The organism is Vibrio sp. Vb0937, assembly GCF_033338855.1.
Window position 1 is genome coordinate 286,576 of record NZ_JAWOTK010000001.1, and the last position, 56,051, is coordinate 342,626.

The window sequence follows — 56,051 nt, forward strand, 5'->3', positions numbered from 1 at the left end:
CTCCAATAACTTTGACTGGTATTTTTAATCCCTCCAACCCAATAGCATTGTTTCGCTCGTATTAAACCCTCCAAACACTGCTTGCCAGCCTCAGTGATACGGACGCTTTGTTCCCACCAGTGCCTTTCACGTGACTCAATCGTGATCAAAGGTGTTTGACACTGTGCTAGAGGGAGGAGTAACGCGTAAAACATCACGTCTCCTAGGTAAGGAAGAGGTTCTAGTTGTTGATATTGCTCAAACCAATCTTTGATGGGAATTGAACGATTTTGCGAGCTCAAGACCTTTAGTGCGAGGTGTTGTGTCAAGCTCAATCCAGTTTGTGAATTAGGTAACTCTTGCAAATGGCGTTTAAGCACGTTGAATATATTGGGCAAGCAATCCAGGTTATGCTGCTGAATCAAATTAACTATGGAAATAGGTGTCGGTGATGTAATAGCGTGCCAACACCGTTTAGCCTGACTGAATAATTTTGCTGTCACAGGTTTACGATATCGCCAACAAGAACGAATAGCTTCTTCAGGCAACTGCCCAAAGCCGATGAATCGCTCAGTACCCGGAAACTGGTTCAACTCAATGATCTCTATCACTTTGTTCTCTACATTCTCTAACAGTGTTAGAGCACGAATTAGCATCAATTGATCATAGCTGTCATGTTCGACCCAAAAGACGATTCGTTCAAATACATCACTTTGCAACAGATCGAGGTTTGATTGTTCCAATGTGACTATATCTTGAACCGAGTCTTCACGCTTCATCACAGGCAGCAGAGTCTCTACGACATATTGGGCACGAATGGCAAGGAAGTTCTGTGGTGTTGCTGGTATGGGGCCAATACAAAGCGGATCGATCAGGGCTAAAAATGTCCCTTCAAATCCGCTGGCTTTAAGTTGTTGTTGAATGTCGTGGCCACAACGAACGTGTAGCGTTTTTACTTTCGCATCTAGGGGCGGTTTTTGTTCTTTGATGGCTCGTTTGTGCGCTTCTAGCTCTTCGACATGAGCTTTTAGTTTACTCCAACTGGATAAGCCCAGTTCTCTTGCGAGTGCATGTTGAACGTCAGCCAATTGAATTGTATTGGGAGTCAATGACTCTGGTTTGGAGTGACATCGCTTAACTAACTCCAACGTAGCGTCATCGTATAGGCGGATAGCTTTGAGCCTTTTTTTAGCAATGGATTTTTGCTGATTGATATTGATCGAGAAGCTATTTGTAGAGTTCATATTTCACCTTTCTTATTTCTTCCACACTCGCCTAAATAGAAGCTAAAAAGAAGGTAAAAACAGATTGTGCCTGCTAAACCAAGCAGGTGAGGATATTGCCGTGAACCGAGTTCTTTCCGCGAGTGTTGGGTGCTTTAGGCATGAGCAGAGTGATAGTAGGTGGTCGCTATCCTTCGTGCAACCTTTTGTGAGAGTGTAGCGTCACAAAATGGCCGTTTCTCTATATTTAGGGAGAATCAATAGGCGATAACACTAGCGATTCAACTCAATACCACTGTCGCTAGGCTCGAGTTTCTACACTTTTGAGTAAAGTACGATAAAGCGCTTGAGTCGCAGGACCACTTTTGGCTCCTTTGGGCAAAGTGAGGTGCAGCGCAACTTGATATTGATGGGAGTGTTCGATCTCCAATACTTTAATTTTATCGCTCTTGCGGGCTGCGACTAAGTGCGCTGGTAGCCGACAAAATCCAGCGCCTTGCTCTACGGCGTGAAAAGCGTGGTCGAAGTTATCGACGGTAATACGCTGACGTGCGCGTAACCAACCCACATCTCTTTTCGTTTTGTCTGAATCACCTAAGTCACGGATGACAATTTGGCTGGTGGTTGCAAAATCGTCGATGGAAACATGCGGCTTTTTAGCGAGTGGATGGTGTGCTGCGATTACAGGCAGCATGGTTGTTACGCCAAATGCTTCGGCAGGGTAGTTGGTTATCGGTAAGTTGATGATTGCGATGTCAGCGAGCTCATTTACGACCATTTCGGTTGTTTTGCTCAGTGACGTTTCAACCACTTGAACGGAGGTCGTGTTGTTGTCCTCCAAAAATTGACTGAGTGGTGCATAAAGCCAACAAGGGTCACAAAGATGATCTACTGCGATCGTGATTTGAGATTCCACCCCACTTTTTAACTGCTCGCTGATGACTTCTAGTTCCCGCGCTTGTTCAAGCATGGATTGTGCACGACGCAGTATGGTTTTGCCGTGCTCTGTCAAACCCGCTTTGCGCCCTCGTACTTCGATAAGTTGAATACCAAGTTGGTCTTCTAACTTCCTCACCGAGTAGATCAATGTGGTATGGCTCTTGTTGAGCAGTAAAGCTGCGGATTGAATGCTGCCTTCTTGATTAATCGCTTGTAGCGTTTGCCATTGTTCTAAGGTCGTTTTTAGTCTCATGAGTCAATTTTTTAGACAGTTAATGGCAAAATTATGAACTTTTCTGTCAGTTTTATAAAGGTAATAATCTTGTCATCGAAAACGAGTCAATAAGAAGAGGAGACTCAAGATGGCGAAATTATTGCAAGTTGATTTTGAATTTCATGGTCCGTTTGGTGACGAGATGTCGAATGATCTGGTCGACTTAGCTAAGTCGATTAACCAAGAGCCGGGCATGATTTGGAAAATCTGGACGGAAAGCGAAAAAGACAAACTCGGTGGTGGTATCTATCTTTTTGAAGATGAAGCCACGGCGCAAGCTTATCTCGAAATGCATGCCGCACGCTTACGAAAAATGGGCGTAGTCGAAGTACGAGGTCAAATTTTCGATATCAATGTGCCGTTAACGACGCTCAATCAAGGGCCTATTAGAGGATAAGGAGATGATGACCAACCGCACTTTTCTAACCGTTCATGGTGTCGTATATACGGTATTCGCTTTTGCGTTGTTTTTTGTACCAACCATAATGTGGCCGATGTATGGAGTACAAATTAACGACCAGTACGCGCTGTTTTTATCGCAGCATACTTCGATCTTTTTAGGTGGAATCGCAGCGGTGAGTTTGATGTTACGTAATGTGGAATCAGGGCATACTGCGAAACATCTGTTTAAAGCATTATTGATTACTAATGGCTTAGGGGCAGTGATTACTACCTATGCCGGCATTATCGGAGTATTTGTCGGTTTTGGTTGGAGTGACCCAATATTCTTTGTCTTGCTTAGTTTGATTACGTACAAGCAATTAAGAGTGCAATAGAAAAAGCCCTGCTGTTTCTAGCAGGGCTTTGTCATATTTGGTTTAATTAGCGATCTAAATTCAACTTATGATTCGCTTTTGTACGCGTAGTTATAGTAGCCGTATCCATAGCCGTATGAGTTAGATGCCTTTTTCTCAACTGCATTGAGAATCACACCTTTAACTTCAACGCCTGATTGCTCGAAGCGACCTTGCGCGACTTCAATCTCCTTCAAAGTCGTTTGATCAAAACGAGCGACCATCAGAGTTGTTCCTGCAAGCGCGCCAACAATGCTTGGGTCGGTAACTGCGAGTACAGGCGGTGTATCGATGATGACTAGATCGTATTGTGCAGACATCTCGTCAACAAAGCTCTTGAAGCGAGGGTGCATAAGAAGTTCTGACGGATTTGGTGGTACTTGGCCGCGAGTCACAACATCTAAATTATCAATGGATGTAGATTTAATGATGTTGCTAAGGGATGTCTTACCGCTCAAGTAATCAGAAAGACCGTTGTCCCAACGTAGACCGAAGCATTGCTGCAAATAACCTTTACGCATATCCGCATCAATAAGCAGCACTTTCTGACCGGTTTTCGCAGCGACGGCCGCAAAGTTGGTCGATACAAATGTTTTGCCGATAGATGGTGCAGGACCTGAAATCATAAGAACGTTATTCTTCGCTTCCATCATTGCAAAGTGCAAGCTAGTGCGAAGACTACGTAGAGCCTCAATGGAAAGATCGGCTGGGTTAGCTTCCGCTAGAAGGACTAGCTCATTGTTGCTGCCTTTGTTGCGCTTAAGCTTGTTTGCAAATTCCAGTTGTTGAATAGATTTTGGAACGCTTGCGTAAACTGGCATGCCAATCTGTTCAATTTGATCTGGTGTTTCCACACCACGGTGGAATGCTGCACGAATTAATACGAAAGCAACGCCTGCCATACCGCCAAGCAGTGTTGCTAGCACAACGATAAGCGCTTTTTTCGGCTTAATTGGCTTAGAGAAAGATTGAGCGTTATCTAAGATTCGAACGTTGCCAACTGTTCCGGCTTTAATAATGTTGAGCTCTTGAACCTTGTTCAATAGTTGGATGTAGATTTGTTGGTTTACTTCTACATCGCGTGTCATACGTAGAACTTCACGCTGTGTTTTCGGTAACTTTTGAACTTGTTTATTAAGACGTTCTTTCTCTTTTAATAGTGTTTCACGTTTATCAAGTAGCGACTTATAAGCTGGGTGATCCTGTGTGAAGCGTTGGCTGATCTCACTTTCTTTGAATGTAAGCTCATTTAGCTGTGCTTCTAACTCAACCATTACTTTCAGCGTTGACTGAGCTTCAAGGCCTAAGTCGATAGATTCATTTTCTTGACGGAACCGATTTAAAACGTCTTCAGAAGCGGTCAGTTTTGTTTTGATGTCTGGGAGGTGACCTTTCAAGAACTCGAGGCTTTGCTCTGCCTCTGCAGAATTTCTTTGAACGTTTTGTAAGAAGTAGTTTTGGCTAATGTCGTTCAAGATATCTTGAATCTTAGCGCGGTCTTCACCAGAGAAGCTTAAAGATATAATCCCGGTTTGCTTACCACGTTCGCTAATCGATAAGTTTTCTTGAAGTTTATTAATTGCATCTAATTTACTGATTTTGCTGACCGTGAATGAGTCACCAGTTTGAGCCACAAGCTCAGTCGCCAAAAACTGGTATCCATTCTTCTCAAGCAGTTCACCAACTTTACCTTCTAGAATGACGTTATTGTCATCTTCTAAGAGCCTGAACGTCTGTTTTTCAGAATCAATAACTTCAAGAGTTAAAGGAACGCCAACTGCGTAAGAAGGAGCATTAAATCGTGAAACGCTCAGACTGATTTGCTCACCTTGTAGTCGAGCTAGGCCTTTACCAATAATTGGCATGTAGTTTGGAGAAACGACAGTCGTTAAGTTGAACTTATCAACAGTACCGCCCAAGATCATACGAGATTTGATGATCTCTATTTCTGTTGTCGCTGATGATTCTGCTGAAAACAGCTCTCCCATATCACCAACCATCGCTGAAATACCACCTGAACTCTTACTTTCGATTTGGATAAGAGCGTCAGCTTTATAGATAGGTGTTGATAGAATGGCAACGCCGACGCCTATAATCGAAAATAGGACTACGGTACATAGAATGAGCCATTTGGCATCGAGAATGATCCCAAATAACTTTCCCAAATCGATCTCATCGTCGGCTTGACGTGATTGCTTAATAGTTTGTGTTGTCATTACTTTAACTTCTTAAATACCTTGCCATTGGCGTTTATTTAGCCTTACGGCTTATAGTTTTTGAGACCACGCTTTTGCTGCTTTTTCTATAAGCGTATATGCATGTTCGAAAGCTTCTCTACTTTGTCTGTATGGATCAGGGATGTTTTGTTCATTTATCCACTGTCCAAACAGCATCGTTTTACCTCGTGCCTCAGGAGCGATTTTGGTTAAGGCTTCTAAATGACCTTTTTCCATAACCAATATCAGATCGTATTGAGCGCAAAGCTCAGGTGTTAATTGTCGTGCTTCGTGTCCATCTAAGCTTACGCTATGTTCGTTCGCGATAGTGGTTGCCATCTCGTCAGCAGCTTTTCCCGTTAGATGGCTCTTATCTACTGCGATTCCTGCTGATGCGACATGTTTGTTTGGTAGTAAAGACTGCAAAAGCCGCTCTCCTGTTGGAGAGCGGCAAATATTACCAACACAGACGACAAGAATATTAGAAAACAAATGCTTACCCTACTTTAAGTTGTATGCTTATGATCTCAACTAAATTGCTGGCTTCTTTATATTGCGCAATTGAGCTGAGTAGCTATCGATTACGTGCCGCAAGAGATAATTTTCTTGCGGCACGTTGTTTTACGGCCAAGTGCGTACTCGTAGTACACCTTCAGTTAGTTCATTAAAGCCGGAAATGGTTGGAACGAGCTGAGCAATCACACGATTCCAACGACTAACAGGTGCAGCCGTCACATAGACTATGTCGTAAGGGTTGAGATCAAACTCAGTACCAATCACCAAAGCAGAAGCGTCAGAAACATCTAGCTGATAAATGTCCGCCATTTTAGCTTCTTCTTTTGAACGTCTGATGACAAACACACCGGTAGCATCTGCGGAGATTTCACTGATACCACCAACGCTGCTAAGAGCCTCAGTAAGGCTCATGCCGCTACGATCAATTTTGAGTAATTTCGGATCGTTAACCTCGCCCATAACAAATACTTTTTGCGCATCGTTTCGAGGAATATGAACAATATCGCCAGGCTTTAGAAGGCGGTTTTGAGTTAAATCGCCTTGTTGCATCAGAGCATACAAAGAAACGTTTTCAACAACGCCATTGCGTGTCAGTGTCGCATTACGCCAATCAGCCTCGGCAGCCAGTCCGCCAGCTCTATTCACAGCATCTAGAAGTGTAAGGGGGATGTTTGTAATTGGTTGTTGTCCTGGCTTGTTAACTTCGCCAGTTACATAAGTCTTTTTAGAGCGAAATGCCGCAACGCTTACATCGACCTGTGGGCTCTCAATGTATTTTGCAAGGCGGCTTGCAATGTCTGCACGAATCTGACGTACGTTTTTGCCTTCAACATGTACGACACCTATGTAAGGGTAGAAGATCGTGCCATCCGAATGCACCCAGTTACCCGCTTCGGCTGAGCTTCGGTATGAGCCCGCTGGGATCGTTAGCTCTGGGTGATCCCAAATAGTGATATTTAGGATATCGCCAGGTCCTACTTCGTATTCATATTTTGCGATTTCAATATCTAACTCTGGGTTTGGTTTTGAAAAAGGGTCCACTGAATTTAAAGACGTTACGCGCTCCAAAGTTAAGGGATAAACGGTAACCTGAGACTCTATATCACTCGATTCAGTGCTCATGACTGTTTTGTCACTGACCGAAAGGTGGCTACCAGGCAAAGTACACCCTGTAAGAAGGATAGGAAGTACTGATATCCCCAAAAATTTATTAAATGTGTTCATTGGTTTATAACTACCGAAAGAAAGTTTGCCGACTGAAATTGATTCATTCTAATTGAACTGCATTTCATCAATATTGATGATTTACTGCAGTTTTAAGCCTTTAGAAAGCGAGTCCATTCAGAATTATTTGTGTAATAAACACTCCAAATGGCTGCTAGCGACTTAGAGCTCTTAGTTTCATTAATGAAGGTGTGAAAATCCGACCCACAAAAAATAGTCAACTATTATCCATCTGGTTGCAATAAAGGCAACAAGTTACTTGAAAAAATACTGACGAATACATGACAAAATTGTGTCTATTTAACGTTATTGAGATGAATGCATGATTTTGCACAAGCAAACAGGCAAGAATGTGAAAAAACTCATGCCAAAGTTGTATGCATCCTATTTACACTATATGCAACTGCCGTTATGCTTCCTGTTGCGGTCGGATATAACAACAAATATTGGAGCTAATTTTGAAAATCAAACTTTTAACGGCAAGTGTGGCAGCAGTCCTACTAGCAGGTTGTGGTAGTGACAGCGACCCTGAGGTAAAAAGATACTCAGTTCAGGCTTATGACCCAGCTGTTATCGGCATGAAAGTTCAAGCAGTATGTGGTGGTGAGACATACGACGCGATTGAAAATACAACAAACTATGAAGGTATGGTTGGTAAAGCGCGTTTTGAAAATATCAACGTTGTAAATGCGCCAGGTGATTGTGCTTTCGTATTAACGCACACAGAAGATAGTAAAGACGCGTCAAATGGCAAACCTATTACATCTGACTACAAAATCCCTCAAGGCCTAGCCCAGGCGGATTCATTGGTAACAGGCTCTCCATTTACGACTTTGGTTGCTAACTCTTTAAAAGATGGTGAAGTATACTCTTCTGATATCGCTGAAAAAGTATTCGAGAATTTGGGTATCGATATCAATGCAAGTGGTAAAACAGTTGACGAAATCCTTCGTGATACAGAATCTGTAGTAGCAGGACTTGGCAGTGAGGGTGGTAACAGCGCACTTGCTACTCAGCTAGTTGCAACAGCAAACGTTGTATCAGATATCATCAAAGCGAACCCAACAGCTTCGCCTGAAGCTGTAGCTGTTGCTGCAAAAGCAATCACAGAAGATGTAATCGCGGCGAACCCAAATTATCCTGAGAATGATTCAGGTGACGTTATCTACGTAACGATTCCAGCTGAAGATACTCAGAAAGTTGTTGCTGATGTACAAGAGGCTATCGATAACGACATTCCATTAGAAGATATCGAACCTGACGTACCACAAATTCCAGATGCGGAAGTCGGTGAGCCAATTGAACCTGAAGATCCACCGGGTCCAGGCACTGGCGCGACAGGCGGTAACTAAGCAAGTTTTTGCTGATAAATTCTAAAGGCCTCTTCAGAGGCCTTTTTTGATCCTATCGTATTGTGGTCATCACCTTTTAGTGAGCCCTTTTCTGTTTAAGTAAGGCAGGATGTGCGGACGTGATTCGCCAGCCAGTTTACTGGTGACTTCTTGCGACCAAGTACTCTGTTTTTGATTGCTCGAACGGTTTGCATAGTAGTTTTGCATAGTTTGGTCATACGTCTGAATATCATCCAAGTTTAGGTCTTGATACTGATTTTCATGCACCACGACATGCTTAGGTAGGCGAGGTTTTACTTCAGGGGCTTGAGCTGGATGACCAAGACACATACCAAATAAAATGGCGGTATTTTTAGGTAAACCTAATAATTCGTCTACTTTTTGGGCATTGTTTCGTAAACCACCAATATACACACCTCCTAGTCCCATCGACTCCGCCGCTAGCAAGCAATTTTGTGCCATGATGCCCGAGTCTACAGCGCCTATTAGAGTTAACTCGGTAAAGTCAGCTTGAACATCTGGGTTGATACTGGCGTGGCGTTGGTAATCAATGCAAAACACCAAAAACTCAGCCGCGCTTTCAACGTACCCTTGATTTCCGGCATATTGAGCTAATAGTGTACGTTTTTCTTTGTCGGTCACGCGGATAATTGAAACGACTTGCAACATGCTTGATGAGGACGCCGCAAGGCCGGCTTGAAGAATGGCATCTAATTGTTCGCTCTCAATCGGTTGTGAGGTGAATTTTCGAATTGAGCGGTGATTGAGAATTGTTTGAATCGTGCTGTTCATGGTGACTTAACATCCCCTGTTACGTGTAAAGGCTGAAGACTCACCTTAGCGACATTTGATGAGTCGGTAAACTATCTCAAAAGAAAAACAATGCTTGGTGCATAAGTGTGAAGACGAATCGAGAATACACCACTCGTTCTGTTTGAGAGCGTATATACTGTTTTTAGAATCAATAATTTAAATGCAGTGGAAAATATGAAAGAACTCATTGTTCATACAGTTACGGTGTTTATGGGCTTCTTTGCCATCATGAACCCTATCGCCAATATTCCCATCTTTTTGAGTTTAACTGCTGATGAAGATAAAGAAACCATCCGTTCCATTGCGCTCCGCTCGGTTTTTATTGCATTTATTATCATCGCGATATTTTCTATTGCCGGTAAGTTAATTTTTGATTTGTTTGGTATCACGCTTTATGCATTGCGAATAACAGGCGGCATTTTGGTGTTTTTGATAGGTTTTAACATGCTTCAAGGTGATTCGACGCATCAGAAAACCAAAGAGAAGGCGTATTCACCAGCTCAGCAACGGGCGGCATTGAGTATTGCAGTGTCTCCACTGGCGATGCCAATATTAGCTGGGCCTGGAACGATTGCTACCGCGATGAACTTTGCGACAGCGGGTGGTTTCGATCAAACCATTATTACTATCGTTTCTTTCGCTGTCCTCTGTGTGATCACCTATGTACTGTTTTTATTTGGAGACAAATTGGTCAAAGCGGTTGGACCAAGTGCTCTAAATGTTGTGACTAAAATGATGGGCTTAATTCTAGCGGTTATTGGTACTCAAATGTTCATTGATGGCGCGGGCGAAGCCTATAAAACGGTTTTCTCCTAGATTTCTCTTAGACCTTGCCACCTTGGTTAAGCCCGCAATTACATTTCTAACGGGTACGGATTTTTTGAACTTTAGTTTTCATTTTCTAAGAGAGAAATAAATAGACTTCACCTATTTCAATAATAAGAATATTCAATTGTTGTGATTGCACGAATTTCATTACTCTTTTGGCAAGGAGAATGGGGGAAATATGGCAACAAAAGCAATTGTAGTAGAAGGCGGCGCGATGCGAGGCGTCTTCGCAAGCGGAGTGTTAGATGCGTTTTTAGAGCAGAGTTATAAACCGTTTGATTTTGCAATCGGTGTATCTGCTGGTGCATCAAATTTGATTGGGTATTTGACCGACTACCCGCATCGCAGTATTAACGTCATTACTAAGCTGGCCACAAGCAAACGCTTTTTTGACCCAACTCGCTTCGTTAAAGGTGGGGACCTCATTGATGTGAAGTGGCTGTTTGAAGAATCTAATCGCTTGTATCCCGTCGATGAAAATAAACTGTTTAATGGCGTTCCTTTTCTCGCAGCGACAACAAATGTAGATACAGGGCAAGCAGATTACTATCGCGTGACACGTGATAATTTTCACCATGCGATTGAAGCGACAACAGCATTGCCGATTGCCTACAAGCATACCCCTTGTTTTTCTGGCGGTTGTTATACCGATGGTGGGGTCGCTGACTCTATACCAGTGCGTGAGGCTTATCGTCGAGGGGCTCGCGACATAACCGTAGTACTCTCTCACCCGCTGAATTATGCCAAAAAGCCAGTTAAGACCACATGGCTGATGAAGAAACTGTTTGCGGAGCACCCCAAAATGGCGGATGCGATGTTAAGACGTGCAGATAACTATAATCAATCATTAGAGTTTATTCGTAACCCTCCACCAGGAACACATGTTAGGGTAATTGCCCCACCAGATAATTTTCATGTTCAGCGCTTATCAATGCGACAATCCGTTTTACTAGAAGGGTATGAAATGGGGCTGATTGAGGGGCGAGCGCATCTCACTAGTTTATCTGGTGTTCATGGTTTAGACCGGGAAAATTGTCATTTTTGCGTTTGATTATAAAAGAGCCTCATAGTGAGGCTCTTTTGCGTAACGTTCAAAGGGTGATTTAGTTGACTTTATCCCAAGCCATCTCCCAGTGTGAACCTATTCCAGGCTCGTAATGGTTTGCGCTTTCTTTCCACTGCATACAGTAACCAGAGTATGGGAAAGGTTTACATTGATAAATGCCCCCGTCGCTGGCAAGCACTTTTGTGCCCGCCGTGTATCTAGATAGTCCTTCAGGGAAGACAAAATCGTACTCACCAGATGGTGGTGGCGTTACTGGATCTTCTTTTAAGTGAAAGTCGAGCGTTTGCTGATCCACCAAGTTGCCATCTTTATCCTTAATACGTGTTACGAGCATATGGTGACCCGGCTCCGATTTACTTAAAGCGAGCGATATCGCTTCTACCGAGCCGTCTTTCATTTCGTTTGCCCAACTTGCAAGTGGTTCGCGATGGTGATTGTAAACGGTGAGTTCTGCATTTAAATCGCCTTCAGCAGTTAGTGTCAGATCCAACGTTGTCGGTGTTGACTCAATGATATATTCGTCTGCTAAGCCATCTACTGTGAGTGAGTATTCTGGAACAGGAGTTTCAATGTTATAGCCGATCTCTACTCGCTCAAGGCCGCTATTTGCTTGCAGATACACCGGATTAGTACCATAAACAGGAGTGAATTTATCCTCTGCATACTGCCCGGCTTGCAGTTTTGCTTGTTCTTGGTTTAGCTTAGTCGCGAGTGCGTAAGACCAGTTTTTCGCTTGGCCCATTGCTGCATCGGTAATTTCTAGTTCAGTTCTATACGCTATGTTTTCACTTGCTTGATCAAATACGCGCGTATAAACCGAATCCCCAATATTTAAATCCATTGTAGGAATAATTTGACCGCCTTGCTTCCAATCTGGAATAACGGGACTGTCACCATCAAATTTCACATCGATCACGTTATAAAATGAGGCTGCAGTGTCGCCAACATCCCATACTGCCAGGATGACATGGTATCCCTCGCGAGTAGGCACATTACATTGATGGCTTACCTGTTTCGGGGGTTGAACCATATTGCCGTTGACGACACAGAAAGGAGTTAGATCAAAAGAGTCTCGTGATAGTGAAGCGTTTGGGTTCCAATCAGGCTTGGTGATGTAATATTTCCAGTCGCGCGTCACGTGGTTAGCGGTAAATGTCCATTCAAAAGTTTGTGTACCTGCTTGAATAGTGCGTTTTACCCAACGGTCGGCAGTTTGCTCATCAAGGGCAGCTGCTAAAGCGGTTTCGGCACTCGCTATTTTACCATCGCGAGGCCCTGTTTCGGGAAAGCCATCAGGGCCTTCAACGCTTTGCGGTTCATATTGAATCGCACCGCAGTTATTATTTTTTTCGTTAGTATCTGGCGTTGGATACTTACATAGTGCCGAGCGACTTGCAGCGACACCACCATTGGTTTCTGATACATAACCGTGAGCCGCAGCACCTGAGCTAATGCTTGCAAGTGCTAACGCGAGTACGGATTTGGTTGGAAATGATTTCATCACATGTCCTCTGTTATGGCTGACAAACTAGTGTCACACCCCGGCGCATGCTGAGCATAAAGCAACGCTACAGAAATTGGACTTCTGTAACACTGCGTCATGGTAACCCCGCTATCATGAGCATTCTTTTAGATTTTTAAATGCAGACAGACCGGAAGCTTTGCGTCCCACCCTTTCGAATGGTTTGCCGAAATGTGATTGAGCAGCCAAAATTTAGCTTAAGAATTTACATGTGGAAAAGTAAACGTCACTGACATGGAATCCTGTTCTCAAATTGAAAGATAACGATATCTTAACCTCGTCAATATTGTGCAGTGTCGTCTTGCAAGGTATTGATTTTAATTTTGTTTTTATCTTTTTTATAGTCATGGTGAATGGGTGGGGGTTTGTTGGGGATAAGTGGAGAGGAATCGTGCTAAGGGTGGAAGAAGTTCTGTCTAAAGGGCGGAGTGTACCGCCCTTTGAATGGTGTTATTTCGGCATGATGACAGTATCAATCACGTGAATGACACCGTTTTTAGCTTTCACATCGGTTGCAATGACATTTGCATCGTTAACCATGACTTTATCGCCCATGGTTTTAATCATGACATCTTGCCCCTGAACCGTAGTCGCTTTGTCTAGCTTAACAACATCGGCAGCGATCACTTTCCCTGGGACGACGTGATAAGTCAAAACAGATACTAACTTGTCTTTGTTTTCCGGCATTAAGAGCATGTCGACTGTGCCGTCTGGCAGTTTTGCAAAAGCGTCATCCGTTGGTGCAAAAACAGTAAATGGGCCTTCCCCTTTGAGAGTGTCAACCAGGCCCGCTGCTTTCACCGCAGCAACAAGCGTATTGAAAGAGCCATTTTCAGCGGCAACGTCGACAATATCGGCTTTCATCATGCCATGCTCATGAGCCTGAACGGGAAGCATAAAAGATAATGTCGCCATCAGTGTCGCCGCGATAACTAAGATACGTTTGAACATAATGTGTTCCTTACTAGTTGAGGGTACAACGGATTCCCTGGAGTGTGTTTGCATTTGTACGCATCGTGATTGAAAGATGATCATCGCGTCCTACTTTCTTTTGAGGGTCTAACATGTCGCGCAAGAATTCGTCTGCCTTCTTGTTTCACATCAGCTCGTTTCCGCCACGTCCATAAGCGCTCTCTTGCTGCCTTAGCTGCGTTGTCTGGTGCGATAATAGGTGCAAGGTAACGGCTATCTGGCTGCAATTGATACATGACAGCTTCCATCTGGGTCATTGTCCAGGGCTCGAATAAAAGAGGGGGAGGAACCATTTGTAACTCAGGCACCCACTTGTAGATGAACGTACCGTTAGGATCATGTTCTTGGGCTTGCTTGATCGGATTATAAATACGGATTGTGTTAGTCCCGGTTACTCCTGCTTGCATTTGGAATTGTGGGTAATGAATTCCAGGCTCAAAGTCGAGAAATAGTTGCGCTAAATGCGTTACACCTACTCGCCAATCCATGTTCATGTGGTGAGTAAGAAAGCTAACCAGCATGGCACGCATGCGAAAGTTAATGTAACCAGTGTGGTGCAAACAGCGCATGCAGGCATCAATCAAAGGTACGCCAGTATGCCCGGATTTCCATGCTGCTAACTTTTCTTCATCGAAAGTACTACTTTGTCTAATCAATGGTTCGTAAGCCCGATTAACGCAGTAAAACTCCATGTCGTATTCCGATTCGAATTTTTGGATGAAGTGACAGTGCCAATGAAGCCGTGAAGACAATGCAATTAAGCTGCGACGAAATCCAGCGACTTGCCAGTGTTTCAAAAGGTATTGATAAACTTCACGCAAGGATATGTTACCCCAAGCGAGGTATGGAGAAAGTCGAGTACAGGCTGTGCGTGAGGCTGTGGGACTAGAAATGCTTCGATAGTAATCACGACCTCGACGATGAAAAAAGTCCTCTAGTGTTTTCCAAGCGAGCCGGCTTCCTCCCGTTTGCATTCCTTTGCATTTTGATAGCCAGGATGATGGTGGCGAAAACGAACAGCCGAGAGCTTCTGCATCCAATGAATGCAATAAGTCGGTTTGGATCTCAATAGGGCTTATTGAGGCTCTCATGACAGAGTCCCAATGTTTGTCCCAACCTTGCCGGTTTTTTGCACCTCTGATAACAGCACCGTGTTCGAACTCAAACCAGTCGATGTTCTGCTCATACAGCCAAGCGGCAACTTGTCGGTCTCGTTCAAAGGTGCAGTTGAGTCCTATTTCTTGGTGAGAAAAAACAGCGTTGATTTGATATTGCGCTTGAATTGATTGGAAACATGCTAAGGCATCGTCAAACAGCACCGTGATTCGATGCCCATACGCTTTGAGCGTTTCATCCATGTCTTGCAGTGATTGCCAAACAAATCGCCAGTGGCGCTCAGAATAGTGTGGGTTGTTCAATAGCAATGGTTCAACAATATACAAAAGCACAGTTGGGTGCTTTGTTGATAATGCTTGAGTTAGTGGTTGATGGTCAGTCAGCCTCAAATCTCGCTTTAACCACACGACATTGATTGTTTGCATCGGAATCCTCTTTGTTTCCGATGTTGTACGCAAGTAAACCGAAGAAATCTCATCCAATGATCGGTTTTATTCTACAAAACGTAGAGGTAACTTTCAGGGAGGTGACACATGGCAATACCATTGAGTAAGTTACAAAAATACTTCTATGTAGACAAATTGCTCATTCATTCGCTTGATCTCGCATTGTACCAGGCATCTGTCGTGATTGATGGAGAAGCGCAATTTATCACTGATGACAACGGTATCTTTTTGAGGGCTCATTCCCTGATCGAGATGCAAAAGAAGTGCAGGAATATCAAAGCAAATAAGCAGGTTCTAGTGCATCAAAGTGCTTATGATGAAATGGTGGGGCTACCCGAAGGCAAAAGAGACAATCAACTAGAGGTATTGGTGAGGGATACAAAATTGTATTGAAAGAGTATTGGTGCGTAGTAAAAGCGAGCCACCATACGGCAGCTCGCTAAATATAAGGAGAGTTGGGCTTAGTCTTGTTTACGCTGCGCTTCTTTTTGCGCGTACTTAGCGGCACGTCGGGCTTCTCTTTGCTTGGCACTTTCACCACCAACATGCTGCTCGCCTCGCTGCTCTGCAAGAACAATTTGTTTTTCACGCTCGCGGAATCGAGCAATTTGTTCTTCTGAGTGTGTGCCGTGACATTTTGGACAGCTCACGCCTTGCTCGAACAATTCTGACTGTTTGTCTTCTTCAGTGATCGGTAGACGACAAGCGTTACATAAATCGTAATCTGCTTTTTCTAGCTGGTGGTTCACGGCAACACGACCGTCAAATACGTAACAATCGCCTTCCCACATGCTCTCTTCTTGAGGAACTTCTTCAAGATATTTAAGAATGCCGCCTTCTAGGTGGTAGACCTCATCAAAGCCCTGTTCTTTCATGTAAGCAGTTGATTTTTCGCAGCGGATACCACCGGTACAGAACATCGCAACTTTCTTGTGTTTTGCCGGGTCCATGTTTTCTTTTACATAGTCTGGGAATTCACGAAAGGTTTCAGTATTTGGGTTTACAGCGCCTTTGAATGTCCCGATCTCGATTTCGTAATCATTACGTGTATCGACAACAAACACTTCAGGATCAGCAATAAGATCGTTCCACTCTTGAGGTTTCACGTAAGTCCCCACTACGTGGCGAGGGTCTATACCTTCAACACCTAATGTTACGATCTCTTTTTTCAATTTCACTTTGGTGCGATTGAATGGCTGGGTCTCAGAATACGACTCTTTGTATACGGTGCCAGTCAAACGAGGTTCGTTGTTTAGCCACTCCAGTAGCGTATCAATACCTGCACGATCAGATGCAACAGTACCGTTGATACCTTCACTTGCCAGTAGTAATGTTCCGCGAATATGGTGTTTTTCCATCAACGCAAGTAATGGCTCGCGTAGCTCTTGATAGTTATTCAGCTCAACAAACTTGTACAGCGCACAAACTACATACTGACTCATGAGGTTTCCTTTAAAAATACAGGTGGTCAACGACCTTAAAATTTTAGCGGCACGAAGTATACCTGACTAAACTAGTCGGAAATACGGACAAATTATACGGATATTATGAGTAGGCGGGGCCTGGCGGTCTTTGATAGGGGGTGCATGTCCGCAGGTGAAGCCGCTATGTGTTCAAATTATAAGCATTAATTATAGTGAGTCAGGTAGGTTGGGGCCGATACTTTTGGTTTAAATTTATGTTGTTATTCTGTTTTAGGCCCTTCAAAAAAGTTAGGCGCAAGAAGCACCAAATAATCACCGGAGTCATTGACAAGGAAAGGACATGTCGCAGTTTTATACATGAGGTGGTGAGGGATAAAGGTTTAGGGACAAAGAGTGAATGACTGATCGCCATTGTTCATAAACCGCTATAAACGCCTTTTCACCACATACTGAAAAGGCGTTTTTCTAACGTCTGCTGTGCTTATTTCAACGTAGCTGCGGTCTGTTTGCCCATGGCTATGAGCCTATCGAGAATACGTTCACCGTCGGCACGTAAACCGTTGTGCTCGTACTCATTGGTGATCCACGCTTTTGAATTTGGGATTAACGCGAGCGTCTCTCGACTGATATCCATTTCAACAAACATATCATCGGCGTAAACGGCGCAACTGACAGGCACTTTGTTTTGAGCCAGTTGTGTTTGATCGTACAGCGCAGCCCAATCTTCTTTCGCGGCTAATATTTCTGCGGCGTCTTTTAGTGGCTTGAGGTTAACGTATTGGTCGAACATCCATGGGAAGACCATTTCCCCCGTAAAGTAAAATGGCTTGCCAGATTCATAATTAAACTCTGATCGGGTTTGGCGAACGCGGTGCGCACTCCAATTCGACGCGAAGCTTTGACAGTAAATCGATTCATGCAAAATGGCGTAGATCGGGTTGGTTTGGAAGTTTTGCTGCGCCAACATATCGTTTAAGAACTCATAACGAAGTTGTGGTTTGCCGTTCACTTCAATCAACGCGCTTTCTAGCCAATAGTAAGTTGGTAAGAAAGTATCACTCACACCAAAGTTGATGCCGATTTGTTGAAATTGTTCCACCGTGAAGCGTTGACCATTTGGTAGGTACTCTTCATTTTCTAGCAAGTGATTCGCAATGTTTTGGCAAAGTTGCTGTGCATTGGGAAATTGTTGGAAGAACGCTTGGTTTTTCTCCATGGTGCGTTTGAAAGTGGCTTCATACACATCGTCGGCATGACGCGAGACTGATGGCACGCCACCTGTGATGTAGCTTTGTAGCAAGCTGTCTGGGAACAAAGACAAATAGGTGAGGGAGCAAAAACCACCAAAGCTTTGACCTAAGATCGCCCATTTTTCGACGCCAAATTGCTCACGAATGTATTCCGCGTCGCGCACGATGTTATCCGCTCGGAAGTGGCTCAAGTAGTCTGCTTGTTGCGCTGGCGTAAGGTGAGCAAGCGTCTGGTGATTAATTACGCTGCTGTTGCCCGTACCGCGCTGGTCGAGAAGCAAAACTCGGTACTCTTGCAGGGCGCGTTTTACCCAGCCGTTATTGCCGTTTTGACGCGGAGAGGGAAAGCCAGGTCCGCCCTGAAAGTAAACCAACCAAGGTTTGGTCGATTCTTCATCGCCAACTAGGCAAACCGCACGGGCGAAGACTTCAATGGTGTCTTTGCTCGCGTCTTGGTAATCCAGAGGAACGGTAAAACTGTGGGGAGTGTAATGCAATCCTGCGTCGATAAATGATTGAGCGTTCATTGTTATCTTTATTTCCTTATTGAGGGGTAGCGCTACTTTACTGCGAATGGCATGAAGAACCAATGCTATTTCCCAATTGCCTCTTCAGTTCTATACCTTGATCAAATCAATGTAAGTTCAAGAAAATGAAACGATTAGCGACTGGTGCAACTGGTTGAGTGAGCTATGCTCAATAGAGTTGCGACAAAGTAAGAGCATGGAGGAAGTCGGATGAAAGTGTCACTGGCTCGATGGACAATTGTGACTTGTTTAATAAGCGTACCTACTTTTGCCGTTGTTACGCCCAACCCACCTCAGTTACAGGCAAAAGGCTACGTATTAATGGACTTTCAATCCGGTGCCATTATTGCCGAGCATAACGGGCGAGCAGGCCTTGCTCCGGCGAGTTTAACCAAGTTGATGACCGCTTATGTAGTTGGACAAGAAATCAAAGCGGGGCGTTTGAAATGGGATGATGTTGTCACCGTGAGTGAAAACGCGTGGTCGGCCAAGTTTCCCGGTTCTTCTAAAATGTTCATCAAACCGAAAGATGAAATTAGTGTTGCGAACTTAATGCGCGGCGTGATCATCCAATCAGGAAATGACGCGTGCGTTGCACTGGCTGAGCATGTTGCAGGCAGTGAACGCGGCTTTGTCGCCTTGATGAATGGTTGGGCGGAGAAATTAGGACTGCAAGACACCTATTTTGTGAACTCCCATGGTCTTGATAGTGATGGCATCCAAACCTCACCAACCGATATGGCAAAACTCATGCAGTCGATCATCAGCGATGTTCCTGATGTGTATGCGCTATACAGCGAGAAAGTCTTCAAGTGGAACGACATTACGCAGTACAACCGCAATAAGTTGTTATGGGACAATTCCATTGATGTCGACGGGGGCAAAACCGGCTACACCAGCAATGCCGGATACAGCTTGGTGAGCTCGGCCAAAGAAGGAAGAATGCGCCTTATCTCGGTGGTGATGGGTACGCCAAGTAAACAGGCTCGGATCAGCCAATCGAAGAATCTACTCAGCTATGGTTTTCGTTTTTATGACACCAAGCAAGTTGCTAAGCAAGGCCAAGTTGAGTCTAAAGTTCGCGTTTGGAAGGGAAATACCAATAAAGTTGAGGCGATCTTTGCTAAAGATGCCTATCTCACTCTGCCTCGTTCAATGACGGCTGGGCTTGATAAGAGTGTGGTGCTAAATGAACCGTTGATTGCGCCGATCGCGCAAGGAGACGAGATTGGTAAGATCGTTTGGAAAAGCGATGACAGTACCGTGGCTAGTTATCCCTTGGTCAGCAGCCAAGCGGTAGAAGAGGGCTCGTGGTTCGGTCAGCTTTGGGACAGTCTGGTGCTGTGGGTGAAATCGTTCTTTAACTAGAATAAAAACGAGCAGAAGTGTCTTTCTGCATTTTTTTGTTGATGGCCGCCCAGCTAAACGCTGGGCGGTGTTTTATTTAACGGTTTATTCCGACAAGGTGATGATTGGTAAATCGTCCCAAATCTTACTTTCATCCGATGCGCCACCGGAGAAGTTCCAAGGGCCTTTGTCTTGTTCTAGCGGACGGTAAGTTGCCGAAAGGCCGTCTAAGTCCCAAGTCGTGACATAGAATCGGATTCCATCGAGCGACTCTGGGCGGCCTAATGCATCGCTAGCAAAGTCCATAGAAATGGTGTTGTTGGCTTTGTCTACTGTCACTGTTGGTGCTGGAGTTACGGCTTCTCCCCATGTCGTCGCATTTGCTCCTTTGGTGCTGTAAATCGAGCTTTGCCAGCCAAAAACAACCGCATTGCGACTCCAGGTTCCGTTTGGCATAGAAGCGTTGATCTTCGGTAGCTCAGACAAGTTGGTTGCGGCTTCTTCCGGTAAATCAATAAAGATGGTGAAACCCACGTGGTCGAAGCCGTTTGGTGGCAACCAAGTGTCGGTGATTTTGTCCATAGTGAAGGTCAAACGTACGTTACTGCCAACGGTAAACACTTCTGCTTTGTTGATCGCGAGTTGGCTGTTGTCTTTGTCGAACGTTGGATCGGTTGGTAATGAGTAGTTGCCATTAGGGCCGCCCACGCCGTCTTGTGCATCGCCCGCATCATCAATGGTGTCGTCCGGCGTGTTTGACCAGCTTAGGTTGGAGACAAAATTCACGTCCTCGATGCCTGCTTTTTTCTCGGTGGAATAAATCGCGAAGCGGTGCTGTTGCTCGCCAATCGCAAAATGACGAGTCGACAGCGTGACACTAAACTGACCATCAGCACCTACAGTAATGGTTTGCGCTGTTTCCAAGTTACCATCGACGACGAGGTTCAACTTCTCGTTGGCGTTCGCACTACCCGCGATAACAATATCACCAGTGATGGTTTGCCCTTCCCAATCCTGTGCCAGTTGGATTTTGAGGTCTGGGGTATCTACAGATTGGTTGTTGCTTGTTTTTGAGTAAATCACTGCAGACTTGGCTGGTAGCTCAAGGGTTACGTGACCATTTTCATCTGCGATTAACTGTTCTGGAGCTTCTGCCCAGTTCGACATGATTTGTTGTTTGAAGACGGTGCCGCCAACTTGTTCTACATCGAGTTGGTTCATCAACATCGGCGAGTTGGATGTATTCATCACAACCAAGACTTCGTCGTTATCCAACGTTCGGGTAAAGGCGAAGACGCCCGCGCCCGCTTTATCGCTGCCAATCACTTTTATTTCGCCACGTGTCATGACTTTGTTTTCAGTGCGTAGCTTGGCAAGTTCTTGAATAAACAAGTACATCTCACTGTTTTGGTCGAATGAGTCTACGTAGTTGCCATCTTCACGGTACCCTCCGGCGAACATCGCATCACGCGCCGATGACATCGCCTGTTCAGTACCTTGGTAAATCACAGGAATGCCCGGTACGCTCATCATGGTGATCAGTGCTTGTTTCATGTCATTCACGCTACCTTGCGACAGAAAGCGCGGCATGTCGTGATTATCAATGAAGTTCGGCATGATGTATGGATTCGGGAACATCTCCATCATTTTCTCAAGACGGAAACGCAAATAGTCGGTCGGTTGCCCTGATGCAAATACGCGCGTCATGGTCGCTTGCAGTGGAAAGTTCAGTACCGAGGTTAGCTGTTTCGGCGAGCCACTTTCACCGATGTAAGTCAGCATCTTCTCTTCGCCTTCGGTGTGGTAAGGCGTCGATGTTTCGAATACTTCACCAAAAGTGAGGAAGTTGCTACGCTCGGTATCAACCGCTTGCGTTATCACACCATCGTCGGCGTGTAGGAAGTCATTCCAGAAATCGTGTTCAACAAACTTCACCGTATCGATACGGAATCCGTCGACGCCGACTTCGCGAATCCATTTTCGGTAGCTCTCTTTTAAGTAAGCGCGCACTTCGGGATCGGACGTATTAAGGTCATCCAAATCAGAGAGTTGCCAGGTTTTTTCTTGTACCGGATCGTTGTGGTCGGTGATGGTTGGCGTCCAGTGGTAGCTGCCTGTGCCGTCTGTTTTACACTCGTTCATGTTGAGTGGGTACGGCAGTTCTTGCCCGGCGGGTAGTGCATTTTCAATCAAACGGAAGCCTTGGCAAGGTAGGCTTGGATCATAACTGTAAGGATCGTCGTAGGTAAAGAAGTTGCCTACATGGTTGGTCACGATGTCCTGAATTAAGAACATGTTACGCGCATGTACTTCGCGTGCTAACGCTTGGTAGCTTTCCATGTCACCAAAGTGTTCATCCACTTTTTTAAAATCGCGCGCCCAGTACCCGTGGTAGCCGCCGTAGTTTTGCTCAGCATCCCACCATTGGTTAGCAACTGGCGGAGTAATCCAGATCGATGTGGCACCGAGAGTTTCGATGTAGCTTAACTTATCACTCACGCCAACGAGGTCGCCGCCGCTGAACTTTTTATCCGACGTCGGATCGAATTCGTTTTGCCCTTGATCATTAAGAGCGCTGTCGCCGTCGTTAAAACGGTCGATCATCAAGAAGTAAATGATCTGGTCTTGCCAATCAGGAGATGCCACGTGGCTTCCTGTATCGGTTGGCGTAGTTTCATCGCTACCACAGCCAGAAAGAGCTAAGGCGATCGCTAAAGGTAGTATTTTTATTTTATTCATAGGGTTAGGTAAGTTTTCAAACACGGTTTTTGTCTCCGTTATGCAGCAATGCGGAAACGATAAATCAAGGGTTTGAAATTGAGAGTGTCATTTCACGCCAAAAAAGACGTGAAATGATGTCACGAAGAGACGATTTTGATCTGACCGACAGTTTTAATTGAGCGGTTGCACAATAGGATATTGTATCGGGTAATGATCTTTCGCGAGCTCGTTGTCGGATTCATCATAAAGGCGGAAACGGCACTGCTTTGCAGTTTGAGTGAGCGATAATTGCAGCACCCAACAAGCATAATGTAGCGAGTGTTGGGTCAAGCGCATTGCGTGAGGTGTGGGGTCATCATCGACGTAACAGTCAATCCTCGCAACGTTTTCAAGTCGGCATGCCAGTTCGATAAAGAGCGTATATTGCGCCCCAATGTTAATAAGTTGCCGAGTCGGGACAATATATTCCGTTGCGCCAATTAAAAGCCCCTTAGAAACTACATAATCACGCTGGTGGTTATTCTCAATGTAACGCTCCCCATCGACTTCGTAACACAGGCGAAAGGTAAGGGGATGCGCCACCGGAAGTTCGGTCGTTGCCCAGAGTTCGGTGCCATGACTTAAAAAACGCTCGAAGAAGGCGGGGTAGCGCCGCCATGCGCCATCACGGTCACGGCATTCTACCGAGACCACTTTTTCAAACGCAATATTGTCCACTTCCATCCAGATTTTGCCGACAGGTTGGTCGATGTGGTTATCGTCGAAGGTATTGGCTTTGGCGTAGTATAAGCGGATCGGTTGTTGATTTAGTTGAGTTCGGTTATCCAAACATTGTTGGCGATATTGCATGGGTGAAAACGGATACCAACGACGAAAAGTGCGGTGAAAGTTCGAAGGTTCTTCATAACCAAGTTGATAGGCGATTTGCTGCGTTGTGAGTTGGGTGTCGGCAAGCAAAGTGAGTGCTTGCTTTCTTTTAGCGAAATCAACGCATTGAGAGTAGCTCATTTGCTTCTCTTGCAGTCGACGTTGCAAGGTGCGTTTGGAGACGCCCAGTTGCCTTGCCGCTTGCTCTAACTTGAGCGCGTAATTGCTGTTTTTGATGAACAAGGCGTTCAAAACACTCAGCAATTCGGGTTGCTCAATTGGCTGGTGAGAAAGCAGCAAATAAATATGTTTCACCAGTTCAAACACGCTTGAACTCGTTTTAGAATCTCGCGTTTCCCCTAGAAAAATATCGGCCGCGAATGGATTGCTGGCTTGAACTTGTACTTGTATTGATTCGCTTAGCTCAAGCATCTCCAACTGCATTCTGAGCAAGCCAAACACCGACTCCGCCCAATTTGGCATATCGCCCGTTCTGCATTCTACTTGCAGATGGATTTGGGCATCACCATGTTGAAATGTGACGTACAAACGGCGGTCGAATAATGAGACACTTTTACTCCACCAAAGCAGCCCTTCTTGGAGGTTAGGCGCTTCTTTCAACATCATACATTGCAAGGCCACCAACTTCTCAATGTGCCAATATTCGCCAGCAATTCGAAGGTGATTGTGACCGAGCTTTTTGCACAGAAAGGATGTAATAATGTTATCTTGAGGCAGCATGAGTTGAGTTTGGTTGCGAGCAAACATGCATTATTGCTGAAAAGATGAAGAAGTTCAGTGAGAACGCTCAAAGCCTTTCTTATCGTTTTATTTTCAAATTTATTTTGAAAATGTTTTTAATCGAAATCGGTTTTTCCCTTTATCTCATGAGGTTATGCTGTTACACAGCTTAAATTCATTAATTGGAGAACCTCATGGATATCGTACAAGCTGCAAAATCTCGATACTCAACGAAAGTGTTTGACCCAACGCGCAAGCTATCTCAAGAAAAAATCGATGCAGTTAAAGAGCTGATTCGTTTTAGTCCATCGAGTGTGAACTCTCAACCTTGGCATTTCATTCTGGCAAGCACAGAAGAAGGCAAACAGCGCATCGCTAAAGCGGCGCAAGAGAACTACGCATTTAACGCGGCGAAGATTCTCAACGCTTCTCACGTATTGGTGTTTTGTGCGAAAACAGGCATTGATAACGACTACATTGAAGCGCTAATGGTGCAAGAAGAAAAAGATGGTCGATTCCCAACTGAAGAAGCGAAAGCGGCTGTACGCGGTGGTCGTAGCTACTTTGTGAACATGCACCGTTTTGATCTGAAAGATGCAAACCATTGGATGGAGAAACAAGTTTACCTCAACGTGGGTACGTTGCTGTTGGGTGCTTCGACGTTAGAAATCGATGCAGTACCAATTGAAGGGTTTGATCCAAAAGTGCTGGATGAAGAATTTGGCTTGCGTGAAAAAGGTTATACCAGTGTTGTGATCGTGCCGCTTGGCTACCACGCGGAAGATGACTTCAACGCGAAAACGCCAAAGTCTCGCTGGGACGCAGAAACCGTATTCACCGAGATCTAATTCGAGCTTACTTGCAGGTGACGTAGAACCTTGTAATCAATATATAAATCGCAAAAGAGTGATAAAACGATGATCCACTTAGTCGCAGAAGTGAAAGCCTATCCAGATAGTAAGGATCAGGTGGTGAATTTGCTTGCTGGTTTACTAGAGCCAACTCGCAAAGAAGAAGGCTGTTGCCAATACGAGTTGTATCTCGACGAAAAAGTTGATGGCCTATTTATGTTCCAAGAAATCTGGGCATCGCAAGAGGCCTTGGATAAGCATTTGCAAAGCCCGCATATGGCGACGTTTCTTGAAACATTGGAAGAGAATGATTGGGTTGAATATACCCAGATTCGTCCTCTTCGATTTATCGCCTAATGACAGAAGGTTGCCAGCACGTTGGCGCGTTGCTGGCAGCATTTTTGTTGGATAAAGTCGCGGAAAGTCCGAATCGTTGGCGTCAATAATCGACGATCGGCACATACCATGTAGAGCGGCACTGGGCCGCAATCCCACTCTGGTAACACTCGTACCAATCTTCCCTCGATTAAGTCTCGGCTAATGTCCATCAATGATTTATTCGCAATGCCTTTGCCTTTGATCGCTAACCGGTGTGGCAAGTCACTATCGTTGCTCAACAAGTTACCGCTGACCACGATTTGTTCTTTCTCGCTGCCACGAGTGAGCGTCCATTTGTTGTAGACCGAATCCGCGACCATGTAGCACAAGCAGTTGTGTTGCGTTAAATCGGCAGGAGAGGCGAGTTCTGGATGTGTAGCTACGTACTCTGGCGATGCACATAATATCCGTTCGTTTGACCCACACAATGCCAATACGACCAGATTGGAGTCGGCCGGTTCGCCGTAGCGAATCGCAATATCGACAGGCTTGGTATACATATCCGTCAAGCTATCGGACAGCTCTAGTTTAATGGAAACATTTGGGTAGAGATCGATGAACTCATCCACCCAATCGAGCAACATATTGCGACCAAAATCGGAGGGTGCAGTAATGTGCAGCTGACCAGATAACTCGCCACGCGCGCTTGAGATCTGATCCAACCCCTCTTGCAATGTTGCCAACGCTTGCATGGTTTTGTCTAAAAACAGTTCGCCCTCTGAGGTTAAACGCAGGCTTCGGGTGGAACGCACAAACAACGGGAAACCGATTTGCCCTTCAAGACGCTTAATCGATGCGCTAATGGCGGCAGGTGTCATGTCCATGCTGTTAGCGGCTTTTGAAAAGCTGCCTTGGCGCGCGGTTTCGACAAAAATATTGAGGTCGTTGAGGGCTTTCATAATGAAAAAGGCTTTTAAGAAGTTTGGGCTACTATAGGGGAGAGTCGTAGGCCAATTCAAGGTTAAAACATTAGGTTGCACGGCGAGTTTGAGTTAGATTAGCGCGCAACTTCACTTTACCGGATCAATAGCATGAGCCAACAGCAGCCGAATAACCCACTTCACGGGTTGAGTTTAGAGAAAATCGTCACCCGACTAGTTGAACACTTTGGTTGGAATGGCATGTATGAGCGCGTTCGTGTGAACTGTTTTAAGAAAGATCCGTCGATCAAATCTTCTCTGAAGTTTTTGCGTAAAACGCAATGGGCAAGAGACAAAGTCGAAGCGCTGTATATTGAGACATTCTGCTAACCGCTCTATGGTCTGCAGCAAGCGGCAAGTAGATTCTTAGTCTCGCTATGGCTCGCTAGAATGACGCAGCTTTTCTTATCGCGTAGGCTGGAAGAGTCGCTCTACTGATACGTCTAAAGCGAGATTCCGAGTGACTCACTTAGGCTTGTCTGGAATCGCTTTTTTAGATGGTTTTGTAGAGCTCAGAGCCAAACTCGAACTGTTATTCTGAACCGAGAGGAACGAGCGTGATTCAGAATTTACCCTCAGATTGTATTGAGTTTATTCATGGTTCTATGGTCTGCAGCAAGCGGCAAGTAGATTCTTAGTCTCGCTAGAATGACGCAGCTTTTCTTATCGCGTAGGCTGGAAGAGTCGCTCTGCTGATACGTCTAAAGCGAGATTCCGAGTGACTCACTTAGGTTCTTCTGGAATCGCTTTTTTTGATGGTTTTGTAGAGCTCAGAGCCAAACTCGAACTGTCATTCTGAACAGCGAGGAACGAGCGTGATTCAGAATCTACTCTCAGATTGTATTGAGTTTATTCATGGCTTTATGGTCTGCTGCAAGCGGTAAGTAGATTCTTAGTCTCGCTATGGCTCGCTAGAATGACGTAGCTTTTCTTATCGCGTAGGCTGAAAGAGTCGCTCTACTGTTACGTTTAGCGAGGTTTCGAATGATTCACTTAGGCTCATTAGAATGACTCTAGTTTTCTTATTGCGTAAGTTGGAATGGTATCTCAGCATCATTCCCGATAGCGATGAAGGAGCGCTGTCGGGAACCTCGCCTTTAATCTCTCGTTTCTTGCTACTCCAAATGATGCGTACTACCCACGGTTCCTTCCAAGTCTAAAATCGACTGGCGAACGTGATCTGGAATCGCAGCTTTAACGTTGTTCTTAAAATCAAACATCACACCAGTGGCGGTCGCGATGGTCGCAATTTTACCCCACTTCTTACTCAGCACTTGGTACTCCATCGTGATGCGATCTTCTTGCATGTCGATTACGCGAGAACCGACTAATAGCGTGTCTGGGTAAGTAACAGGCAATTTGTAGCGGCATTGAGTCTCGCTCAGTACTGGCCCAATTTGCGAGGTCTGCAGGTCGACCAGCAGGTTAATTTTGTTGAAGTAATCTAAACGTGCGGTCTCGAAGTAGCGAAAATAGACCACGTTATTAACGTGTTGCAGAGCATCCATTTCACCCCATGCGACTTTTATCTCTGTGATAACGGGAAAGTCCTTTAACAGTGTGTCCATTTTTATTGCTCCTTTTTCATCTGCTTTGCCACAAATTGCGACGCGACTTATCACTTTGAGCATTTATTCTAGATGTAATCATTTAATATGTAATAAAATTGTTTTTAAAATGTGAAATGAAATAGTGGTTTGATTATGTAAACTAGAAACTTTACATAATTGAGTTGAAGGCGTAAGTTTAACTAAGAGTAACCAGATAGGAGGTGTCTCATGATTGAACTCAAAGGTTTCAACCTCGCAAGAGTTGAGAAACGCATCGATTGGACAGGTGAGCTGTTCAGTTTGAGAATATCTGGCGCGCCTCTTTCCTTTAAAGCTGGCCAATTCACCAAGCTTGCTTTGCTTGATGATGAAGGTAAGCCGATCAGCCGCGCTTACTCTGTGGTTAATGCGCCAAGCGAGCAATTCGATTGGTTGGAGTTTCTAATAGTAGCCGACCCTCAAGGACAACTTTCTCCACGGCTCCAAAAGCTTAAATCTGGTGATAGCATTTATGTCGGTGCCACCGCACATGGCGATTTAATCCATGATTCTATTCCTAAACAGGCTCATGACCTGTGGCTGCTATCTACAGGTACGGGGATTGGACCGTTTTTATCGCTGCTGGATGATATAAACTTACCGCCTCACAATGAGCGCATTGTTCTGGTTCATGCCGTTCGTTTCGAAAAAGATCTGGTTTATAAATACCTAATTGAACAGCTTCAGCAACGATATGAAGGCAGATTAAAGTATATACCGATAGTCAGCAGGGAAGTGGTTGATGGTAAATTACAAGGCCGAATTCCTGAACTCATCGAATCGGGTTTACTGTCCAACGCCGCTGATGCGCCATTCTCAGCTCAGCGTAGCTTTGTCATGATGTGTGGGAATCCACAAATGATCAAAGATACCGTGCCCGTCTTACAAGAGCTAGGCTTGGAAAAGTATCGCCATCAAACAGGGGGAAATATCATTTACGAACGTTACTGGTAGCGTTTTGTTAAATTGATACGGTTATGCTCAAGATGTAATGATTACTTTTGAGATACGATCGCGATTTAGTATGTTCTTAGTTGAATATTATGTTGGCAATACCTAAACTGCGCTCACCATTGCGCGTCTGTACACTCAGTCATTCTCGCTTAACCAATTACATTGAGGTGACTGAAGTCCATGTATGCTTTTATCGCGAGCAAGCAACAGAGAATCATTGCTGGTTTTATCGACCTGCTCTTTGCGATGGTGGTCGTGTTAATCATCGCATTGAGTATTAACTCTTTTCTTAACGACTTTCAGCTCTCTTTAGCAGATAACCTCACGCTTGTTCGTGAAACTCAGGCGTTTTACTTGCTTTCTTTACCAACGGTTTTAATGATCAACTGGAATGCATTGAGTCATGGGCAAACCATTGGTATGCGCATGATTGGTATTAAAGTTGTAATGAAAAATGATAGTAAGGCAACGAAAGTTACAGCAGGGTTAAGGCTTGTTATTAGCTACTTGCTGGAGATGCTCATTCCGGGGATACCGTTGGTAAATTTGGCATTGTTGTTCTTTCATCCGGAGCGACGATTGTTGCATGACTTGATCGCCAATACTAAAGTTGTCCAAGCTTCCTAATTTTTGATCAAAAAAGCCACGTGAAGTGGCTTTTTTAATATCGATAAAGTTAACCAGATTTACTGTTGATTAACATATTTCTTAAAGCGAGCTTTGGTTTCTGCGTCTGCTTTTTGGTACCAGAAGTGCAGCATCTCTTCAGCTGTCGAATCCGCTTTAACCGCAGTTGCTCTCACTTGCTTCATATCCGCAGGAACCTTTGCAGGAAGCGTGACTGGCTGCATGGTTGCTGCGCCAGCAAAAGCCACGGCTGCTGCACCGCCAGCTTGGTTATAATCTTCGATTTCACGTACGTAATCACGACCGATTTGCATACCCGGTTTGAGCAACTTGTCCTGGTCAACCGCGATTGCGTTGCCAGAATCATCAACCAGTTTCCAATCTAAGTCTTTGATCTTCTCTTCCGCATCACGTAGGTTGCGGTATTCTGGCATTTGTAGAGTGAGTTCGGCATTGGTCGCGTCAAATCGTGTAACGATAACATCGCTTTCAACACTTAAACGGTCATTACCTTGGTTGAAGTAAGGGGCGAAACGAAATACGACTTGGTTAAGGCCATCAGGTAACGTCAGTGTTCTTTCAGAGGCGAAAAAACCACCCGAAAGATCTGCTTTTTCACCGTTAGCCGCTAATACTGAAACGTTGTCAGGAACACTCACGGTTACATCTGCGAATGCCATGCCACTCATTGCGAGAGCAAGCGCACAAGTTAAAGGCTTGATCAATTTCATTGTTTTTATCCTAAGCAAATTAGTGGTCATCGAGAGTGCATCGTTCATTGCCCGATTGCAACTCCCAAGTGTAATAAGTATGAAAATTTAACAAGAACGTCATTTTTATCGCATTTATTACGACGAAACTGTGATCCAAATAGAATCAAACCGCTGAAATGCAGCGGTTTGATATCATAAGTTATAGATTAAATTTCTTTCTAACTTATTGATTTATTAAATGCCAGCACCGTGTCCAGGTTCTGATTGGTCATCAGAAGCGTCTTGTTGTTCTGCCATTTCTTCTTGCTGTTGTGCTTTCTCAATGCTCAACCACCAAACAAATAACTCATACCAAATTGCTAGGATAACGGCACCTAAGAACAGACCAACGATGCCGTAGAAAAGCATACCACCGATGGCACCGAGCAGAATCACAGGCATTGGCACGTCGACGCCACGTCCCATTAACATTGGTTTGAACAGGTTTTCAGAAAGAGCCGCAACTACGACCCAAACAGTAAACATGGTTGCTGTTGAGGTGTCTTGGGTCATGTACATGAAGCCAATCACAGGTAGCACTGCGAGCAACGCCGGGAGCTGAGCGATACATAAAATCATTAGAAGCAGTGTGAGTAAACCTGCTGCCGGAACGCCAAATACGAAGAAACCAGCACCGATCAACAGTGCTTGAATTGCCGCTACACCGACTACGCCAAGCAGTACGCTTTTAATTGTCGCAGCGATAAGCGTGGTCCAGCTTTTTGCGTTTTCACCAGCGGTTCGAATCGCGATGGTTCTTAAGCCTGATGCTGCAGATTCAGAGTACGTCATGAAACCTGCTGCAATCGCAAGTGACAAGATTGAAAGCAGTAAACTTCCCAATACGCCCCCCAGTGTACCCAGTAAAGATGTGAGTCCTGCCTTTATTTGTGGCATAAAGGTTTGAATAGCTTGTTCAAGATTAGTAGCGAATAGGGTCCACACTTCGTAGAGCTTATCACCCACGATAGGCCAATCCGCTACGGAAGGTTTTGGCCCTGGTATTTTCACTTGTCCATTTTGTAGTACTTCAAGCGCGTGCGTTGCACCATCCACAATGGAGCCTGATACCATAACAAGTGGCGTGACAAGGAGGGCAATACCAAGTAAAGCAATGGTTGTGGCTGCCAAGCCTCTACGACCACCATATACACGCTGCAATTTTTGGGTAAGCGGCATTAAAGCGACGGCTATAATAGCGCCCCAAATAACCGGAAGGATGAAGGGTTTGATGATGTCGTACGTAAACATCAGCAAGACAAAGATCAAGCCAATGCGTATTGCCGATTCCACCATATTACTGATGAAAAGCTTACTGTCGATTTTTACCGATTGTTTATCCATTTTTGTTTACCTGATGATCAATGTTAGAACTGACGAGACTTGAAACAACAATCGCCATATAAAAAACACCTGTGATGGCCTCTAAATACACCACGACTTGAGCCAGTGGTGTTAGAGGACTAATGTCGCCATAACCGAGCGTGGTTAAGGTAACGAAACTGAAATACGCTGCATTGGAGAAGTTCTGCCCCCAAGAAATCGCTTCCATACCGGTAAAGGCTTCAGGCGAAAACTCAAGCAGAACGAGGTAGGCAATCGCCCACATCAGACCAAGCAGCAAGAAAAGCGCTACCGAGCCAATGACTTTGTTGCTGTTGACATGGCCGGTGAAAAGAATCTGTCTTGCGATGGATTTAAAAGTGCCGAAAAAGAACGCAAAGGTGAGGGCAAGCATCACCACATTCATCTCTCTGATGTCGAAAACTGTCTTGATCACAATCACAAGAACCCAAACACCAAACAGGCTGTAGAGGAAACGAGACCAGGTTTTGTCAAAGCGAAGGCTCGCAAAACAGACGATAAACGTCAGAACCGTGAAAGCCTGAAGTATGTGTTCAATCGTCCCTTCACCTACTACTTGTGCCATCGCACTCCCTAGCAACAAAATCACTAGCGCTAAGGTTAGATAGAAGAAGTTGTTTTCTTCATTAATGTTTTTGAGGTTTTTACCAATGACCATGGCTCTTCTCACTTAGTTATTGTTCACTGTCTGCGGATGACTCTTTCATCACCATGATGGACGCAGAAAGCCCGAATCGAAGATCAACATCTTCAGGAAGTTCTTGTAGGGAGATTCGCACCGGAATACGTTGTGCTAAGCGAATCCACTGAAAAACAGGGTTTACGTTTGGAAGAAGGTTGTAGCCGACCGTGCCGTCTTTGGGCGCAATACCCCAACCAATCGAGTCAACCGTCGCGTCAATTGGCGTGTCTGGGTGAGACATCAAAGTGACACGCGCTTGGCTGCCAGGTTCGATTTGCGCAAGTTGGTTTTCACGGAAGAAACCAAATACCCAAAAGCTGTTTTTGTCGATCAGTGCGAGCAGTGGTTGGTTTGCGACCGCTTGCGTACCGTTTCTAATATCGAGGTTAGATACAAAACCATCGACGGTCGCATAAACTTTGGTAAAGCTGAGGTTAAGGCGTGCTGATTTTAGTTGTTCTTCTGCAGATTTGATTTGCAGTAGCGATTCTTCGTAAGCGATTTCACGACGAATCAGATCCTTATGAGAAACTGCGCCACGGTCTTTGGCACGAATGTCTTTTAAGCGGTCATATTCGATTTTTTTACCGCGAGAGCTAACAATGGAGCGCTCCAGTGCTACTTCGGCTTGAGATAACGCAACCTGGTAAGTCGCAGGGTCGATTTCAAACAGTAAATCCCCCGTTTTTACTTCTTGGTTGTCTTGCACCGCGACATTTACAATTGGGCCTGATACGCGAGGAGCCACTTTGATGACGTTAGCACGCACTTGCCCATCTCGTGTCCATGGGTTATTAAAGTATTCCTCAAACTTTTGATAGCCGAGCCAAGCTGCGCCACCAAGAATGACAAGATTGAGTGCGATTACGAATAGTTTTTTCATCTTGTTTGGCACCTAAAATTGAATATAAAAGCTGTCGATGGCCACCACATAACCGACCATGATGGCAATAAACGTCAGAGACGGAAAAGCGATGAAGCGAGACAAACGTGTCTTGTTCAATATCATCACCGTTATCCACGTGGCCGTGACGGCGAGAAAGAGCACCAGTAACGTGGGAGAAAAGTAAACGTCTCCCCAAGAAAGTTCATGAGGCATTAGAGATCCTCCGTTTTGTTTTCATCACTGGTCTCAGCCGGAGTTTCGAGGCGCAAAGGCGGCAATACGCGGTTTTCTTCATTTAAATAACCATCCCAGTCAGTTCGTTCTGTCATTTGCTTGGCAATAGATTCACTGAGGAAGGGTTTGCCTGTTTGGGTTTGCCAGCCTCCACCGAGGGCTTTATAGAGTGCAACAACTTGGTTCGCCACGTTCCCTTTGATCGTTGCGTAGCTGTCTTCCGCACGGGTCATTTTTTCTACCGAGTTAAGCAGACGTTCGAATGAAATTTGTCCGTTTTCGTACTGTGTCATGGATATGTTGAACGCACGAATGGAAGAGTTGACCGATTGCAAGCGTAAATCTTTTTGTTGCAAATACAGGTCATACGCTTCGATTGCATTGGTGACTTCATTAACGGCTTGCAGTACCTTTTTGTTGTAGTTCGTCAGCGTTTCTTGGAAGCGAGCATCTTCGAAACGAATGTTATTTTTCACGCGTCCGTATTGGAAAATGTTCCAACTGAACGTTGGGCCAACCACCATGGTGAGCGAATCGCTAAAACTGAAACTGCTGCCATCGGGAACCGTACTGTCGATACCGATGGAACCGAACAACGAAAAGCTTGGGTACAGAGCGGTTTCTGCCACGCCAATCTGCGCACTTTGCGCGCGAGCTTGCATCTCAGAGACTTGCAAATCCGGACGTCGCATCACTAAGTTAGCATCCACTTGCGTATCCAAAAGCGGTGGACGTGGCACAATGGAACGCTCGTCGGTGCCCGATAGCGCCGATTTTCTGCCCGTCGATTTGAACTGGGCTTCGTACTCAGCGATTTGCTTGTGCATCCCATCCGACTGTAGCAGTCGATCTACTTCTTCTGGTAACAGACCCAGTAGCAAAGCCAACACAGTACGTGATTGCTTCATTGCCACTTCGAGGCTCGGTAACGCTGCTTTGGTGGTGTAGAGTTGGTTTTTAGCTTGTTGAACGTCCAATTCTGTAACGTTGCCAGAGTCGAACTGCACCTGAGTAATACGTACGACACGCTCTTGAATCTCTATGTTGCGGCGAGACAGCAAAATACGTTCTTGGAATGTGCGATAGTTGATGTAATTGCGCGCCACTTCGGCGGTTATAGTGACCATGATGTCGTGATACGATGCGATGGATGCGTAGTAACCCGCTTCTGCCGACTCAATACCGCGAGCATACTTGCCCCAAACATCCATTTCCCAAGCAGCATCAAACGACAAAGTGGCGTTATTCACGCCCTGATCATTTACGTAGGCACGCGCTAGGTTTCCTGACACGGTTTGAACTTGTGGGTATTGCAAGCCAGTCGAAATACCAAGCAATGAACGTGCTTGGACAATTCGTAGCCCTGCGGCTTCTAAATCGAGGTTTTGTTTGCTCGCCAACTCAACCAGCTGATTAAGAGTTGAGTCATTAAATTGCTGCCACCACTGTTGTAATTGTTGCTCGGATTGCTGCGTATCTTTGGCGGCTTTTTGCACCGACCAATCGCTTGGCAATGGCGTTTGCGGTGGGTGGACATAGTCTGGCCCCACAGTGGTACACGCACTGAGCCCGAGCAGGGAAAGTATGGCGAGGCTTGGTTTGGTTAGTTTTGGAAGCATCATATCCCCACCTTTAAAACCGCTTCTGTTGTAAGTTCACCCAATCGATATCCTCGTAGGTTTGCTTGCAATGCTTGATTGCTTCGAACACGTTCCGTTTTAAATTCAGCAAGATATAAAAACCGGCTATCTCAGAATAAGCGTAGTCAGATAAATCCAACTCACTAAAAAAATCTTCCAGTTTATCTTCGAATGTTTGGTAATCCTGACTGTATTGGTCGAATACGGAGTCGAGTTCTTGTGTTGCTTGGTGGCTGGCTAAAGCGCCCGCCATCAAAGGAATGATGGAATCGCGGTGTTGTTGGCGAAGTTGAGTAATCAGCGGATTGGTCATCAACTTTTTCTCGGCGGCCATTAAGATGTTGATGTGATTACTGAGTACATCACACGCTTTGCTAAACGCGCCAATCGCTTCTGGCGTGGTTTTGTCAAAGTGTTTGTGGTTGATTTTCGAACCCCACACCTTGAGCTTTTTCGATGAAACGTTGAGCGTCACCAAGTGCAAGGCCCGTTTGAGCGGCGTAATAATCGAGCTGGACTGCTTCTGATAGGAGTCAAACAGATCCCGAGTGTGCCTAAAATAGCGCTCTTTTATGGTCAAAAAGAGGTGTTCTGGTCGTGAGCTAAACGGGAAGTAGTGCGCGAAAATGATCATGAACACCACCATGTAGAACAGCAGCATGATCGTCATGAGGATCCCGAAGTGATAGAACATGTTGTTGTCTAAACCGAGAACAAACAAGCCCACCATGTAGAAAATCGTCACTGGCCCGTTAAACAGATAAAAGCCGATAAAGGTGTAGATAAAGATAAACAGGCCAAGTTCTAATCCGAGATCCAATTGCGGAAGAATGAAGACGTAAGAAGGTACCGCGAACAAGAAGCCGAAAGTGAACAGCACAAGTAACAATATCGGGTGCACAGGTACGAACGACAGCAAAGACATAAACATGGTCGAGAAGACCACGAACGAGTAGCCGCCTGGTGGATTGAAATAAATCCAAATCAGTCCAGCAACCCAATAAGTGACAAAGGTTTTGACCGCAGTTTTAAAGTTTTCTGCGTCCCACCATAGAAACTTGCCTTTCGGTTTCGGCAGTGGCACGTCAAAGGAGACATTGTTCGTCACAGAGTCAATACAGCTAATGCTCTCCGCTAAACGCGACAAATTTTGATGCATCAGCTCCAACAGGTGACCAAGCGTAAGCGCAGAGCCTTTCTCTAGGTGCGCTGCGTTTTCTAGCAACGCTTGGTTGTATTTGACTTTGAATTCCTGAGCACGATAAGCGGGCTCTTTTTCGTCCCAGACTTGTTGGCAGGTATCAAATAGCGCGTCAATTTCCGCCACGGCTTGATCAAAGTTGCTGATGCTTTCACGGTCTTGCTGGTGGCTAAAGTGGCTGTGCGCCGCGACGGTCAATTGTTGCGTTACCTGCTTGTTCAAATGAAGCGCCAAGCGCCACTCTTTCATGTAGGCCGACACGTCACTGCATTCCACACTGACCGTAGCAAAGCGCTGTTCGAGCGCATTTTGGGCGGCAAACATCTGTTCGATGAGAGTGTCCACGCTAGGTTGTGGCTCTTCAGCTTCTGGATTTTCTTCTCCGCCTTCTTGAGGAGAGATTTGCCCTGCCGATTTTTGCTCGAAATTTTGCAAGATAGCGGTGAACAACGCGCGTTGTGCTTGGTTGAGTTGTTCGATGAGCTGTCTTAGGTTTTGTTCTGTTTTGGTCGGGAATAAGAAAGTCCCCACGAGTGTGTAAACCACCACCCCAAACACCGTCATATAGGCGCGGTCAACGCCATAAAGAAACGCACCTTCTGCGTCACCGCCATTGGACATCATCAGTGTCATCACACCGGTCAGCATGAGTAGCGTAGGATCTTTTTGATAGGCATTACGGAAGTAAAAAATGAAAGAGACCACAACCGACACGCTCAGCATGTACAGCAAGCGATCTTGAGCAAACAACCCCACCAGTAACAAGCCAACCACGGCACCAACCAATGTACCTAACACGCGTAAGGTACCTTTGGCGAGGGATTCACGACGACTGCCTGTGGATGCAATCAGCATCACTGTGGTTGCGGCCGTCGATGCTTGCGGCCAACCCATGGCATACGGGATCAGATAAGCCAGAGTTAGGCTAAGCGATACTTTAATAGCGAATTTTATTTTGTCGTTCATAGTGTCAAAGTTTGCTCAGGCTTATCGTTATAAGTTGATGAATTTCTTATATGAATAATCAGAATCTTGTTCTGAATAAATTCGGGGGGCGGAATATAGCGGGTGAAAAAGTGTGCTTTGTAAACCCTTTGTCAAAACAAAAAGTGCGTATTTGGCTTGATCTCGTGCTAGCCCTTGGCGTTATTGGTGAAACGCCTAAAACGAGCAAATTCGCGATCTGTGATGATTCTCACTTTTGAAACAAAATCGCTGCATTGTGTGAGCCAATTCTCACCTTATATTCTTCGCCTGGTACCAAAGCAGACCACTTGTACCATCTGCAATGAGCTTTAATGCTTTAAAAAGCATAGATGATGAATGGGTACTTGAGAGGGAAAGTTATTACTTTTTATCGGCTTGCCGATTGTTCGTTTGTTTTTTTGGATCGAGATAAAAAAACCAAAGCGATCCCACCAAGAATGATGCCGCTGGTTAAAAGAATATGCAGTGAAAGAGGCTCGTGGAGTACGATGCTGCCGAGTAGCAAAGCAATGGCTGGCACGGAAAGTTGGCTGGCGGCGGCTTGAAGCAAAGAGAGCTTAAGTACGACTTGGTACCAAAGCGTATAACCAAGGCCAGAGGCAATGGCACCAGATGCGATAGCGAGCAACACTCCGCTCAAAGAAAGGTGGATTGAGGACAGCATCAATGGTGATAGGAGTATGCCAATTATAGATGCAGCGATGAATCCCCACGTGATGCCACTACTTGGAGAAGGCGCTTGTTTGCCGAGCGCAGTAAACGCAGCCCAGCAAACGCCAGAAATCAACATGAGAAGTGCAGAACTGATATCGGGGCGAGTGGCAGATGGCAACATTAACCAAACAAAGCCAACAATCGAAAGGCCGATACCGATGATTTCGAGAAACTGAAAGCGCTCACCTTGCCACCAATAGATTGCCAGTAACGTCAGTTGCACGGCACCAAACAAAAGCAAAGCACCGGTTCCTGTCGCCAGTTGTAAGTACGCGAAAGAGAAAAGGGCAGCGTAACCAAATAACGCCACGCCAGCAAAAAAGCGAAAGCGAGAAGTTGGCCGATCGGTTTTCCACTGGCCTCTCACGACAAGCATTGCGATTAAGGTAATCGCGCCAGATATCAATCGAACGAGCGTGAAGCTTCCTGCATCAATTAACCCTTCTGCCAAGGCAATTCGACACAATAATGAATTGGCAGCGAACGCCAGCATTGCAATGGCAGTGAGTAAAAAGGTCGACATCCTTGATCCTTAGCGTGTAAATGAACAGCTAGTGTAGATCCAAAAGAACATTTTTATTAGTTGATAAAGTGATTAGTTATAGCTATCAGAGCAAGAAAGTCATTAAAAATAACCAGAGAAAACCTGACCTTAGCCTGAGTCTTACTGTGGTTGGGAAGGTTGTTTGTACAATGACTTAATGGTGTTTTTCAACCATAGCAATTTGGGATTGTACGCATTGCGTTTATGCCAAATCATGGTAAATGGAATCAGTAACTTGTCTTGTTGAGCTTGGTCTAATGGAATTGGCAAGCACACCAAATCGAGATGCAGCTTTTCTGTGTAACTTTTGCAATAGTGCGGCGCGGTGGTGATCATGTCATGCGTCGGCTGCGCTGCCATAAAAAGAGATTGCTCAAAGTTGGACATCGTCAGCCCGATAGAGCGCTGTAGCCCTAGTTCCGTTAATACTTCATCCAACGCCCAAGTTTCACTTTTTTCCCAAACAATATTGATGTGTTGGTAGCTCAGAAAGGTCTCGAGATTCCACTCTTGCTGTAATGCCGGATGATCTTTATGTAAATACACCATCGGCAGGTCATAAAATAGAATCTCAAAATCCAAGAAATAAGGCAGAAGATCCAACGACTCTTTCGATCTAGGGTGGCTTTCTCGGCCGGTAAAACCGATATCCGCCTCGCCTCGAATGATGGCGTCGAGTGAGTCGTAATCCCAGTTACTGGTTTTTACTTTCGCTTCAGGGTATCGCTGGTGGATAGCGACGATGAGTCTGTCCAGCATTGTGAGCACTAATGGCGACTCAATCGTGATATCAAAACGCACTCCTTTAGGCGTAATATCGCTGCGTTTTTCTGCAATCTGGCAGCCAATTTGCAGCCATTCTGCAAGATCTTGCTCCATGCTTTGCGCCAAGGGCGTTGGCGCAAGACCTTTAGGTGTTTTGACAAACAAAGGATCATCGAACCAATGACGAAGTTTGTTGAGCGACTTACTTACGGTAGAGGGCGTAACGTTCAGCTTTTTCGAGGCTTTCGAGACGCTTTGCTCTTGCAACAATAATTGCAGAGTGAACAGTAAGTTTAAATCAAGTCGCGCTAGGGATTTCTTCATAATGGGTATCGTGAACAGGCTTTGGAATCAATAGTATTAGAGCAAGGCTGATTACGCTACCTAGCACTAAGATAAACACCAACATATTCAGTGCAGTAACGCCGATGAAACCCATAAACCAAATATAGAACGCGGAACTACAAACTTGAGCAATGCCCAGTAACGAGCTTGCCACGCCAGCTTGTTGAGAGAATGGGCTGAGCGCTTGGCTCATGGCCACGCCAAAGCCACAAGCGAAGCCTGCGCAAATCAGCCCAAGTCCGAACACATAGTAAAAAGGTTGTCCATCATGGAAATGGGCTGCACTGAGCACGATGGCTGAACAAACGAGCAATCCTTGAGAGCTCATCATTAAGGTTCGCTGCTTGAAAATCCCCAATGCCAATGGCGCCGAGAACGAAATCAACATACTGATCGTCGCAGTCCCCGCCATGATGGAAGAATAGCCACCGCGATCAAAACCAAGCATACTCATCACAACAATTGGTGAAGCGTTAACAAAGGTCAGGATGGTGGTCACTCCAAGTGCAGTAATGATCAGCCTACTGATAAAAAATCGCTCGAAGAAAGTCTCTTGATGGCTCTCTGGCGTTGTCTGTTCTTCACATTGTTGGCTGGGTAGTGATTCCTTGAGAACAAAAATGGCCAATACACTGACGAGAATGCCCATTCCTGCCATCGTGGTAAACAAACTCGGCCAAGGAAATTTCAGCATAATCAAGTGACCAATCACGGGTGCGATCACTGGAATGATACAGGTGATGCCATTGAGCATCGACAATACTTTCGCGCGGCGTTCATCGTCTAACGTGTCGCGTAAAATCGCGAACGCGACGACATAGCAAGATCCAGCACCGATGCCTTGGCAAAAGCGAGCAATCAAGAAAGCGTTTGGTTGTTCAGCCATTCCGCCGAGAAAAGACGCGAGCACGAAGATCATCGCGCCGACGACGGCAACAGGCTTTCGTCCCACAGAGTCTGCAATTTTCCCCGCGAATAACATGGTGGTAGCCATGCCAGCTAAATAGATCGAAAACGCAATATGCAACTGAGATTCACTGGCGTTGAGATCTGACGCAATTTGAGGCAAACCAACAAGATACAAATCAATGGCAGTAGGGTAGAGTAAAACGAGTGCAAAACTACAAAGTAAAAAACGGGACATGGAAACCTCTCTATCGAATGGCGAGGATAATAGAGTGCTAAACGTTTGCCTGCGAGTGGGAAATACGACACTAGGTATTTCTATTTACGACATACCCTGTATGAATTGAGCATAAAAACAACAAGGAAGATTATGATTACTATTGAAAAGTATTCGCCTGAGCGACATGAACACACTTGCGAACTTAGCGTGCTAGAAGAGCAATCGCAGTTTACGGTCGCGGATGTGGGTGAAATGCTTACACGTCTTGAACCCGCAGAGCTTCCGCATCTGATTCTGGCGGACGATGACGTGGTTGGCTTTTTTCTATTTGATGCTGCTTACAGCGAGAAATACGATTTTTGCCCGAAAAACAGTTTAGGCGTACGTGCTTTGCTGGTGGATCACCGTCATCAAGGCAAAGGCATCGCCAAGCAAGCCATTCAACAGTTTGCCGATTTCGCCAAACGCCATTATCCCGAGTTTGATGCGCTTTATCTCACTGTGAATTGCCGCAACATACCCGCTTATCAGTGCTATTTAAAATCAGGGTTTGAAGATACCAATGAGCTTTACCACGGCGGCCCAGTTGGACCGCAGCACATTATGAGACAGCCGCTTTAGCTATGAAAAACCAAGGATGGATATATGAGAATTGAAATCGACAATTTAGAACGGCCGCAAGTGATTGCGATGTTGGAAGGACATTTACAGGACATGCACGCTACATCGCCACCAGAAAGCGTGCATGCGTTAGATTTAGATAAGCTCAAAGCGCCAGAAGTGACATTTTGGACCGGATGGAAAGGTGAGCAACTGCTTGGGTGTGCGGCGATTAAAGAGTTGGATGACCAACACGCGGAGCTGAAATCCATGCGCACCACGCCTACGGCAAGAAACCAAGGTGTGGCATCTCAATTATTGATTCATGTGATTGAGCAAGCGAAGCAAAAAGGTTTGCAGCGCTTGAGTTTAGAAACGGGCTCGATGGAGTTTTTTAAACCAGCGCGCCTGTTGTATGAAAAGCATGGCTTTGTGTACTGCGAGCCGTTCGGGGATTACGAACTCGATCCGAACAGTCAATTCATGACCCTAGAACTGAGCTAGGGCCATGAATTTTTAGAAGCTAAATCCAATCGATTTAGAAATTCAGATTCAAGTTGATGGTTGGCGACAAGAGGCTTGAACGCTCGTCAGCCAATCGCTTTCTCTTCTCTTTCAGTCTCTTGGCATTATCTTTGTCTGGATTGCCATCAAGCTGATTATCGATGACCGAGATTTCAGTATCGATTTGTTGGATGCGTTGCTGGCGTTGATATTCTTGATGACCTAACTGGTAGTTCTCAATAAACTCTTTGCTGCTGCATACACCGTAATATTCTTTGCCTTCGATACCGACAGTGTACCCATTGTCTGGTGAGCAATATTGGATAGTGCCTTTATCAAAGCCTTCTTTCCATTTCGCTCGGTCGGGTGTCACACCCGCTTCACCACAGTCTTCGGTATAGCTATTGATAATGTTTGGATCGTTGCCGTCTCGGCCATCTTGATAACCTACCTTGTACCAGTTTGCCGTTTTGCACTCATCCGGAGACATGCTGGCGCAACCTGAGAGCAAAGTCAGTAAAGCCAGGGGGATTAGCGCTCTTTTCATCAGTGACTGTCCTTTAAATAAAATCGAATTGATAACTTGAGTTTAAAATGAACACTGTTCATATCAATGGTTGAAATCATTGTATTCACAATTGTGGTGACTCATTAATCTAAGTGATAAATTTATTATGCTGAATAGAAGTGTGTTTGATTAGTATTATCCACGAACTGCGCCTTTGCTGCATCAATCCACTAGCCTTGGCCCCAAATTAAGTGATAATACCAACATAAAGATAAACACCGTCAATGAGGCTAAGACATTGAGCGAACAACCCACCGTCCTTATTATCGAGGATGAATCTGCTATCGCAGAGAACCTGATTCATGTATTAGAGATGGATGGCTACCACGCAGAGTGGTTTACAACAGCAGGAGAGGGCTTAGCTTTTTTGCAGCACAACTCCGCAGCGTTACTTGTCTTAGACGTAGGCTTACCGGATGGCAATGGTTTTGAATTATGCAAAACCATCCGTGAGTTTTCTGATATTCCCATAATCTTTCTCACCGCAAGAAGCGATGAAATTGATCGCGTAGTCGGTTTGGAAATTGGCGCGGATGATTACGTGACTAAGCCATTTAGCCCGCGCGAAATGTTGGCTCGCATTAAACTTCGAATCAAAGCTAAAGCGCCAATGATGGAGGACAAACCAGAGCCTGTAGCTGTTCCAGAACAACCTCATTTGAACCATGATTTAGTTGCGCAGAACTTCGACTACGGTGTTGGCGGGCAAATGCTTGGGTTAACTGCGGTCGAATTTAAGATTCTCGATAAACTGATTTCTGTCTCTTCCAATGTATTGAGCCGAGAGCAACTTATGGTCGCTGCTGACATGGCGCCGGAAGCTGCGTACGAGCGCAATATTGATACCCACATCAAAGCCATTCGCCATAAGTTGAAGCCGTTTGAGATGTCTGAACGCATCTGTACCAAGCGTGGCTTTGGTTACTTTTACTGCATTAAAGGTGAATGATGAATCGCTGGCCGAAGATCCCTCTTGGACTCAGACTGTTTTTTCTCTACTTCATCTTAGTCGGAATGACGGCTTACATGGTGAGCAAAACGGTCGTCCAAGAACTTAAGCCAACCGTGCGCCAAACCACCGAAGAGACGCTGGTGGATATGGCGAACTTGCTTGCGGTATTGGCGGAAGAAGACGTTGCAAACGGAAAGTTGTCTGAGAGTCGCTTCTCCAAACTACTAGCGGCTTATGGGCAGCGAGAGCCTCAAGCGCGCATTTGGGAAATTGGCAAAAAAGCGATTAACCATCGAATTTACATTACCGATAAACAAGGCATTGTGATTGCGGATTCTTGGCAGCAAGACGTAGGCAAAGACTACTCGCAATGGAACGATGTATATCTCACGTTGCGTGGTCAATACGGCGCGCGCAGTACCATCGAAGACCCGAAAGATCCGCTCTCAACCGTTATGCACGTGGCTGCGCCCATTTACCACAAAGGTGAAATCATTGGCAGCGTGACGGTGGCAAAATCCAATCGCTCAGTACAACCCTTCATCGATCTTTCTAAACGCAATGTGCTGTTTTGGATGGTGTGGATGAGTGGTTTAGTGCTATTGGCAGGGGCATTGTTTGCTTGGCGAATTCACTCAGCACTGAACAAGCTAGAAGACTACGCGACCAAAATGGGTGAAGGTGAAAAGGTCTCTAAGCCGACATTTCGTATCTTTTATGAGTACGGCACGCTAAGCGACGCATTAGAGAAGATGCGCAATCAACTCGATGGTAAACAATATGTGGAAGAGTACGTACAGACGCTGACTCATGAGCTGAAAAGCCCGTTATCAGCGATTAAAGGCGCGAGTGAAATATTGCAAATGCCGTTGCCTGCAGAAAAGGTCACGCGCTTTGCTGGCAACATTGAGCGAGAAAGCGACCGCATGCAGTCATTGATTGATAAGTTGCTCGAACTTGCTCGTCTTGAAAAGCGCCCCGAGCTAGAGCAAGTCGAAGCTATCTCGCTAAAACAAATGGTCAATGAAGTGGTTGAATCGGCGGATGCGCGCTTGAGTGCAAAGTCGGTGATTGCCAACATCCAAATTGATGACCATCTCGCCGTGCTTGGTGATGCCTTCTTACTGAAACAAGCCGTTTTTAACTTGATGGACAATGCGCTGGATTTTGTTGATTCGGAGGGATGCATTGAATGGAAAGCTGAGGTCGCGAAAGAGAAAATGTGCCTGTCGATTTTCAATTCAGGTCCTCACATTCCCGACTACGCGATGTCGCGTTTGACGGAACGCTTCTACTCCCTCGCTCGGGAAAATGGCGTTAAGAGCACTGGGCTCGGGCTGAATTTTGTTGAGCAAGTGATCAAGCTGCACAAAGGTCAGTTGCAAGTCGAAAACGTCGATGCTGGCGTGAAAGTGACCCTGATTTTACCAACTCCATAGAAACTCCACATTAGCTCCATTCGTTCTCCAAATTGCTGATTTAGATTACTCCCATCAGCAAATGGAGAATGAAACATGAAAAAGATCCTCAATAACCAACTCGGCACGAAGTTCGCCTTCGTGCTGTTTTTGTTTGTCTTACTGCAAATCCCGCTTTCAATGGTCACAGGGCTGATCTCAGAACGCTCATATCGCCAAGATGAAGTCAGAAACGACATCGCACGCAGCAGCAGCGGCGAACAGCGCATCATTGGTCCATTCATCATGGTTAATTACACCGAAACCAGTTACCGAGATGACAAAGTACAGATTAAAGAGCGTCGTAAATTTCTTTTACCTAGCACTTTTGATATGAGCGCGAATCTGGACAGTTTTGAAAAGTACCGAGGCATTTACCGCGCGCGTTTATACAAAGCACAAGTGGCACTGAAAGGCACTTTTGATGCAGACGAACTCGCGGCGTTGCAGGGGCTTGATATTGACAACATGAGCCTAGTCGTTGGCATTGAAGACAGCCGTGGATTGATTCGTTTGGATGACATGACCATGGCGAGCTCTGATATCGAAGTCGCACCGGGAACGGGGTTAAATCAGTTACCACAAGGCTTCCACAGTGATCTGACACTTGCAGACCTAAACCCAGCAAAACCTTTGGTATTCGATCTTAACTTCTTGCTACAAGGGATGGGACAGCTTCAAGTCACACCAATTGGCAGTCAAACAACAGTGGAGCTCTCTTCAACATGGGCGCATCCAAGCTTTATCGGTGATTACTTACCGGTGTCATCAGAAGTATCTGAAGATGGATTTAACGCGCAATGGGCGAGCAACAACTTCTCAACCAATATCGCGCAGCTGTTCCAAAGCTGTTTGTCATCGAATCACGCTTGTCACGAGCTTGAACAGCGACAAATGGGCGTAGATTTGATTGACCCCGTTGATCACTATTTGAAGTCTCACCGAGCTGTGAACTATTCACTGTTGGTTATCACATTAGTATTTGCGAGTTTCTTCTTACTGGAGCTGTTCCAAGCGCGTCCGGTTCACCCAGTGCAATACGGCTTTATTGGTCTGGCTTTAGCGCTTTTCTATCTGTTGTTGATTTCGATGAGTGAACACCTCGGCTTTAACTGGGCGTATGTGGTGTCGGCAATCGCCTCGACGGGACTTTTAAGTGTGTACGTGAGCGGTATGTTGAGCAACACCAAGCACGGCGCGGTATTCGGAGCGTGTTTGCTCACTCTCTACGGATTACTGTTTGGCTTGCTACAAGCAGAAAGCTACGCATTGGTTATGGGGACATTGCTGTGTTTCGCGATTTTGAGCTTCACTATGGTTATTACACGCAACATCGACTGGTACGCACGAAATAAGAAAGCGGAAGAAAGCGCAAAGGCGAATCATGAAGATGTTTAAACGAGCAATTCTCACTGGGCAGCCAAGCAATATGGTGGAAGAAACGTCTGCTATCCGCCTGCAATTTTCTGCAAAAAATGGACTCAAAAGCTTGGTGTGTTTTATCGCATTGGTCGTTATCGCGCTCTATGTTCGAGACAGCTTTATTCGTCCGACAGTTGGTGATGTTCTCGTTGTGGTTTGGCTCTACTACTTTCTTGCAAGCTTGTTCTCCATGCCCGTTAACTGGCTGGTTTCACTGGTGGTGTTGATTGCGTTTGCTGTTGAGTTAGGGCAATTGTTACAGGTCGCGGTTTGGCTTGGTATCGAATCTTCATCGCCTCTGGCTGTGATTTTGGGCGCCACATTTGATTGGAAAGATCTGCTGGCTTACTGCATCGGGGGTCTACTGTGTTGGTGGATGGAAAAGAAATGAAAACCGAGATGAAAGCCATTGCGCTACCAAACCGACTCCGCCATTCCAAACGAGGTATTCGTAAAAGGATCAAAATCAGTTTACTAAAGCGCGTGTACCTTTGGTCACTGACCAATAGAGAACTACTGTAGCGCTACTTCTCTATCTGAAATACAAAAGGGAAACTTAACTCACCGGCGCACAGGGTGAGTTAAGATTCCCTTTATTGTTAACTATGAAGTCTAGCTGCTATTTTTAATTAGCTTTCAAATGAAAGCTTCTCGCCGAACGTCTCTTTCCAGTCTTTATCGAACTGTTCAACCGCCGGTTTTACTGCTGGATGTGCGAACATTTGTGCCGCCACATCAGTTGGCAATGTAATGGCTTCGATGCCCAGTTTCATCACCTCCATCGCTTGTTGAGTATTCTTGAAACTGGCTGCCAAAATCTTCGCTGGTAGTTGGTTTTGATCGAGCAACAATTGAAGATCCGCGACCACTTCAACACCGTTGCCGTTCATCGTATCAATGCGGTTTACGTAAGGTGCTAGGTAGTCTGCACCGCACAGTGCTGCAAGGAAACCTTGTTGAGCTGAATAGATAGCGGTAGCAAGAACCTGAATTCCCTCTTTTTTCATTAGCTTAATTGCAGCTAAGCCTGTTTCTGTTGCTGGCACTTTTACCACCATGTCGTAAGGCAATTCATTCAATTGGCGTGCTTCTTCCACCATGCCTTCGACGGTTGAACTCACTACTTGAGCGTGAAAGCGAGGTGTCCCGCCAAGTGCTTCTTGCATGCCTGCTAGGGTTTCATTCAGTCCCTGTTTTGACTTCGCCAAAATGCTTGGGTTTGTCGTCACGCCTTTTAGCGGTAGGCACTGGTTAAAGCGTTTTACTTCTGCCACATCAGCAGTATCTAAATAAAGTTCAATCATGGTTTCTACCTTAAACAAAATCTTCGTTTTGATGATGGGATCACTATAGATCTGACAATCGAACGAGATCTTGATTTTGATCAATTGAAATTTCATTTGAAACTATAATAATTTCATTAAATGAAGGCTAAGTGAAACTTGTAAACGCTCAAATGAAGCTTTCAGTTAGAAAACAGAAAAGCCGCTCATAAGACTTAACCAGCAAGAAACGGATTAAGTACACAGCGGTAGCACAGACCAAGAGGCAAGCAGAGATGTATTTCAATATTCAACGATTCTCTACCCATGATGGCGATGGCATTCGTTCCATTCTTTTTCTTAAAGGATGCAGCTTGTCTTGTCCTTGGTGTCAAAACCCAGAAAGTCGCAGCGAAAAGCACTCACTGTTGTTTGATCAGCGAAGCTGCATGGAAGATTGCCAACTGTGCGTTTCTGCTTATCAAGCCACAACTCAATCTACAGCGGATAGTGAAACGGTGGGTGATGGTATTCAACGTATCGACAACCAGATCATCATCAATCGCAAAGCCATCAAAGAAGACCAACTGATCGCGCTGCGAGACGTCTGTCCTACGCAAGCACTGACTGTCTGCGGTGAAGAGGCGAAATCAGACATGTTGTTCGACACCTTGATGAAAGACAAACCTTTCTACGACCAAAGCCAAGGTGGCGTGACTTTCTCCGGTGGTGAGCCACTCATGCAAGCCGATTTGGTAGCAGAACTCGCACAGCGTCTGCATGACAACCAAGTCTCTACCGCTATTGAATCGTGCATGCATGTGCCGTGGAAGAACGTCGAAAAAGCCGCGCCGCATATCGATTGCTGGTTGGCGGATTTAAAACACACCGACGAAGAAAAGTTTCTTAGCTGGGCGAAAGGTTCACTAAAACGCATCAAAGACAATTTCCGAAAACTGGCACCTATCGCGAAACGCATTGTGATTCGCGTTCCCGTGGTGCCGGGGTTCAATGACACCATCGAAGAGTTGAAAGACATCATCGATTTTGCGGCTTCACTAGAAAGCTGCCAAGAACTTCACTTGCTGCCGTACCACACGCTCGGCATCAATAAATACCGTTTGCTCGATATGCCTTACGAGTGTTCTGACAAGCCATTAAACAAACCAGAACTGCTAGAAAGCGCCATGCAATACGCAAGCGAAAACACCCAACTTAACGTGATTGTAAGAGGTTAACTATGGACCTAAATTACCTTCCTGAGCGTATCAAAGCGCACAAATCGGCACTGGTAAATATCGTTACGCCACCTGTCTGTACCGAGCGTGCAGAGGCATACACTCGTGCTTATCAAGCAAACGAAGACAAACCTGTGATTGTCCAACGTGCACTAGCACTGCAAGAGCACTTACGCACTCGTACGATTTGGATTAAACACGATGAATTGATCGTCGGTAACCAAGCGAGCAAAGTGCGCGCTGCGCCTATTTTCCCAGAATACACTGTACGTTGGATTGAAGCGGAAATTGATGAGCTAGCCGACCGTCCTGGTGCAGGCTTTGCTGTTACTGAAGAAGATAAGCAAAGCATTCACAGCATCACACCGTATTGGCGTGGTAAAACCGTTCAAGACCGTTGTTATGGCTTGTTCACTGATGAGCAGCAAGAAATCTTAGCCAGCACCATCATTAAAGCCGAAGGCAACATGACTTCGGGTGACGCGCACCTAGCGGTGGATAACGAGAAAATCCTTAAGCTAGGCATGAACGGTTTGCTAGAGGATGTTCGTCAGCACCGTGCTAACAATGATGTTTCGACCTTTGAAGGCTTGAAGAAAGAGCAGTTCTACAAGTCGGTCGAAATCGTGCTGCTTGCGATTCAAGACCACATAGTGAGCTACTCTGAATTGGCGGCAAAAATGGCGTTAGAAGAGACGCGCCCGCTACGCAAAGCTGAGTTAGAAAGCATTGCGGCAAACTGTCGTCATGTCGCGAGCCACGCACCAGAAAACTTCTGGCAAGCACTGCAGTTGAGCTACTTTGTTCAGTTGATGCTACAAATCGAATCGAATGGTCACTCGGTTTCTTTCGGTCGTATGGACCAATTCCTAAACGAATTTTATGTTCGCGATATCGAAAACAGCGCTATTGAAAAAGACTTTGCACTAGAGCTTTTACAAAGCTGCTGGTTGAAGCTGCTTGAAGTAAACAAGATTCGCTCTGGCGCGCACTCAAAAGCATCGGCAGGTTCTCCGCTGTACCAAAACGTGTGTATCGGCGGTCAGAAGTTGAATGAAAAGGGTGAGCCTGAAGACGCAGTGAATCCACTTTCTTGGGCGATTCTGGAATCTTGCGGTCAGTTACGTTCGACGCAACCTAACTTGAGTGTGCGCTACCACGAAGGTTTGAACCAAGAGTTCTTAATGGGTTGTATCGAAGTGATTAAATGTGGCTTCGGTATGCCAGCGTTCAACAACGATGAGATTGTTATTCCTGAATTCATCAAGCTTGGCGTAGAGAAAGAAGACGCGTACAACTACGCATCTATCGGCTGTATCGAGACCGCAGTTCCGGGCAAATGGGGTTACCGTTGTACGGGCATGAGCTTCATTAACTTCGCTCGTATCCTGCTCGCTTCATTGAACGAAGGTGTGGATGCAACAACGGGTAAAGCCTTCTTGCCGCACGATAAGTCATTAGCAAAAGGTAACTTTGAGAACTTTGAGCAAGTGACGGCTTCTTGGGCAGAGCAAATCCGCTACTACACCCGTAAATCGATTGAGATTGATACAGTCGTCGACAGCGTGCTTGAACAGCAAGCACAAGACATCTTCTGTTCAACGCTGGTGGATGACTGTTTGGCTCGCGGTAAAACCGTGAAAGAAGGCGGCGCGAAATACGATTGGGTATCTGGCTTGCAAGTCGGTATCGCGAACTTGGGTAACAGCCTAGCTGCCATCAAGCACCTTGTTTTCGATGATGCGCAAATCACCCAGCCCCTTATCTCACAACAACAGCTAGCAAAAGCATTAGCAGAAGATTTCGATGGCATGGAGAACGAACAGCTTCGCCAACGTCTTATCAACTTTGCACCAAAATACGGTAACGATGATGACGCGGTAGACCAACTATTGGCAGACGCGTACCAAGTGTACATTGATGAGCTAGAGCAGTTTGTTAATACGCGTCATGGGCGTGGTCCAATTGGCGGCGGTTACTACGCAGGTACATCAAGTATCTCGGCAAACGTCCCATTTGGTGCTTCAACCATGGCAACGCCAGACGGCCGCAAAGCGAAAACGCCATTGGCAGAAGGTGCAAGCCCGTCGTCTGGCTCAGACCGTTTAGGTCCAACAGCTGTGTACAACTCGGTCGGTAAGATCCAAGCGAATAAGATCTTGGGTGGCGTGCTGCTTAACCAGAAGTTAAGCCCGGCGGCGGTTGAGTCTGAAGGGGATAAGCTCAAGCTCTCTATGTTGATTCGCACCTTCTTCAACCACCACAAAGGCTGGCACGTGCAGTACAACATCGTCTCTCGTGAGACCTTGCTAGCTGCGAAGAAGAACCCGGAGCAATATCGTGATCTTGTTGTGCGAGTTGCAGGCTACTCAGCCTTCTTCACCGCGCTATCACCAGATGCGCAAGACGACATCATCGCACGTACTGAGCACGAGCTGTAAGTACACTCACTAACTAAAACGAAAGGCACCGATTGGTGCCTTTCGTTTGAATACTTAATCCGCAAATGACTATACCTGACCGCATTAAAGCTTGTGCAAAATGGTCACGCATTTCTTCGTGATGCTGTCGTACTCTTTCGTCATGTAAGCGGTAGTGATCGCGCCCTCTTTCATGATGCAAATGGCATCAAGTAATGCAGCGTTGTCTGATTTGAGATAGCGTTGAATTAGCTCTCTGACTTGCTGCTTATGGTAGCGGCAATACGTTGCGATCTCGCCACTGTCGTCACTGAATTCCGCGGACGTATTGATGAAAAAGCAACCGCGAAACTCGCCCAACTTTTCTTCAGAGCCATGAAACCAGCCGTTGAGTGCTGTAAATAACTGATCGATCACCTCCGCGCTCGTTTGTGCTGAAGAAAGCTTTTCCTCCAACCATTCCATAAATATTTGGTGGCGTTGTTCTAATGCGGCGATGATAAGCGCTTCTTTGCTCTCAAAATGGTTATATAGCGTGCGTTTAGCCACGCCGGAAACATTGAGAACTTCATTGATGCCAATAGAGTTTATGCCTTGTTTGTAAAACAGTGACAAAGCTGTGTCGATCAATAACTGTTTCTTTTTGTTCATAACTATGTCCTCAAAAAGTTCCATAAACACATATTGACAAAGGTAGACAGATTTGTCTATTTTATTTTGTAGACAATTCGGTCTACTTTGAGGTGTTTATGAATAATTTAATTTTATCGTTGGTTGCCGGGCTTGGCGCTACGTTGGCTATTGGCGTATTGTCCTACGCTGAGGTATCACTGACGGAGGTTGTACTCCTGATGGCACCATTTGGTGCTACCGCAGTACTGGTGTTTGGGGTGCCAGGCAGCCCTCTTGCTCAACCCAAAAACGTGATCATTGGTCACTTCATCACGGCCTCTATCGGTATTGCGTTTAGCCAGTATGTTGATGTCACGCCGGTCACGCTCGCGATTGCGACGGGGCTGGGTGTGTCTGCGATGCTGATTACGAAGACCACTCATCCACCTGCGGGTGCAAATCCAATTTTGATCATGGCGTCTGGGCAGGGATGGAGTTTTCTCTTCACGCCTGTCCTGATTGGCGCGATAGTGATTGTTCTGGTCGGTAAAGGGTTACAGTTGCTACAAAGTCAGTACTTAAACCCTCGACTGAATGGTCAGAAGACCTAGTCGGATTGTAGTTAGAGCCGCGAAAGGGAGTGATCTCTTTTGCGGTTTTATCTTTTGTCGTTTTGCAAAAACAAAATCTGATTCTCTCTTGGTATTCAGTCGTATACATCAACATGGTAGTTAAATTGGTACAATGCGATGAACAGAATCCACCCTAAGAAACTATTGCACAGTAAATGGACGGCAATTTCACCTAAAAACAAAGAGAAGCATTTTGTCGTGACGGAAATGGAACTAGATGAAGATGGTAACGTTGTGAGATGTGTCATCGAGGCAGTCATGAGTAAACGCGACCGAGAGATGAACTGGCAAGACCTAAAAGACTCTGAGCAATGGATGCAAGGGTGGAAGTGAGTGACGCTTCGTTGTTGGGCGAATCAAGCAGAAACGTGTGTTGCGAGTAGGCAAAAGTGGTGCTATCTGATACGTTGATAAATCGTTCTAACGCCCACTCAAAGGATTAATTATGATTGATTTCGACAATTCCTCTGTATTTAAGCTTAAGCCGATTGACGTTTCTAATGCCAGAGAAGACTTCCTTAAGTTCTTGATTGATGGTGAGACTATTTTCGCTGCTTTTAAAACAGTTCGTGACCAAGTGGTGTTTACGAACAAGCGAGTGATAGCGGCAAATGTGCAAGGGATTACCGGCTCAAAAGTGGATTACACTTCTTTGCCTTACAGTAAGATCAATGCATTTTCTATCGAGACCTCTGGTACTTTTGATTTGGATTGTGAAATCGAGTTCTTCATGAGTGAGGTGGGAAGAGTGCGTTTTGAAATTAAAGGCTCGTTTGATTTGATTTCTTTCAACCGTATGGTTAGTGAGTATGTACTAGGTTAAGGGATTAGAAATGAGAGCTTCGCTGAGAGACAAAATTATAGAGATCTGTGACAAAAAGATCGCGAGTAAAGGTGAATTGGTTGGTCTCTCTTTTTATGCGTTTTTCGCTAATAAAAATGATGACCCAGAGCTGTTGATGGAAGCGGCTACGTGGTGGATTCAGACTCATCAGCTCGACCACTTCGAAAAAGCAGTAAAAATAAAATCAATGGTCGAGTCGGGGAGCTAAATTAAAAAAAAGAAGTAAAGAAAGCAGACAAATGCTAATAACGTTGCGGACAAAACAGGGTAGATAATGTAAGAGTCCTGCTTGTTGGTTCGTTGAAAGCATAGCGAAACAAGTAAGACGTTATAAACAACAAGTAACAAGCTGATCATGGTTCCGCTGTTTAGTGTCATACTTGATAGCTGAGTTAAGAAAAACGCCAATAAAAGGTAATCGAAGACAATGAGCCATAAAAAGGCTTTCTTTAGTAAGTCGCTTTTTCTTTTTTCGGATGATGTTATGTGCATATAGAACTCAACTAAAAAGTCACAGTAACAGAGGCTTTGGTTAGAGAGGTCACCATCAGAGTGGTGACCTTTTAAGATTATAATTCTTGAATTTTTACTTCGCTGGTGGCGGTATCGCCGGAGTAATTGATGACTTCTTGACGAATGACTGGTTGGTTGAATTCAGCCTTCTCTTTCGCTTTTTGCAGTTCGCTTTCTTGGTGGTTGCCAAAAAGGGTCTCAAGCACTTTAGCGGCAGGAGTCGCTAAAACAAACAGCTCAATACGACGGTTTTCGCTAGAATCTGGCTCATCAGGATTAAGCAGCGCTCTATCTGACATACCCGTTACCTGCATTACTCTATCATCCGGCATACCGCCTTCAACTAACGTATTTCTTGCTACGTCTGCTCGAGAGGCTGATAACGCCCAGTTAGATTGACGACCAAAACGCTTTTTAAATGGAATTGCATCTGTGTGTCCGCTGATGATCAGAGGGTTGTTAACACGATGAAATACAGGTGCTAGTGCGAGCAGTAAATCTTCAAAAAAAGGAGTAAGTTCTGCACCACCACGGCTGAACATATGCTGTTTGTAATCATCTTGAAGGACGATACGCAAACCTTGTGGTGTCACCGTGACGTTTACATTTCCCTGCGCATTAATTTGGGCAGTCATTTGCTCAATTACTTTCGCTAGTGCGGCAAGTTGCTCTTGAGTATCGAAGTTACCAGGAATCAAAGAATCAATTTCTGGTCCATCCCCATCACCTTTAAAGTAAGAGCTTACTACATGGTTGGAGTTGTGTTTACTTGGCACAGAAGAGTCCTGTGCCAAGTCGATAGGAGAAATACTTTGTGACGTATCAAATGGGTTGCCGTAACTCTTGTCGAATACGCTTGAACTATGCAAGTGGGCAACAATCGCTTTACGCTCTTCTTTGTCTACCACCTGCATAACCCAAAGTACAAGAAACAGCGCCATTAGGGCGATCATGAAGTCAGCAAACGCGACTTTCCACGCGCCGCCATGAGACGACTCATCATGGCTGTATACTTTGGCACGTTTGAACACTACATGCTCTTGTTTTTGCATTATCCCTCCTGTTCAGCTAACCACTTCTCCATTTGGTTGAATGTTGGTTTGATGTCTAGCTGAATATGTTTACGACCAGCGTCAATGGCGAGCAATGTCGGCTTTTTCGCTACGTAGGCAACCAAGGTTGCACGAACGCACTCAAAAGCAGTCATATTACGTTTTACTCGCTGAGCCATGGCGTTACTTAGTGGATCTAAGCCACAGTAACAACCGAAAATACCAATGAATGTACCAACGAGAGCTGCCGCAACGTGATACCCAATCATAGCGATTGAGCCATCAATAGCTTGCATGGTGATAATGATGCCACCAACTGCTGCAAGAATACCGAAGCCAGGTAGTGCTTCTGCTGTACGCTGTAGTGAGCGTGAAGGTAAAAGCATTTCGTTCTGTATTGCTTCGATTTCTTGCTCTAGCAGTCCCTCTAATTCATGAGGCGACATCTGTCCCATTGCCATTAAACGTAAATTGTCAGTAATGAAAGAAATTAGGCGATGATCTTCTGCGATCGTCGGGTAAGCGAGGAACATAGAGCTTTGCTCCGGAGCCTCAATATGAGAATCCAGAAACTTGTATCCGCGGTTTCTCGCTGTCTCTAGCAAGTTGTTGAGTAGTGCCATTAATTCCATGTAGTACTCATGCTCTTCTGTTGGACCTTTAATGGTCGCTGGCACTTGGCGACGCATTTCTTTCAGTACATGAGGCGGATTACCGATGATCAAAGAACCAGCAGCGGCGCCAATAATGATAAGGAATTCGGCTGGCTGCCAGATAGCACCTAAGCTACCACCGGCCCACATATATCCACCGAAGACGCACACCAGGATAGTGAGCACTCCAAAAAACTTTTGCATCTTGTGACTCCTAAGAGGACATTAATTGGTTGAGTTGTTTCAGCGCTTGTTTGTGAAGCTGACATATACGAGGTGGTGTCAGATCCAATACCAGAGCTATTTCGTGTAAGTTGAGTTCATGTTGATAGAACAGAGTCAGGAGCAGTTGATCGCGCTTAGGTAATTTACCCAAAGCACTGTCTAAACTACGACGAATATGTTCATGTTCCATGCCATCGTATTGCCCGCCAATGTAGCTATCACCGCTGCTCTCCATCAGTTGGTCAAGGCTTTGCATCTCGCCTGCGAGAGCGGCATTTTGGCGGTTGTAATAATCTTGCTCATTCGTCCCTAAAGCCTGGATGATTTCGGCATCCGTTGGCATTCGACCTAACGTTCGAGTGAGATCTCGAGTCACGTCG

Annotated in this window: 56 protein-coding genes and 1 riboswitch (2 of these 57 only partly in view); of the genes, 24 read left to right on the forward strand and 32 right to left on the reverse strand. The window is 45.4% G+C overall.

Annotation, left to right across the window (positions count from 1 at the left end):
* Together R7P67_RS01265 and R7P67_RS01270 are read right to left on the reverse strand one after the other, a co-directional pair.
* On the reverse strand, window positions 1-1,223 hold the 5' portion of the coding sequence (locus R7P67_RS01265) for a DUF1835 domain-containing protein (protein ID WP_167415841.1). Its footprint begins 43 nt before the window's first position; the window shows 1,223 of its 1,266 coding nt (coding positions 1-1,223); its start codon is at window positions 1,221-1,223; the stop codon falls past the left edge of the window.
* A 280-nt stretch (window positions 1,224-1,503) separates the two neighbouring features.
* Entirely contained in the window at window positions 1,504-2,394 is an 891-nt protein-coding gene (locus R7P67_RS01270; RefSeq protein ID WP_262651674.1) for a LysR family transcriptional regulator, read from the reverse strand.
* Between the two features lie 109 nt (window positions 2,395-2,503).
* Here R7P67_RS01270 and R7P67_RS01275 point away from each other — a divergent pair, with 109 nt between their 5' ends.
* Both R7P67_RS01275 and R7P67_RS01280 read left to right on the forward strand, forming a co-directional pair.
* Entirely contained in the window at window positions 2,504-2,812 is a 309-nt protein-coding gene (locus R7P67_RS01275; protein ID WP_262651676.1) for a monooxygenase, read from the forward strand.
* A gap of 7 nt (window positions 2,813-2,819) precedes the next feature.
* The gene (locus R7P67_RS01280; protein WP_262651719.1) at window positions 2,820-3,191 is read left to right on the forward strand and encodes a hypothetical protein; all 372 of its coding nucleotides are present in this window, start codon (window positions 2,820-2,822) and stop codon (window positions 3,189-3,191) included.
* A gap of 65 nt (window positions 3,192-3,256) precedes the next feature.
* Here the strand turns inward: R7P67_RS01280 and R7P67_RS01285 are convergent, their stop codons facing one another.
* The 3 genes from R7P67_RS01285 to R7P67_RS01295 all read right to left on the reverse strand — a co-directional run bounded on the left by R7P67_RS01285 (window position 3,257) and on the right by R7P67_RS01295 (window position 7,165).
* Complete coding sequence (locus R7P67_RS01285) at window positions 3,257-5,425, reverse strand: polysaccharide biosynthesis tyrosine autokinase (RefSeq protein ID WP_005374875.1); 2,169 nt, start codon at window positions 5,423-5,425, stop codon at window positions 3,257-3,259.
* Between the two features lie 51 nt (window positions 5,426-5,476).
* Complete coding sequence (locus R7P67_RS01290) at window positions 5,477-5,917, reverse strand: phosphotyrosine protein phosphatase (protein ID WP_031780905.1); 441 nt, start codon at window positions 5,915-5,917, stop codon at window positions 5,477-5,479.
* A gap of 129 nt (window positions 5,918-6,046) precedes the next feature.
* On the reverse strand, window positions 6,047-7,165 hold the full coding sequence (locus R7P67_RS01295) for a polysaccharide export protein (RefSeq protein ID WP_017820139.1): 1,119 nt from the start codon (window positions 7,163-7,165) through the stop codon (window positions 6,047-6,049).
* A gap of 458 nt (window positions 7,166-7,623) precedes the next feature.
* Here R7P67_RS01295 and R7P67_RS01300 point away from each other — a divergent pair, with 458 nt between their 5' ends.
* Window positions 7,624-8,517 (forward strand): hypothetical protein, encoded by an 894-nt coding sequence (locus tag R7P67_RS01300; protein ID WP_031780904.1) that lies wholly within the window; start codon window positions 7,624-7,626, stop codon window positions 8,515-8,517.
* A gap of 69 nt (window positions 8,518-8,586) precedes the next feature.
* On the opposite strand, the gene nfsA is transcribed toward R7P67_RS01300, so the two are convergent.
* Complete coding sequence (gene nfsA / locus R7P67_RS01305; protein WP_262653236.1) at window positions 8,587-9,309, reverse strand: oxygen-insensitive NADPH nitroreductase; 723 nt, start codon at window positions 9,307-9,309, stop codon at window positions 8,587-8,589.
* Window positions 9,310-9,504: 195 nt separating this feature from the next.
* Between nfsA and R7P67_RS01310 the strand changes: the two genes are divergently transcribed.
* Both R7P67_RS01310 and R7P67_RS01315 read left to right on the forward strand, forming a co-directional pair.
* Window positions 9,505-10,146: a MarC family protein gene (locus R7P67_RS01310; RefSeq protein WP_005374889.1), complete on the forward strand. Its 642-nt coding sequence runs from the start codon at window positions 9,505-9,507 to the stop codon at window positions 10,144-10,146.
* 190 nt (window positions 10,147-10,336) lie between these two features.
* The gene (locus R7P67_RS01315) at window positions 10,337-11,209 is read left to right on the forward strand and encodes a patatin family protein (RefSeq protein ID WP_017634445.1); all 873 of its coding nucleotides are present in this window, start codon (window positions 10,337-10,339) and stop codon (window positions 11,207-11,209) included.
* Window positions 11,210-11,261: 52 nt separating this feature from the next.
* Here R7P67_RS01315 and gbpA read toward each other — a convergent pair whose 3' ends face one another.
* The 3 genes from gbpA to R7P67_RS01330 form a co-directional block, all read right to left on the reverse strand.
* Window positions 11,262-12,725: an N-acetylglucosamine-binding protein GbpA gene (gbpA, locus tag R7P67_RS01320; protein ID WP_318085851.1), complete on the reverse strand. Its 1,464-nt coding sequence runs from the start codon at window positions 12,723-12,725 to the stop codon at window positions 11,262-11,264.
* A gap of 98 nt (window positions 12,726-12,823) precedes the next feature.
* Window positions 12,824-12,924: riboswitch (cyclic di-GMP riboswitch) on the reverse strand.
* 272 nt (window positions 12,925-13,196) lie between these two features.
* Window positions 13,197-13,697 (reverse strand): fasciclin domain-containing protein, encoded by a 501-nt coding sequence (locus tag R7P67_RS01325; RefSeq protein ID WP_262653241.1) that lies wholly within the window; start codon window positions 13,695-13,697, stop codon window positions 13,197-13,199.
* An 80-nt stretch (window positions 13,698-13,777) separates the two neighbouring features.
* Entirely contained in the window at window positions 13,778-15,259 is a 1,482-nt protein-coding gene (locus R7P67_RS01330) for a cryptochrome/deoxyribodipyrimidine photo-lyase family protein (protein WP_248486121.1), read from the reverse strand.
* Window positions 15,260-15,367: 108 nt separating this feature from the next.
* Between R7P67_RS01330 and R7P67_RS01335 the strand changes: the two genes are divergently transcribed.
* A complete protein-coding gene (locus R7P67_RS01335) occupies window positions 15,368-15,673 on the forward strand; it encodes a DUF6482 family protein (RefSeq protein ID WP_318085852.1) in 306 nt (101 codons plus the stop codon).
* Window positions 15,674-15,741: 68 nt separating this feature from the next.
* Here R7P67_RS01335 and R7P67_RS01340 read toward each other — a convergent pair whose 3' ends face one another.
* Both R7P67_RS01340 and R7P67_RS01345 read right to left on the reverse strand, forming a co-directional pair.
* Complete coding sequence (locus tag R7P67_RS01340; protein ID WP_017634441.1) at window positions 15,742-16,722, reverse strand: rhodanese-related sulfurtransferase; 981 nt, start codon at window positions 16,720-16,722, stop codon at window positions 15,742-15,744.
* 463 nt (window positions 16,723-17,185) lie between these two features.
* A complete protein-coding gene (locus R7P67_RS01345) occupies window positions 17,186-18,481 on the reverse strand; it encodes an alpha/beta fold hydrolase (protein WP_213912049.1) in 1,296 nt (431 codons plus the stop codon).
* 210 nt (window positions 18,482-18,691) lie between these two features.
* Here R7P67_RS01345 and R7P67_RS01350 point away from each other — a divergent pair, with 210 nt between their 5' ends.
* On the forward strand, window positions 18,692-19,849 hold the full coding sequence (locus R7P67_RS01350) for a D-alanyl-D-alanine carboxypeptidase family protein (RefSeq protein WP_318085853.1): 1,158 nt from the start codon (window positions 18,692-18,694) through the stop codon (window positions 19,847-19,849).
* 84 nt (window positions 19,850-19,933) lie between these two features.
* On the opposite strand, the gene R7P67_RS01355 is transcribed toward R7P67_RS01350, so the two are convergent.
* Together R7P67_RS01355 and R7P67_RS01360 are read right to left on the reverse strand one after the other, a co-directional pair.
* A complete protein-coding gene (locus tag R7P67_RS01355; RefSeq protein ID WP_318085854.1) occupies window positions 19,934-22,591 on the reverse strand; it encodes an alpha-amylase family glycosyl hydrolase in 2,658 nt (885 codons plus the stop codon).
* A 129-nt stretch (window positions 22,592-22,720) separates the two neighbouring features.
* The gene (locus R7P67_RS01360) at window positions 22,721-24,184 is read right to left on the reverse strand and encodes a helix-turn-helix domain-containing protein (RefSeq protein ID WP_262653251.1); all 1,464 of its coding nucleotides are present in this window, start codon (window positions 24,182-24,184) and stop codon (window positions 22,721-22,723) included.
* A gap of 167 nt (window positions 24,185-24,351) precedes the next feature.
* On the opposite strand from R7P67_RS01360, the gene R7P67_RS01365 reads away from it, so the two are divergent.
* A complete protein-coding gene (locus R7P67_RS01365) occupies window positions 24,352-25,005 on the forward strand; it encodes an oxygen-insensitive NAD(P)H-dependent nitroreductase NfsB (protein ID WP_005384588.1) in 654 nt (217 codons plus the stop codon).
* 69 nt (window positions 25,006-25,074) lie between these two features.
* Entirely contained in the window at window positions 25,075-25,365 is a 291-nt protein-coding gene (locus tag R7P67_RS01370) for a putative quinol monooxygenase (RefSeq protein WP_005374925.1), read from the forward strand.
* Here R7P67_RS01370 and R7P67_RS01375 read toward each other — a convergent pair.
* Window positions 25,362-26,285 (reverse strand): LysR family transcriptional regulator, encoded by a 924-nt coding sequence (locus R7P67_RS01375; protein WP_031780900.1) that lies wholly within the window; start codon window positions 26,283-26,285, stop codon window positions 25,362-25,364. The genes R7P67_RS01370 and R7P67_RS01375 overlap by 4 nt on opposite strands.
* A 132-nt stretch (window positions 26,286-26,417) precedes the next feature.
* Between R7P67_RS01375 and R7P67_RS01380 the strand changes: the two genes are divergently transcribed.
* A complete protein-coding gene (locus R7P67_RS01380; RefSeq protein WP_005374929.1) occupies window positions 26,418-26,636 on the forward strand; it encodes a VF530 family DNA-binding protein in 219 nt (72 codons plus the stop codon).
* 785 nt (window positions 26,637-27,421) lie between these two features.
* On the opposite strand, the gene R7P67_RS01385 is transcribed toward R7P67_RS01380, so the two are convergent.
* Window positions 27,422-27,874, reverse strand: coding sequence for an acyl-CoA thioesterase (locus R7P67_RS01385; RefSeq protein ID WP_005374933.1), 453 nt, complete (start codon window positions 27,872-27,874; stop codon window positions 27,422-27,424).
* Between the two features lie 210 nt (window positions 27,875-28,084).
* On the opposite strand from R7P67_RS01385, the gene R7P67_RS01390 reads away from it, so the two are divergent.
* Together R7P67_RS01390 and R7P67_RS01395 are read left to right on the forward strand one after the other, a co-directional pair.
* Window positions 28,085-28,849 (forward strand): ferredoxin--NADP reductase, encoded by a 765-nt coding sequence (locus tag R7P67_RS01390; RefSeq protein ID WP_005374935.1) that lies wholly within the window; start codon window positions 28,085-28,087, stop codon window positions 28,847-28,849.
* A gap of 180 nt (window positions 28,850-29,029) precedes the next feature.
* Window positions 29,030-29,476: an RDD family protein gene (locus tag R7P67_RS01395; RefSeq protein ID WP_005374936.1), complete on the forward strand. Its 447-nt coding sequence runs from the start codon at window positions 29,030-29,032 to the stop codon at window positions 29,474-29,476.
* 59 nt (window positions 29,477-29,535) lie between these two features.
* Here the strand turns inward: R7P67_RS01395 and R7P67_RS01400 are convergent, their stop codons facing one another.
* The 10 genes from R7P67_RS01400 to R7P67_RS01445 all read right to left on the reverse strand — a co-directional run bounded on the left by R7P67_RS01400 (window position 29,536) and on the right by R7P67_RS01445 (window position 40,735).
* Window positions 29,536-30,207 carry a DUF2057 domain-containing protein gene (locus R7P67_RS01400; RefSeq protein ID WP_017634411.1) on the reverse strand — a complete coding sequence of 224 codons (672 nt, stop codon included), beginning with the start codon at window positions 30,205-30,207 and terminating at the stop codon, window positions 29,536-29,538.
* 216 nt (window positions 30,208-30,423) lie between these two features.
* Entirely contained in the window at window positions 30,424-31,572 is a 1,149-nt protein-coding gene (locus tag R7P67_RS01405) for an AI-2E family transporter (RefSeq protein WP_005386936.1), read from the reverse strand.
* The gene (locus R7P67_RS01410; protein WP_198556848.1) at window positions 31,565-32,251 is read right to left on the reverse strand and encodes a potassium channel family protein; all 687 of its coding nucleotides are present in this window, start codon (window positions 32,249-32,251) and stop codon (window positions 31,565-31,567) included. Before R7P67_RS01410 ends, R7P67_RS01405 begins: the two co-directional genes overlap by 8 nt.
* Before the next feature lie 16 nt (window positions 32,252-32,267).
* Window positions 32,268-33,158 carry an HlyD family secretion protein gene (locus R7P67_RS01415; RefSeq protein WP_047102391.1) on the reverse strand — a complete coding sequence of 297 codons (891 nt, stop codon included), beginning with the start codon at window positions 33,156-33,158 and terminating at the stop codon, window positions 32,268-32,270.
* Window positions 33,159-33,170: 12 nt separating this feature from the next.
* On the reverse strand, window positions 33,171-33,374 hold the full coding sequence (locus tag R7P67_RS01420; protein WP_005374946.1) for a DUF1656 domain-containing protein: 204 nt from the start codon (window positions 33,372-33,374) through the stop codon (window positions 33,171-33,173).
* Complete coding sequence (locus R7P67_RS01425) at window positions 33,374-35,017, reverse strand: TolC family protein (RefSeq protein ID WP_318085855.1); 1,644 nt, start codon at window positions 35,015-35,017, stop codon at window positions 33,374-33,376. The genes R7P67_RS01420 and R7P67_RS01425 overlap by 1 nt, the downstream gene beginning before the upstream one ends.
* A 10-nt stretch (window positions 35,018-35,027) precedes the next feature.
* Window positions 35,028-37,202 (reverse strand): FUSC family protein, encoded by a 2,175-nt coding sequence (locus tag R7P67_RS01430; RefSeq protein ID WP_318085856.1) that lies wholly within the window; start codon window positions 37,200-37,202, stop codon window positions 35,028-35,030.
* A 388-nt stretch (window positions 37,203-37,590) separates the two neighbouring features.
* Window positions 37,591-38,460: a DMT family transporter gene (locus R7P67_RS01435; RefSeq protein WP_047102389.1), complete on the reverse strand. Its 870-nt coding sequence runs from the start codon at window positions 38,458-38,460 to the stop codon at window positions 37,591-37,593.
* 141 nt (window positions 38,461-38,601) lie between these two features.
* Window positions 38,602-39,570, reverse strand: a complete 969-nt coding sequence (gene yidZ / locus R7P67_RS01440) for an HTH-type transcriptional regulator YidZ (RefSeq protein WP_047102388.1) — start codon at window positions 39,568-39,570, stop codon at window positions 38,602-38,604.
* Window positions 39,545-40,735 carry an MFS transporter gene (locus R7P67_RS01445; protein ID WP_005386919.1) on the reverse strand — a complete coding sequence of 397 codons (1,191 nt, stop codon included), beginning with the start codon at window positions 40,733-40,735 and terminating at the stop codon, window positions 39,545-39,547. The genes yidZ and R7P67_RS01445 overlap by 26 nt, the downstream gene beginning before the upstream one ends.
* A gap of 132 nt (window positions 40,736-40,867) precedes the next feature.
* Between R7P67_RS01445 and R7P67_RS01450 the strand changes: the two genes are divergently transcribed.
* A complete protein-coding gene (locus tag R7P67_RS01450; protein WP_154204026.1) occupies window positions 40,868-41,338 on the forward strand; it encodes a GNAT family N-acetyltransferase in 471 nt (156 codons plus the stop codon).
* A 24-nt stretch (window positions 41,339-41,362) separates the two neighbouring features.
* Window positions 41,363-41,821 carry a GNAT family N-acetyltransferase gene (locus R7P67_RS01455; protein WP_154204025.1) on the forward strand — a complete coding sequence of 153 codons (459 nt, stop codon included), beginning with the start codon at window positions 41,363-41,365 and terminating at the stop codon, window positions 41,819-41,821.
* Between the two features lie 34 nt (window positions 41,822-41,855).
* Here the strand turns inward: R7P67_RS01455 and R7P67_RS01460 are convergent, their stop codons facing one another.
* Window positions 41,856-42,368: a DUF2799 domain-containing protein gene (locus R7P67_RS01460; protein ID WP_064369607.1), complete on the reverse strand. Its 513-nt coding sequence runs from the start codon at window positions 42,366-42,368 to the stop codon at window positions 41,856-41,858.
* 259 nt (window positions 42,369-42,627) lie between these two features.
* Here R7P67_RS01460 and R7P67_RS01465 point away from each other — a divergent pair, with 259 nt between their 5' ends.
* The 4 genes from R7P67_RS01465 (at window position 42,628) to R7P67_RS01480 (ending at window position 46,611) form a co-directional block, all read left to right on the forward strand.
* Window positions 42,628-43,338 (forward strand): response regulator, encoded by a 711-nt coding sequence (locus tag R7P67_RS01465; protein ID WP_053307945.1) that lies wholly within the window; start codon window positions 42,628-42,630, stop codon window positions 43,336-43,338.
* Complete coding sequence (gene creC / locus R7P67_RS01470) at window positions 43,338-44,780, forward strand: two-component system sensor histidine kinase CreC (protein ID WP_137283156.1); 1,443 nt, start codon at window positions 43,338-43,340, stop codon at window positions 44,778-44,780. The genes R7P67_RS01465 and creC overlap by 1 nt, the downstream gene beginning before the upstream one ends.
* A 75-nt stretch (window positions 44,781-44,855) precedes the next feature.
* Window positions 44,856-46,196 carry a cell envelope integrity protein CreD gene (gene creD, locus R7P67_RS01475; RefSeq protein ID WP_137283014.1) on the forward strand — a complete coding sequence of 447 codons (1,341 nt, stop codon included), beginning with the start codon at window positions 44,856-44,858 and terminating at the stop codon, window positions 46,194-46,196.
* Complete coding sequence (locus R7P67_RS01480) at window positions 46,183-46,611, forward strand: DUF2809 domain-containing protein (protein ID WP_053303880.1); 429 nt, start codon at window positions 46,183-46,185, stop codon at window positions 46,609-46,611. The genes creD and R7P67_RS01480 overlap by 14 nt, the downstream gene beginning before the upstream one ends.
* Before the next feature lie 238 nt (window positions 46,612-46,849).
* On the opposite strand, the gene R7P67_RS01485 is transcribed toward R7P67_RS01480, so the two are convergent.
* On the reverse strand, window positions 46,850-47,524 hold the full coding sequence (locus R7P67_RS01485; RefSeq protein WP_318085857.1) for a fructose-6-phosphate aldolase: 675 nt from the start codon (window positions 47,522-47,524) through the stop codon (window positions 46,850-46,852).
* Window positions 47,525-47,778: 254 nt separating this feature from the next.
* Here R7P67_RS01485 and R7P67_RS01490 point away from each other — a divergent pair, with 254 nt between their 5' ends.
* A complete protein-coding gene (locus R7P67_RS01490; RefSeq protein ID WP_318085858.1) occupies window positions 47,779-48,720 on the forward strand; it encodes a glycyl-radical enzyme activating protein in 942 nt (313 codons plus the stop codon).
* A 2-nt stretch (window positions 48,721-48,722) separates the two neighbouring features.
* Complete coding sequence (locus R7P67_RS01495; protein WP_318085859.1) at window positions 48,723-51,161, forward strand: formate C-acetyltransferase/glycerol dehydratase family glycyl radical enzyme; 2,439 nt, start codon at window positions 48,723-48,725, stop codon at window positions 51,159-51,161.
* A gap of 84 nt (window positions 51,162-51,245) precedes the next feature.
* Here the strand turns inward: R7P67_RS01495 and R7P67_RS01500 are convergent, their stop codons facing one another.
* On the reverse strand, window positions 51,246-51,791 hold the full coding sequence (locus tag R7P67_RS01500) for a TetR/AcrR family transcriptional regulator (protein WP_262653263.1): 546 nt from the start codon (window positions 51,789-51,791) through the stop codon (window positions 51,246-51,248).
* Between the two features lie 98 nt (window positions 51,792-51,889).
* Here R7P67_RS01500 and R7P67_RS01505 point away from each other — a divergent pair, with 98 nt between their 5' ends.
* From R7P67_RS01505 to R7P67_RS01520, 4 genes are all read left to right on the forward strand, one after another.
* Window positions 51,890-52,363 (forward strand): HPP family protein, encoded by a 474-nt coding sequence (locus R7P67_RS01505; protein ID WP_064369614.1) that lies wholly within the window; start codon window positions 51,890-51,892, stop codon window positions 52,361-52,363.
* A 138-nt stretch (window positions 52,364-52,501) separates the two neighbouring features.
* Window positions 52,502-52,717, forward strand: coding sequence for a TIGR02450 family Trp-rich protein (locus R7P67_RS01510; protein ID WP_005374999.1), 216 nt, complete (start codon window positions 52,502-52,504; stop codon window positions 52,715-52,717).
* 112 nt (window positions 52,718-52,829) lie between these two features.
* Window positions 52,830-53,207: a PH domain-containing protein gene (locus R7P67_RS01515; RefSeq protein WP_005386881.1), complete on the forward strand. Its 378-nt coding sequence runs from the start codon at window positions 52,830-52,832 to the stop codon at window positions 53,205-53,207.
* A gap of 10 nt (window positions 53,208-53,217) precedes the next feature.
* A complete protein-coding gene (locus R7P67_RS01520) occupies window positions 53,218-53,436 on the forward strand; it encodes a DUF6500 family protein (protein ID WP_065275490.1) in 219 nt (72 codons plus the stop codon).
* On the opposite strand, the gene R7P67_RS01525 is transcribed toward R7P67_RS01520, so the two are convergent.
* The 4 genes from R7P67_RS01525 to R7P67_RS01540 all read right to left on the reverse strand — a co-directional run.
* Window positions 53,433-53,720: a hypothetical protein gene (locus tag R7P67_RS01525; protein ID WP_005375002.1), complete on the reverse strand. Its 288-nt coding sequence runs from the start codon at window positions 53,718-53,720 to the stop codon at window positions 53,433-53,435. The genes R7P67_RS01520 and R7P67_RS01525 overlap by 4 nt on opposite strands.
* 77 nt (window positions 53,721-53,797) lie before the next feature.
* The gene (locus R7P67_RS01530; RefSeq protein ID WP_262653265.1) at window positions 53,798-54,793 is read right to left on the reverse strand and encodes a flagellar motor protein MotB; all 996 of its coding nucleotides are present in this window, start codon (window positions 54,791-54,793) and stop codon (window positions 53,798-53,800) included.
* Complete coding sequence (motA, locus tag R7P67_RS01535; protein ID WP_005375006.1) at window positions 54,793-55,650, reverse strand: flagellar motor stator protein MotA; 858 nt, start codon at window positions 55,648-55,650, stop codon at window positions 54,793-54,795. The genes R7P67_RS01530 and motA overlap by 1 nt, the downstream gene beginning before the upstream one ends.
* Before the next feature lie 10 nt (window positions 55,651-55,660).
* Window positions 55,661-56,051 carry the 3' portion of a FliA/WhiG family RNA polymerase sigma factor gene (locus tag R7P67_RS01540; RefSeq protein WP_005375008.1) on the reverse strand. It continues 338 nt past the right edge of the window, so 391 of the gene's 729 nt are visible here — the last part of the coding sequence; its start codon lies beyond the right edge, outside the window; its stop codon occupies window positions 55,661-55,663.

What these genes read in the sequence shown, in the direction of transcription:
- R7P67_RS01525 (WP_005375002.1), bottom strand. Translation starts at nt 53,720, where the DNA reads ATGCACATAACATCATCCGAAAAAAGAAAAAGCGACTTACTAAAGAAA.
- R7P67_RS01420 (WP_005374946.1), bottom strand. Translation starts at nt 33,374, where the DNA reads ATGCCTCATGAACTTTCTTGGGGAGACGTTTACTTTTCTCCCACGTTA.
- R7P67_RS01380 (WP_005374929.1), top strand. Translation starts at nt 26,418, where the DNA reads ATGAGCCAACAGCAGCCGAATAACCCACTTCACGGGTTGAGTTTAGAG.
- R7P67_RS01335 (WP_318085852.1), top strand. Translation starts at nt 15,368, where the DNA reads ATGGCAATACCATTGAGTAAGTTACAAAAATACTTCTATGTAGACAAA.
- R7P67_RS01430 (WP_318085856.1), bottom strand. Translation starts at nt 37,202, where the DNA reads ATGAACGACAAAATAAAATTCGCTATTAAAGTATCGCTTAGCCTAACT.
- R7P67_RS01375 (WP_031780900.1), bottom strand. Translation starts at nt 26,285, where the DNA reads ATGAAAGCCCTCAACGACCTCAATATTTTTGTCGAAACCGCGCGCCAA.
- R7P67_RS01295 (WP_017820139.1), bottom strand. Translation starts at nt 7,165, where the DNA reads ATGAACACATTTAATAAATTTTTGGGGATATCAGTACTTCCTATCCTT.
- R7P67_RS01315 (WP_017634445.1), top strand. Translation starts at nt 10,337, where the DNA reads ATGGCAACAAAAGCAATTGTAGTAGAAGGCGGCGCGATGCGAGGCGTC.
- R7P67_RS01495 (WP_318085859.1), top strand. Translation starts at nt 48,723, where the DNA reads ATGGACCTAAATTACCTTCCTGAGCGTATCAAAGCGCACAAATCGGCA.
- R7P67_RS01370 (WP_005374925.1), top strand. Translation starts at nt 25,075, where the DNA reads ATGATCCACTTAGTCGCAGAAGTGAAAGCCTATCCAGATAGTAAGGAT.
- nfsA (WP_262653236.1), bottom strand. Translation starts at nt 9,309, where the DNA reads ATGAACAGCACGATTCAAACAATTCTCAATCACCGCTCAATTCGAAAA.
- R7P67_RS01515 (WP_005386881.1), top strand. Translation starts at nt 52,830, where the DNA reads ATGATTGATTTCGACAATTCCTCTGTATTTAAGCTTAAGCCGATTGAC.
- motA (WP_005375006.1), bottom strand. Translation starts at nt 55,650, where the DNA reads ATGCAAAAGTTTTTTGGAGTGCTCACTATCCTGGTGTGCGTCTTCGGT.
- R7P67_RS01445 (WP_005386919.1), bottom strand. Translation starts at nt 40,735, where the DNA reads ATGTCCCGTTTTTTACTTTGTAGTTTTGCACTCGTTTTACTCTACCCT.
- R7P67_RS01510 (WP_005374999.1), top strand. Translation starts at nt 52,502, where the DNA reads ATGAACAGAATCCACCCTAAGAAACTATTGCACAGTAAATGGACGGCA.
- R7P67_RS01365 (WP_005384588.1), top strand. Translation starts at nt 24,352, where the DNA reads ATGGATATCGTACAAGCTGCAAAATCTCGATACTCAACGAAAGTGTTT.
- R7P67_RS01425 (WP_318085855.1), bottom strand. Translation starts at nt 35,017, where the DNA reads ATGATGCTTCCAAAACTAACCAAACCAAGCCTCGCCATACTTTCCCTG.
- R7P67_RS01485 (WP_318085857.1), bottom strand. Translation starts at nt 47,524, where the DNA reads ATGATTGAACTTTATTTAGATACTGCTGATGTGGCAGAAGTAAAACGC.
- R7P67_RS01325 (WP_262653241.1), bottom strand. Translation starts at nt 13,697, where the DNA reads ATGTTCAAACGTATCTTAGTTATCGCGGCGACACTGATGGCGACATTA.
- R7P67_RS01455 (WP_154204025.1), top strand. Translation starts at nt 41,363, where the DNA reads ATGAGAATTGAAATCGACAATTTAGAACGGCCGCAAGTGATTGCGATG.
- R7P67_RS01450 (WP_154204026.1), top strand. Translation starts at nt 40,868, where the DNA reads ATGATTACTATTGAAAAGTATTCGCCTGAGCGACATGAACACACTTGC.
- R7P67_RS01410 (WP_198556848.1), bottom strand. Translation starts at nt 32,251, where the DNA reads ATGGTCATTGGTAAAAACCTCAAAAACATTAATGAAGAAAACAACTTC.
- R7P67_RS01490 (WP_318085858.1), top strand. Translation starts at nt 47,779, where the DNA reads ATGTATTTCAATATTCAACGATTCTCTACCCATGATGGCGATGGCATT.
- yidZ (WP_047102388.1), bottom strand. Translation starts at nt 39,570, where the DNA reads ATGAAGAAATCCCTAGCGCGACTTGATTTAAACTTACTGTTCACTCTG.
- R7P67_RS01385 (WP_005374933.1), bottom strand. Translation starts at nt 27,874, where the DNA reads ATGGACACACTGTTAAAGGACTTTCCCGTTATCACAGAGATAAAAGTC.
- R7P67_RS01285 (WP_005374875.1), bottom strand. Translation starts at nt 5,425, where the DNA reads ATGACAACACAAACTATTAAGCAATCACGTCAAGCCGACGATGAGATC.
- R7P67_RS01270 (WP_262651674.1), bottom strand. Translation starts at nt 2,394, where the DNA reads ATGAGACTAAAAACGACCTTAGAACAATGGCAAACGCTACAAGCGATT.
- R7P67_RS01340 (WP_017634441.1), bottom strand. Translation starts at nt 16,722, where the DNA reads ATGAGTCAGTATGTAGTTTGTGCGCTGTACAAGTTTGTTGAGCTGAAT.
- R7P67_RS01400 (WP_017634411.1), bottom strand. Translation starts at nt 30,207, where the DNA reads ATGAAATTGATCAAGCCTTTAACTTGTGCGCTTGCTCTCGCAATGAGT.
- R7P67_RS01390 (WP_005374935.1), top strand. Translation starts at nt 28,085, where the DNA reads ATGATTGAACTCAAAGGTTTCAACCTCGCAAGAGTTGAGAAACGCATC.
- R7P67_RS01405 (WP_005386936.1), bottom strand. Translation starts at nt 31,572, where the DNA reads ATGGATAAACAATCGGTAAAAATCGACAGTAAGCTTTTCATCAGTAAT.
- gbpA (WP_318085851.1), bottom strand. Translation starts at nt 12,725, where the DNA reads ATGAAATCATTTCCAACCAAATCCGTACTCGCGTTAGCACTTGCAAGC.
- R7P67_RS01435 (WP_047102389.1), bottom strand. Translation starts at nt 38,460, where the DNA reads ATGTCGACCTTTTTACTCACTGCCATTGCAATGCTGGCGTTCGCTGCC.
- R7P67_RS01360 (WP_262653251.1), bottom strand. Translation starts at nt 24,184, where the DNA reads ATGTTTGCTCGCAACCAAACTCAACTCATGCTGCCTCAAGATAACATT.
- R7P67_RS01275 (WP_262651676.1), top strand. Translation starts at nt 2,504, where the DNA reads ATGGCGAAATTATTGCAAGTTGATTTTGAATTTCATGGTCCGTTTGGT.
- creC (WP_137283156.1), top strand. Translation starts at nt 43,338, where the DNA reads ATGAATCGCTGGCCGAAGATCCCTCTTGGACTCAGACTGTTTTTTCTC.
- R7P67_RS01480 (WP_053303880.1), top strand. Translation starts at nt 46,183, where the DNA reads ATGAAGATGTTTAAACGAGCAATTCTCACTGGGCAGCCAAGCAATATG.
- R7P67_RS01345 (WP_213912049.1), bottom strand. Translation starts at nt 18,481, where the DNA reads ATGAACGCTCAATCATTTATCGACGCAGGATTGCATTACACTCCCCAC.
- R7P67_RS01500 (WP_262653263.1), bottom strand. Translation starts at nt 51,791, where the DNA reads ATGAACAAAAAGAAACAGTTATTGATCGACACAGCTTTGTCACTGTTT.
- R7P67_RS01310 (WP_005374889.1), top strand. Translation starts at nt 9,505, where the DNA reads ATGAAAGAACTCATTGTTCATACAGTTACGGTGTTTATGGGCTTCTTT.
- creD (WP_137283014.1), top strand. Translation starts at nt 44,856, where the DNA reads ATGAAAAAGATCCTCAATAACCAACTCGGCACGAAGTTCGCCTTCGTG.
- R7P67_RS01280 (WP_262651719.1), top strand. Translation starts at nt 2,820, where the DNA reads ATGACCAACCGCACTTTTCTAACCGTTCATGGTGTCGTATATACGGTA.
- R7P67_RS01415 (WP_047102391.1), bottom strand. Translation starts at nt 33,158, where the DNA reads ATGAAAAAACTATTCGTAATCGCACTCAATCTTGTCATTCTTGGTGGC.
- R7P67_RS01460 (WP_064369607.1), bottom strand. Translation starts at nt 42,368, where the DNA reads ATGAAAAGAGCGCTAATCCCCCTGGCTTTACTGACTTTGCTCTCAGGT.
- R7P67_RS01350 (WP_318085853.1), top strand. Translation starts at nt 18,692, where the DNA reads ATGAAAGTGTCACTGGCTCGATGGACAATTGTGACTTGTTTAATAAGC.
- R7P67_RS01520 (WP_065275490.1), top strand. Translation starts at nt 53,218, where the DNA reads ATGAGAGCTTCGCTGAGAGACAAAATTATAGAGATCTGTGACAAAAAG.
- R7P67_RS01505 (WP_064369614.1), top strand. Translation starts at nt 51,890, where the DNA reads ATGAATAATTTAATTTTATCGTTGGTTGCCGGGCTTGGCGCTACGTTG.
- R7P67_RS01395 (WP_005374936.1), top strand. Translation starts at nt 29,030, where the DNA reads ATGTATGCTTTTATCGCGAGCAAGCAACAGAGAATCATTGCTGGTTTT.
- R7P67_RS01330 (WP_248486121.1), bottom strand. Translation starts at nt 15,259, where the DNA reads ATGCAAACAATCAATGTCGTGTGGTTAAAGCGAGATTTGAGGCTGACT.
- R7P67_RS01530 (WP_262653265.1), bottom strand. Translation starts at nt 54,793, where the DNA reads ATGCAAAAACAAGAGCATGTAGTGTTCAAACGTGCCAAAGTATACAGC.